The sequence below is a fragment of the Tissierella pigra genome (genome assembly GCF_018917845.1).
Classification (GTDB): domain Bacteria; phylum Bacillota; class Clostridia; order Tissierellales; family Tissierellaceae; genus Tissierella; species Tissierella pigra.
Genome location: NZ_JAHLPJ010000001.1, coordinates 2,246,505 through 2,304,175 on the forward strand (window position 1 = coordinate 2,246,505; position 57,671 = coordinate 2,304,175).

Here is a 57,671-nt window from a genome sequence, read left to right on the forward strand (position 1 = left end):
TCCTCACCCTTAAGGTATAACTTTCCCAGCTGATATGCTGCATACTCATTTCCTTCTTTTGCTGATAGCTTAAATAACTCTAAAGCTTTCAATATACTTTTATCTACATATTCCCCATCAAGATAAAGTTTTCCAAGAGAATACTGTGCAAATTGATTTCCACTATCCGATGCCTGTTTTAAATAGTCAATTGCTTTTTTAACTTCCTCGTGTTCCGGGTTTTCTTCTGCAAGAATTAATTTTGCAAGAGAATAACAGGCAAATATATTTCCAAGCTTTGCCGACTTTTCATAATACTGTTTTGCTTCCCCTATATCTTTCTCTGTACCGATTCCATTCTGAAGCATCCAACCAAGCCTATATTGAATTTTATCATCATGACTTTTCTTTTCTAATCTCTTAAAACCTATAAAGGCAGAATAAAAATATTTATCTGACTCTTCCTTATTCATATCAGTTCCAATTCCGTCACGATACATCTTTGCTGCTTCAAAATTAGCATATGGAAAACCCTGCTTTGCAGATTTTAAATAGAGATCAAAGGCTCTTTCATAGTTCTGCTCAACACCTTGACCTCCATAATAAAGACCACCCAAGGAATATTCAGCAAACTTATATCTTTCTTTTGCTGACAGAGTAAGCCAGTATGCTGCTTTTTCATAATCTTCTTCTGTACCAAGACCTTGTGAATACATCTTACCTATACGATACTCTGTATATTTCCAAGACTTTTTATCTTCTACTTTATGAAAGGCATTGAGGGCTTTTTCATACCATGCATATGATTCTTCCATATCAATTTCTACACCAAGACCATCTGCAAAGATTCTTCCCATATTAAACATGGCAAGAGCATTTCCTTTTTCAGCTTCAGATTGAAATAAACAAAAGGCATCCTCAAAATCTTGTACTACATCATCTGTACCATATAAGAATTTGCAAGCCCTTTTATAATCATCACTCCACTTGATATAAACATCTTCAGCTATATCTATATCATCACTAACTTCTATTTCATTAATTAAATCTAAATTGCTACCTTCTACCTCAATAAATTCTGTTTTTTTTTCAGCTCTATTATCTATTGCTTTATCTATTTCTTCATCAGCAATATCAATGTCATCATTGGTTATTTCCTCAAAGGAAAAGATTCCCTTGTTATAATTATCTGCCTCTTTAATAATCATATTTTTTATTGATTTAAATTCTTTTTGTTGTGATAATGGCAGAGGCTCTGGCAGATTATCCATGTAGCTATTAAGAACTTCATTACGCATTTCATACCATAGGCCATATGCCTTACTTATCCTTTCATCCTTAGCTAGTTCATCTACAATCTCATCTACCATAGCTTTAAGCCTTGGTTGTAAATATCCATACTGTTTCTTTCCTTTGCTAAATTTCAATCTTTCTGCAAACCCTATAAACAATTCTTCTACATTACTGTTTTGGAAGGTGTTATTTTTCATTTCAGCTATTAAATTTAATAAGACCTCCCTTGATTCCTCTTTTAATTCATCCCTTCTTTTACTTTGCTCTATATATATTTCTTTTAGCTCTTCTCCAAAGATATTTTTTACAAATCCTGATTTCATTTTCTCTATACCTTTTTTAGTTAGATATCCTTCCTTTGGATTTGTTGAATAACAAATCATATGGATATGGGGATGATGACCCTCATTATGAAAGGCTGCATACCACTGAAAGTTCTCAGGCTTTATCTTTAAAGATTCAGCTATGTCTATGGCATAGTAAGAAAGCATATTGTGCCAACTTTCAGCATTATCAAAACCAAGTCTTGCAGCATCTTCTCTCCTTAAAGAAATAATTGGAGTCCAAACATTTCCTTCATGATTTGCAACTTCATCTGCTATTTTACTAAGAACTAGACTGTCATCTCCGCCAGTAAATAAACCATGCTTTCCCATCTTTTCCACCCTTGGTCTATTTGCAATATAATCTACATAGTTTTTCCGTTTACCAATCTTATCAAAGTTTTCTTCTATTGCTATGGAAATAAATTCAGAAGCATTTTCTAATGATGGGTTCTCAATATAATCTTCATATTCAAATAAATTTTTGGTGTTTGGAAATTCTTTAACTAGCTGTAATATTAATTCTCCCTGTTTTGTTGTGGAAGAAAAATTTCTATTTTCTATATTAATTTTTTCTACTCCATCACGAGTAGCAATATAATTTACTAAGTTTTCAAGATGAGCCGATGTTTTATCACTCCCACCTTTTAGATAAGGACACTTTAAAATAAGTCTTGGCATAAATTATCACTCTCCAATTCCTTGCTGAAACTTTATCGCCTCCTCCATGGATATTTTACCCCTTGTCTTTCTTACTTGCTGGACACATCTTCCCCTAAGACTACGAAGTTCTTCCTCACTAATTTCTAAACCTGCGGCGAGTATATTCATCATCATACTCATTTCAACTGATAGACGAAATAAATTATTAGCATTTCTATTTTCTGTTTCTTTAAGTATTCCTTGTATTGCTGAGATTAGTATCTTAGATAGATATCCTGTAGCATCTTCGCTAACTAAATATCCCATATAAAAATTTAAAGCTTTATCTATAAATTCACTTCTGCTTTTGCAATTATCCCTTTCTAGTAAACTATCCATTTCTTCCATTGTTTCAGGATATAACCATACTGCTGTCCTTTCCTTTACTGAGTTCTTTTTCTTTGTCAATTTATCACACCTCAAACATCTATTATTTCCCTTGACCACCCACAAGGTACACCTACCAAGTCTTTGTTTTTTGGGGTTCTTAGTAGATAACGACCACCTGTGACAACACAAAATCCTATTTCCGACCACCTGCCTTAATCCTTTCAACCCACGGCACTGCCGGGGGATGTAACTGGAAGGTGGAATCTTTTGACCACCTTCCTTTATCCTGCACCAAAATCAATAGGGGGGGTTCATCCCCATTATTCTAATAACATCGCCTAAAAGCCAGTAGTTAAGCCATCTTAACATTCATTATGCTTAGTCGGCACATTCGCCCCAACTTTCGATTTACTTTATATTAGGTATAAACATACCATGTCCCTCTTTTAAATGGCACACAAGGGCAAATACGCCCTCAAAAATTGTCTTATTCCTCTTTTATAGATTGCATATTAGCTTCTACTTGATTTTTGGTGGATTTTTTAGGTTTTCTTCTCTGCATTGCTTCTTCTTGCTTTTCATCAATATATTCTCTTACATTGGCTGGAACATATTTCTCATATAGTTTTTGAAGTTGATCAATTAGCTCATCTTCTAAGTCTAATTCTTTTTTTTCCATATATAGGTTTATCGCTCTTAATTTTTCAGCATTAAAACTTAACTTAACAATATCTTTTTTCATTTACATTACCCACCCTTCGATTCAGTTCCATTCCATTTAATTTTCCTTCTTCATTACATACTAAGATACAATTATCATCCAGATAAATACATTCAAATAATCCTTGAACTTCTTTTTGGATACCTTCTAAATCATTACTTATTTCCTTTTCATAAGGTAGTTTTTGTGGCTCAATTTTTAAGATACGAATTCTCTTTTCTATATTATCCATATATAAATCCTCCTACATTCTTATATTTTCAAATGGTTTTTGTGTATCAAATTTAGATATTTTTCTTTCAAATACTCCTTTTGTAATTAACATAGAGTCCTCCTTTTATGGTAAATAATTTCTTGGGTTTTTCTTTTCTCCATTTACTCTTATTTCAAAATGAAGATGGTTCCCTGTACTTCTTCCTGTTGAACCTACCTCCCCTATGATGTCCCCTGCTTTTACTTTTTGCCCTTCTCTGACTAAAATCTTGGAACAATGAGCGTATAAGGTAATAAATCCACCGCCATGATCTATCATTATGTGATAGCCATAACCTGTTGATGAGTATCTAGTTAAATGGACAGTTCCATCTAGTACAGATCGTATAGGTGTGCCTTTTGGTAATCCTAAATCAATTCCGCCATGTCCTTTTGTCTGCCCTGTAAATGGGTCTTTTCTATAACCAAATTCACTGGTAACTACATTCCTCCAGTTAGATCCCACTGGAGAATAAAAATCATCTACACCTATAAATTCTTCTTCGGACAAAGGGAGTCCATTAATAAATCTATCAAATTCTTCTCCATAGGTAGGAGCAGGTCTTCCATAAAGTATGCGATAATATATTTCAGTAGTATTGGCCATATCCTCATAAGTCACAGTTCTTCCCATTATATCTTCCATATTTTTATAGACTTCTGATATGTCTTTTATAGGAATAGCCACTGTATATGTCTCTTCATGTTCATTTCCTTCATCATCCGTTACAGTTCTTTTACGCTCTTCATAGTTGACAAAACAGTCCACATATTTCGCCTTATCTATTTTTGAAGGATGATTTTCGCCGAAATACAGCGAATAAAAAATAGCCTTAACCCTTATTGAGTCTAAGCTATCATCTTCATCCATTTGGCTATTTATTTTAGTGATTCTACTATCAATATGGGAAAAGCTATTACGCATATCTTTAATATGGCCTCTATAGTCTTCTGGAATACTATTTGGCATACTACCTCCATTAAATGATAAATCTAAGGCAATGTTGTTATGATTTGTTGTTCCTGAAAGCAATGCACATATAATAACAATGATTAATATAAAGGGAGATAGGATTGCTGCAATGGTCCACCCTATTCCTTTTCTTACCCTTTCATCTGATAAGGCAGATAAAGCTGTTTTTACAATAATCCCTAATGATCCAGGGTCTGCCATTTATATCACCACCATTTCATTCCAAATATATCTCCCTGTTCAGGTTCATTTTTCTCTATTTCTTCAAAGTTCTCTATTTGACTTAGGGTTTTCTCTACTGCATCATATAAAATATCTAAATCAAATCCTGCATCAATATAGCCTTCTTCTATGGTTCTCAGATAATTACCAGATGGATTTCCAAGCTTATACCCCTCCGTCATTATATAAACCATTGCTGTAGCTTTATGATTACCTACAGTAATATCCACTCCAGATTTTCCATAAAAACTTGGATATCCTTCGTATCTATCAAGGGCCTTCTCATCTTTTGGCTGAATACTCCATAGTAAAACAGGAACTGTACTACCTTCACATGGTTCGATAGTTGCCACTGCACTATGTCTTGATCCACGAAATACAAGCTCATAGTCCTTTAGCTCCGATGCACCGATAACCCTTGCAGTAGGGCATCGGTACTTCATCTGATTTAAATTTAGGTTACTTCCATAGGCAATATATAATTTATGGATTGAGTCCTTATCTATATTTATTTCTTCCATATTGACCTCCTTATTGATTCATAGACATAGAAAAAACAGGATCTTCCTCCTGCTCATCTATTTCCATATCATTATTTTCTAATTCTTCTCTTCCTTCTTGCTCTAAAAGTTCTAATTCTCGCTTTTGTCTAAGTCTTTCTTTTTGAGCCTCAGCTTGCTCTGGTGACTTCCAAGCAATATTTCCTTCTAGATTATCTAGAAGATGTTGTCTCGCTGTTTTAAATTCATCTCCAATTAAGTTGAGTCTTAAAAGCCATCCCCTAAATGTATATTTCTCATTTTCTGATACAGTTTTTCTTGGACTTGCAGACCTTTGATTATAGGCTTGAGCTGTAATTGCCATACAAAACTGCAGGTAAGCCTTAAGTTTTCCTGCATGGAGTGATCCATTAAAGGCACGATTATGTTTAGCTAGACATAATCGTGCTTATGTGCAGTAAAATATTATGTTAGCAATAGAAAAGAAATGTTGAAAACACAGCAGTTAAGGCTGTTTTTACTGAACATAATATTTTATCTATATGGTATTATCTTGACAGATACTGGAAACAATAACATTAGTCGAGTAAATCTTACTCCACATAATAATGTTAACCCAGGAGGTAATATCATGTTAGAAAACTATTTTATAGATTCACGTACAATTTACAGACTGTCAAACTGTGGAATTCTTGGTCAAAAGATGGAGGAATATGCTAAATATCTCCACGAGCAAGAGTTCTCACAAAATACCACGAGGGAATATCTTCGTGCAGCAGCACATCTTAGCCGATTTGCTTTATGGCAAAGCATTAATGATTTATCACTATTCAATGAGACTTTTGCCTGTCAATTTGTAAATGAGCATCTCCCTAATTGTTCTTGTGAACGTCTAAACAAAGGGAAATATCATTCCACAATACGTGGTGTATGGCAAGTACTAAATTTTTTAAGTGAATCTAAGATAATTCCATCACCAGCAGATTTAATTGAAAACAGCCTCATACCAAAGAATCCTCAACCTTTTAAACCATTAAAACCTTATCCTCCAATAAAATCAGAATCAGGCAAGCCTACCCCACCAAGAACTGATATTGCAAGCCAAGTTCTGATTATGAACAACTTGCCTAAAAGTATGGGTGGCATCATACTTCAATACGATGAGTATTTAGATAGTTTATTCGGTCTTTCTAAGAAAACACGTGATGTTCATAGGCTAAAAGCAATGCTATTTCTTAAATGGATATACGAAGAACATGGCTCTGATTTCCAACTCTCATCTTTGGCTACACAGGATATTTTAAAGTTCCAAGAGATGTGCAATGAATACGGCTACTCCAACGATTATCGCAAGACCGTAACATCTTGTCTTCGTGGATTCCTACGTTTTTTACGTTGGGAACGAATAATACAAGATGATTTGACACCTGCTGTTTACAAACTAAAGGAATGGAAGTTAGCAAGTATACCTAAGCATATCCCATATGAAACAGCCCTGTTGCTACTTTCTGCACCAGATAGAGAAACTGTAAAAGGAAAGCGAGATTATCTAACACTTTTATTAATGCTACAACTTGGTCTTAGAGCAAATGAAATAATACAAATTAAATTGGAGGATATTTCTTTAACAAAAGGCGAACTGTTAATCCATAAGACAAAGAGCCACAGGGGGCGTTGTTTGCCAATTACAAATGAGATTGCTGATGCCATCGTTGATTATTTTCGTGTTAGACCAGAAAGGCAACAATCTGAGTTAATTCTTAGGACTGTAAGACCATATAATCCCCTTAAAAATTCATCTTCACTTGGAAGTGTTGTTCGCCAATATATAGAGCAATTAGACATTAAAGTACCATCATATGGAACCCATCTTCTAAGGCATTCACTAGCAACACACTTGGTAAATAATGGGGCATCTTTCAAGGAAACAGCTGATATTCTTGGGCATACAAGTATTGAGACTACTGGTATTTATGCAAAGGTTCAGATTGAACGTTTAAAAGATATCGCCCTACCATTTCCTTGTTGGGAGGAGGTGTGCGTTATATGAAAAAGGCGCCTGATTTTAACAGCTTCAATGCTGATAACCTATCTGAATATACTAAGTTTATGGTGGATAATGGCCGCTCCTTTCGTGTAGAAACTACTATTTTAAAAGAATTTGATCGTTTTCTAGAACATACAGAAACTGCAGTTATCAATTCTGATACTGTTGAATCTTTCGTTTATAGCAAGCAAGACCTTAGCAACAGCCAATATGAAAAACGACATCGTATAATACGTGGATTTTTAGATTACTGTGCTATAAAAGGGACAGGAGAAAATATACCAGCTCATCCTAAAGCACGTAGTCAAGGACGTCGTATACCTTATTTATATACAATCTCTGATATTGAAAAAGTCTTATCCTTAGCTGCTGATTTAAACCCTAAAGACTCAATAAGGTCACATAGTTTCCAAGCAATTATAGGACTTATTTATTGTACGGGTTTGCGTATAGGTGAAGCTCTAAGATTAGATATAAGTGATGTAGATTTGGAAAATGGAGTCTTGTTTATCCAAAATACTAAGTTTAAAAAATCAAGATATGTCCCAATACATCCAACAGCTGTTGAGGTTTTAAAGCGATACCTAAAGTTAAGGGATCATTATTCTCCGAACCCCAAGGGTCAAGCATTCTTCTTAAGTACACGCAATGATAGACTAGCATATAGTACTTTTAATACTACATTCCTTCAATTAGTCCGTGAGGCTGGAATCCGTACAGAACACCGTAATTCCAGAACCCATGATCTTAGACACACCTTTGCAGTTAATCGCATGCTTAAATGGTATGAAGAAGATTCCGATTTTCACGAGCAACTCCCTATGCTTTCAATATATATGGGTCATGCTCATTTTGAGGATACTACTTACTATTTAAATGCTAGTGCTGAGCTTATGGCAAAAGGCTCAAAGTCTTTTCAATTTGGAGGTAATGGCAATGCGTGAAACTAAACCTATAAGTCTGGGTGAAATGCTGGAAAGTTTCTTTAATAAAAGATTAATTCAACAACAAAATGTATCACAAAATACAATCAATAGTTATCGGGATACATGGCGATTATTGCTTAATTATTTAGTATCTGAAAAAGAGATATCTATAACCCGACTGACCATTGATATGGTTACAGCTGAGGTAATTCTTGATTTTCTAAATCATCTTGAAACACAACGAAAATGCAGTATCAACACAAGGAATCAACGCAGAGCTGCTATCCGTGCTTTTGCTAGCCATGTAATTTTATATGAACCAAAATATATGGCTCAGTTTGAACGGGTTTTATCCATACCAGCAAAGAATTATGAGAAAAAAATGCTTGGTTATCTTACTGATGAAGAGATGAACTGTATCCTTTCCACCTTTAATCGCAGTACCCCAGATGGATTCAGAAATTATGCTCTCTTTATGCTAATGTATAATGTTGGAGCCCGTGTTTCAGAGATAATATCGATAAAATGTAAGGATGTAGGTACAAATCAAATACTTATTCATGGAAAATCAAGTAAAGACCGTATTGTTCCAATCTGGCCAGAAACAGCAAAATTATTAAGTCAATTAATGGCTAAAGAAAAACTTGACCCAGAACAAAAACTTTTCTTGAATAGGAAAAAGGAACCTCTAACTAGGAGTGGAATTTCTTATATATTGGCTACAGCTTCAAGTAACGCAGCAAAAGAATGCTCAACTTTACAGGGCAGAAAAATATCACCTCATACAATTAGGCATACAACTGCAATGCATTTACTTCAATCAGGTACTGACCTAAACCTCATCCGAATGTGGCTAGGACATGTTCATTTAGATACTACACATGGATATATTGAGGCAGATATTAAAATGAAACGGAAGACATTAGAAAACAGTGGAATTTCTAAGTCTGATAAAGGTTATACCTGGAACCCAACAGATGAAGTTAGGGATTTTCTTAATACACTTGGAATTAAGTGAGGTATTATGTGCAGTAATTGTTATTTCTTAGGGCTACAATTAGCTATAGTTATTACAACAGGATAAGTATAACTGGAAATATTATGTTTAGTGATAAGTGGAGAAACCTTCTAATTTTAATAGGTTCCCGAATAAACTAAACATAATATTTTACTGCACATAAGCACGAAATTCTATTGTACCTTTTTGGAATACAGAATGTAAATTTAAGCACCTATACCTGCTGTCATGGTAATGCTCATGACTTCCATCCCTCCCCTTATACCAGAGATTTTGTACTCCACTTATTGTTTTAGGCTTCTTTTTATTTAGTTCTTCTAAGAAATCCTTATCTATCTTTCTGCAATACCTCCTTTCCCTTTCCGAATCTACCTTTAATGCTTTATATATCATATCTTCTTTTGATGCTATAATATTTACAAGATTTCTAATTTGATAAGCCTTAAAGGGAGCCGCATTTATGTGGATATGAATTCCACAGGATTTATTGCAAAATGCCCCAGCCCTTCTTAATTCTCTTATCATCTCCTGGATATTTTCTATGTCTTCATAAAAACATATAGGACTTACTAATTCAACACTATACTCGCTATCTGCTATTTGCTTTCGATTTCCTATTTTCTTTTGACAGGTAATACTGGCATCTCTTACAAGCTGCCATTTCCTGTTTTGATTATCTGTTACAGTATAATTTCCATATCCCCCTCCCACATAATTTACTCTACCATTTAAATATTCGCCTATAACCTGTGCTGCTCTTTTTCTTGTGATACCTGTCATTTCTACTTCTACACCAAACTTTTGCTCCCTAAGATCCATGTCCGCACCACCTTACCATAGTCTTTTTTCATTTAAAATATCTATGGCATTTTCGTATCCTACATATTTTGCTGAACTAACTATCAATTCTATAAGCCTTATACTTCTCCAAGAATCTATTAATTCCCCATAACATTTATCATGAATTTCATTGATTTTAAAAATAGTATCTGCAATAATCTTTTCTACTTCCTCATCTAAATCATTAGATGCTTTGCTAATAACCCTTAGTTTATTAATAAATCCATCTAAAATATTATCTAGTTCTTTAATATCTTTTTCATCATAATAATTATAGGCTAGGAATGGATTTTCATATTCTTCTCCATTGATACATTTCTTTATTTCCTTTAGTATCTTGACCCTATTCTTTTTTTCTGCCTTTAAATATTGCTCCATAAAACATAGAAGATCATTATCTTTATTTGGAGTATAACTAATGCACACCCTTAAATCCTCTATAATGCCTTGCTTTTGATTTCTAAAAGATTCAATTTTATCAAATATCACTATCTGCCGCCTGCCTTTCCAAATAACTTTTCTTTATATTCTGGAGCATGAACTGCTAGATTGTAACGTTCATTACCACATTTATATAAACACACTCCCCTCTGTGGAAATTTAATTAGATTATATTCTGATTCCTCAAGCTGTAAGGTATCCATATAAAACTGCTTATCAATATTTCCTGCATTAAATAAAAAAGCGTGTGCCGGAATAGAAAACAGTGGCTTTGTCAGCTCCCTAATTCCTTCAATGTTGAAGTCTTCAAGGTTTTGGCTGCTAAGGATAACTGCTGATTCTTTCTTTCGCACTCGCTTCATAAAGTTACGAATATATTCAATTGCTGTAAGGTTTGTTAGGAATAAATAAAGCTCATCAATTCCTGCTGCTGTATTTCCTTCTGTTAGTAGCTTATCTGACATAAAGGATAATACATTAAATAATAAGGCATTTTTAACATTTTTACTAGCTTGAAGTAAGCCTTTAACTCCAAATACAATAAATCTATCTGATCTTATATTAGTGTGTCCATTAAAGAATTTACTCTCTGCCCCTTGGCACATGGAATGAAGTCCAAGGAGTATTTCTTGTAATAATTCTTTAGTATAGAGTTGGTACTTTTCATTATCATAACCTTTGTATTCTTCCTCTATTAATAAATAAAAGTCTGATAAAATAGGATAGTCCGTAGATTCTAGCCTACTAAAATCTGTGCTATCACTAATCTTATATTTGGTATAAAGTTTTCCAAGCATAATTTCTATTACATCAATATGCTTATCTTCAAAGTCTTTATATGAACGGAAAAAGTCCTTTAAAAAACTAATATGTTGACTTAATTTAGTTGATTGTCTAAATGCAAGAGGGGCATCATTGTCACGTGGGCTTCCTTCTTCATCCCAAGTTTTAGGTTCTAGTGGATTAATCATATATTCTCCACTCATTAAATCTACAAAGCATCCACCTATGTTTTCAGCTAATTCAACATATTCATGCTCAGGATCTAGGCATATTACATTCTTTCCTGATTCTAAAATATTACATAATATTAACTTTAATAAATAACTTTTTCCCTGCCCTGAATTTCCTAAAATCAGAATACAGGGGTTAGTTTTATCATCATCCCTTTTATCAAAATCTACAATAATATTTGAACCAAACTTATCTCTTCCTAGATAAAATCCATTAGTATCTGTTTTACCTGAGTAGTTAAAAGGATAGAGATTAGCTACAGAAGATGCTGGTAGTACCCTCTCATATTGAGTAGCAAATACATTTCTTCCGGTTGGACCTACACATAAAAATCCTTGCTGCTGACGAAGCATTAGCCTATCTACATTTAATTTACTTCTTACAAGTTCGGTTAATACATCTGTTTGGAGTAGTTTTAATTCCTCATAATCATTGGCAATAAGTTCAATATATACTGCACAATGAAATAGTGGCTCCCTATTTCTATGCATAGTAGATACTAGTGTTACCACATCTTGTAGATTACTTTCCGCTGTTACAGTCTGTTGTAAATCATTTGTATTTGAAGTATTCATCCTGTTTTTATTGGCTGCATTATGGATAATTTTCTTTTCTTCATTTGGAGTTACTTGCCTTGTATAGATTCTAAGTGTAACCCCATCTTTTTCTCCAAGATGACGGAGGATTGCCTGTTCATTTGTACTTGTAGGATATTCTCTTAATGCCCATACACACCGATAGGTGTTCCCACAAATAAAGTGGTCAGTGTTAAATTTAATGATAGAAGGGGCAATCATATCTATAAAGCTTTTTATTTTTTCATCTTCTATGATTGGTGATTTCTTTTTTACCATTGTATTTCTTTGCCTCTCTTTCTTTTTTGACATTAAAAAAACCCTACACATTAGTGCAAGGTTTGGTAACATATAAAATAATATATAAAGTTTGTCCTTAAGATTGCTCCATAATTTCATCGATAAATTGGAATTTATCGGTCTGTTTGTTCCGTCATCAATCCCCATCGGAAACCAAATTTGTCGATAAATACAACCATACAAGAACTATAAGTCGTGCTCTGCATCTGATAAATTGTCTCGCTGTCCTCCCGTAAAACACCATATGCCTGTTTTACTTCTTCCTTTGTATCGAATGTGACAGTCAGTGAAAGAGCCGTACTTTTCACAAAGTTAACATCCATATTGTCACACATCATAATCCTTTGGTCGCCAATAAAAAGCTCTGCGTGATATATATAGTTTTCTTGCTCTGAGGTTAATTTTTTATCCCAATCAGACTTATTGGCGTCGGAATATCGTAATAAACAACCAATCCTTGCGTCAAAAGCCTTTTGATACAGTACAATTGCTTCTTCACAACGACCTGCAAAATTAAAATTTGGTGTGATTATAGTCATTTTACCACCCTTTCATATTCTCATTAAATTCCTTTTTGTCGATAAGTGTAGATGTATATATAGCCAGTAGTTCGTAATATCAAACATTGGCGTTATATTCATAATCTCAACTATAAATTGGAATTTGTAGTGCTCCCATAAGATGCCTACTCATTATGCTCGTTATCTAAACAATATTTTCCCCTAAAATAATTTTTGGCATAGTAGTCAAACAACGATTCCAACGTTTGTAAAAACGCTCCAGACCAAGCTTAGAAACACGGGCATGAGTTTCCTCATCTCTAACTGTCCAGTGTAAGACATAAGTTATTTTACCTACATGGCGAGTTAGACGAACAGGTAAATCGCCTTCTTTCACAGCATTAAAATCTTTTTGTCGATGAGTACGTTTAATATATCGAACCTCCATCACGCCGTCCTGTTCCATATAAAAGTAGGCAACCTCTTTCATAAGTTGTTCGATTTCATCTTGTTTTTCAATTTTTGCCTCATATATGCAAATTTCATTAAACATTTATTTTTCCTCCATCATAAAACATAAATAGCCTTTGGCCCAAAACTGTCCGACAAATTCCTATTTATCTACGTCTTATATAATCTTTCCTAGTTCGCATTAATCCGGGATACATTATTATTCCATCTTCATTTCACCATTATCTTGCTTTAGCTTAGGCAGTGGTATATGAAGAAGTCGTAAAAAATCCTTTTGTGATTCCAATTCTCTTTCAGCTATAAAGTTAATAAATGGTTTATCATCTTCATGTGCTTTTTCTAGGAGTGAAATATACTCACTTCGTAAAATTGGGGGAATTAGTGCTGGCAAATATCCATCTTGTATCAGTGCTGTATTCATTAATAGTCTAGCCACTCGCCCATTACCATCTTTAAAAGGATGGATAAATACAAACTTTTTATGAAGCAGTGCTGCAAATTCTACTGGATGATATTTTTTTCTTTCTGTCTTTATCCATTTACATAAATCCTCTATTTCACTTTGAATATTTTCTACTTTGGTAACCGGATAGTTAGATCCTGTGATAAATACAGGAATGTCACGATATCTTCCTGCAAACTTTTCCTCAATATTTTGATAAAACAGTTTATGCAGATAAAGGATGTCTTTCTCTATGATTTCTTTATTCTCAAGCAAAGTAAACATATAGTCATATGCTTTTGCATGATCTACGGCTTCAAACATATCTCTTAGAGGTCTTCCCCCAACCGTTAATCCATCTTCTATTAAAACTTTTGTTTCACTTTCAGTCAAAGAATTCCCCTCTAGTGCATTTGATGTCCATGTTAATCCAACACGATAAAAGTCTTTTATCTGCTTTAGCATTTCACCTTCAAATGGTCTTAACTCATTAATGGTATTTTGATATAAATCCAATTTTTCAATGCCTTCCATCATTTCACTCCCTTTTTATATATTTTTATATAGATATAGTATAGTTTTCATAATCCTTTAATTATACCAATTGTACCATATACCATTTATCAAATAAACTCATATTTTCTGTCTTTACTTTATTTAATCATTGAAAATTACCCATCTTTCCCCATCATAGTCTTCATATCTTTCCGTTGTTACATTCTGCTCATAATATACTCCAAGGAATCTTTTGATATCTGCATTATCTGCTCTTCTAGCTACAAATCCTTGATCCTTTAAATTTTTTTCTATCCTTGAAAGATAAGGAAACACATTTGATTCCTTTTCATCTTTAAGACGAATAATAATTAGAAACTCTCGGGCAGTTGCCATCTGTACTTGCATTCTATCAAGATTAGTGCTATCTTGTTGTAACAGTTTTCTTATAACAGGATTTTGTTCCATCTCCATTCTTCTTTTTAAATATTGCTTATTATCCTCAAAATTTTCCTTTGAATTGAGGCATAGCATTTCTATTTCAGCTATTCCTTTTAGAACTGTCATAAGAGCATAAATTCTAGCTCCTATATTTTCATCTGATAATACTGATATATTAGTTGGGTGGATTATAAAGTATACTAATTCCCCATAAGGAGTCTTAGTACTAAAATCTGTAATTTCATCTATCCCTATAAGTTCCCTTGTGGACTGCCTTTGTTTTTCCCTTTTTCTCTGCTTTATACTCATTTTATAACCTCCATTCAAATACTTGCTGTTTTAAAATAAAGAAGGCACAAGCATATTGAATAAAGTTTAGTATGCTTGTACCTTCAAATTGTATGGTTAAAAAAGCATAAACTGCTGTTATTACAATTGGTGGCATAAATCCTAGCTGTACTAAAGCAAATACAGAAACAAGAAGTCCTATTCCAATTACTCCAATGTCCTTAAGTTCCCATAGCCATAATGTTGCTTTAGCTTTTAAATTATCTGGATACATATACATCCTTTACTCAGTCCCCTCTTCTTTAAACTTTCTTAGAAAATAAGCAATCCCCTGCATAATAAAATCTACACAAGGGATTGCTACACTATTACCTAATGCCTTATATCTTGCACTATCTGATGCCTTTTCAATGTTAGTCCATCCATCTGGAAAGCCTTGAAGTCTTTCACATTCCAATGGAGTAAGTCTACGAACTAGATTTCTTGTAGTTACCAGATTCTCACTTCCTCCACCATTATCTCCACCTCCTGCTCTTAGAGTTGCACAACCTTCTTTATAGTTAGCAAATGCTGATTGCCCAAATATCATCTCCTCACAATCTACAATACACTTATCCTGACTTACATATTGATTACCAATGCCTTTTTCATCCCCTACACACAATGTACCTACTATATCTTGATATGTTTTAGGTGGAAAACAAACAGCATGGATGTCGCTTGTAGTAAGGGTGTAGCTAATATCTTCTTGAAATCCACACCCATTTCCACCATTATGTTCTTTCCTATCTATAATGTTTCCTGCAATGCAATAGCTTTCTTGGTCAATATGTTTTGATACCAAAGGAACATTATTTCCACCTGTTCCATAGGTGGCTGCAATTGTAGGTGCTACTTTTAAGGGACCATTGTATCTGCAATCCCTCCCGTGGTTATCGAATAGAACTGGTTGATTGTTACCACTTGTACCTGCTGAAGATGTAGTAGTGGGACAAAGATCAACACAAATTTCCGCATTACCTTGCTGAGTTTCCATGACTATAGGCAAATTTCCACCCATGCTAGCTCGTAACGTGGAAGTAATATTCTCTGTTATATCCATTCGATTACCACCCTGATCATTAAGGCATAGCATGGGTTCTGCAATGTCTGCAATAAATGTCTGCATCTGCATATTTTGTGTTGCCATCAATGCTCCTGATATTCCATTTAAATCAATTCCCTCATTACGCTGATTAATGTGATATGCCTTGTATTCAATGGGCATATCCTTGTTAAAGCCTTGTTCTATTCCCTTAATCCCTGCTTGAATCTCCAAAGCCGTTTTTAATTGTTTTGGCAGTTCCTTACCTCTTAACTTTGCCCTTCTAAGTATTCCCAAACAAGCTTTCTTGCTCAAATAATATTTTTGGAGCGGTGTGTCCTCCAAAATCTGCCACAAGAAAGATTCTTTTACGCCTTTGGGCGACACCCCAGTATTGAGCATCGAGAACTCTCCAAGCAATGGTGAATTCATATCCCAATATGCACCCAGCAGGTTTCCATATCCCTCCCGCAGGTCTAGGTATAGATACATTGCTGTCTGCAATTCTTGCGGTTTCTTCGAGGACCGCCTTAAAGTCTTCCCCTCCTGCACTTGAGAATGCTCCAGGGACATTTTCCCAAACGAAGTATCGAGGTCTGATAAGGTGATTTGCTTTTCCTTCTCTCCCATCTTTACACCTCATTTCTTTTGTGATTCTAATTTGCTCCATAAACAATCCTGAACGCTCACCTGCAAGTCCTGCCCTTTTACCGGCCACACTCAAATCCTGACAAGGTGATCCCCCGGTTATAATATCAACAGGAGGCAATTCATCCCCTTTTAATTTTGTTATATCACCAACATGAACCATATCTGGAAACCTTATTTTCGTCACTTCAATGGGAAAGGATTCTATCTCACTTGCCCACAGGGGAATGATTCCATTATTAACAGCAGCAAGAGGAAATCCTCCTATTCCATCAAAAAGACTCCCCATGGTCATCATTACTACATTCCTAACCTTAAGGGAGTCTGTTTAATATCTATATCAAAATGTCTAATTCTCTTTACTGGAATCCCTTTTGCCCTTGCAAACTGAATTTCTTCAAACATTCCACTGGAAATATTATCTCCAAATACCCACAGTTCATCACATTTTGCTAATAGTTCTTTTCCTATTTTAATACCTAGTTTCCTTTCTTCTAGATTATTATCATTTAAAATCTGAGGATAAAGAAGATGGGGACAAAAAAATGCATTGCCACTATTTAATACATATCGGCAAGCCTTTTTTGCATAATCTATATTCTTTTTTACATCTCCTGCATAGGGAGATGCTATAAATATTAGTTTCATAAAACTCCTCCATTTCTTTTTCATTGCTTACTATTTCGGTACTGCTTGTACAATAGTTTTTGTGGTATTAACTGCTGCTTGTGCTGTATAAACTGCACTCATTATATTAGCCTTTGTGGATGTATCAAGTCCAAATGCCCCAGCAATCCTTGGCACTTCTCCTGCCGATAACATGAGACCAAGTCCTAATAATGCATGGTCTTTTACTACCATAAGTCCTGCAGTTAGTATGGTGGCTTGCAAGAATGTAGTAAGACATAGACCGATTATCTGCTTAGACCATTGAATAAAACCATCAATATAACCTCGGGGAGCAGAAAACATATAAAGACTTCCAACTGCTATTTGAATCAATAAAATTCCACCTCTTTTAAGGTTTGCAAAGAACACTTTAATAACTGCATAGCCCATTAGAATAATTATGAACAGGGCCATAAATGGACTTGTTATTATAGAAAGTCCACCAAAGATTCCTGAACTGCCAATGCTAGTAACATCCCCTGCATTATTTAATACTATAATAATGTTTGATGCAAGTTCACCTATTCCACTTCCATAACCAGTTATCCCTGCAGTTAAACTTGCTTGTAAATTAATAGATAATTTATATAGTTCCACTGGTACTATGGTAAATAAACTAACAGCCATAAATCCTTTTATAGAATTTATGGCTGCATCTCTAATACTTCCCCTACCATTTTGATACTCAATACCTGTTTCAAAGCAAGATACTACAAGACCAGTTCCATATAGTGACCAAGCAAGATAGGAGAAAAACAAAACAATAGATTGTACCCAACTCATATCAAAGAGTTCTACTCCCATATTTCCCATCTGAGCAAAAAAGTCAGCAAGAAAACCTATAAGCTGACTATAAATCCAGTCTATGATTTGATCCATCACATCGCCCAATATGAAATCCCATATAAACATTTTCATCACCTACTTTCATATAACCAAAAAAGACATATGGTTTTTTATGTCATATGCCTTTCAAAAACAATTTACATCCCAAGGATAGTCCAAATATATTTTGGTGCTGTTAGGGTGAATACTAGACATGCAAATAAGATTGCAGGTGCCGCCCATTCAAATTGTCCATGTTTTCGATAATCAAAATAAGCCATACCGAGTTTAGCAAAGAAAAACACTGCTAAAATAAGATCTATTGCAGGAAACACAACTTTATTTACTACAGTCTTAATTTGTCCGGATGCATCTTTCCAAGTACCCTCGATTGCACCTGCTACATCTCCCGAACCTGCAGCAAAAGCTGTAGTACTAAACATTAAAGTAAACATTAATACTATGCATATAGCTAATGTACTTCTCTTATATCTCTTCATAAAATCCACCTTTCTCTTTCTGTATTTAAGGTTTTAAAGGCGCAATATGCCAGTCTTGCCATAGATTTCCCCTTATTGTAAGTGAGTCTGTAAGATTCATAGAAAGCATCCCATCAGGGGTCCATGCATCTACGAGCCATGTGTTTACAATATATTCACCGTCTGGCATCCATATAGGTGTAAAATGTGTACGGTTTTTGTAGGTAGAATACTTATTTTTCTTAAATTCAAATCTTGTATTTGAACCTCCTGAAACACGTTCTAATAATCTCCAGTAGGTTTCATATCGAAATTCTGGAAAATAAGAAACGGCATTTTGAGGATAGGTAATGGCAGAACTTTGATTGCTACTTACACTTGCATTTACCAATTGATTGATGCCGTATCCACTTTTGAAAACACTTCCACTTGCAGTAGGATTTTTAATATCATTTGTAATTCTCATATCAGCAGAAAGTCTTGCACTATATTGGTCAAGGTCAAACTCCCACCAACCATGATCACACCAATATCCTGAATCTTCCCCAGTTCTATGCCATACCCAATACTCTTGCCACCATGGACTCCATATGCTCCAATTAGCTGTTGTTTTCTGCTCTCTATTTGGAACAGGAGCATGTGAGAATGTATCATTTCTATCATTAGCTACAGGATTTGGAGGCGGATTCTTATCTAAATCAACAATCCTTACATCGATAATCGATTTAGTTATGCTGCCAGAACCACGAACACTTACATTAATAATCATATCCTGCTCAGTATCTGGTGTTGTCCATTTTACCCAAGCAAGTTGTGAGTCACCTCTAGGATAGTAGACATTTCCTACATTGTAGGTTCTTCCCCCTATTTCAAAGCTAACACTGGTTGGATTATCAGGATCAGATTGCCCACCACTTACCATTACCGATGTTATAACTTCTGTATTTACTCTATATTCATAATCATAGGTGCTGATAATTGGTTCTTCTGGTTTCTCTGTAAAACGAACAATTCCAAGACCCAAAGAAGACTTGATATCTGCATTGGATGCTGGAGTTGACGTACTGCCTTTCCATGCATGATATCCTAAATCTCCTACTTCCAAAAACATTGAGAGAGGTAAATTTTTATGGGATAAGGATACCATTTTACTTCTTAATAATCCACTTACCTGCTCATCATACATAGCCGCCTCTGTTGCTGTTGTAGCAACCATAACCCCTTGAAATGTATAATATGCCATAGGTTCTAAGAGTAGTTTATATTCTCCATTAATTAGTATGTCATAATTCATTCCTGTACGAGATGCAATTGAACGAATAACCTGCTCATCTGTAAAATAGCTTTTTATGGCCTCAATATTATTTTTCCCATCTGTACTTACTATTTTAGGTATTGATTGTGAAGGATTTATAAAGGAATAACTATCTCCACTAGGTGAAAGAGTCTTACCACTGTTATAACTTATTTTGCTTACCTTTCCAAAATGCAGGCGGACATTGGTTGGCGATTTATTAGTTAAATCAATAGGGGTAGTCACTGTAGAATGGTCACTTGCACGAACTACAGTCACCCTCACCCCATCATAACCAGGTGACCATTTATTTCCACTTGTACCACTTCCCATTCCTCCACCGCCAGAGTCAATATTTCCATCTCCAACTGCAAGTACAGAAATAGGTGCAACTAAATTAAATATCATTAAAAAGGCTATAAAAATTGTTAATATTCTCTTCATGGAATTCTCCTTTCTGCAAAGAAAAAACACTGTATTTCTACAGTGTCTATCTTGCTATTAGTATTTAATCCATATTACCTACCTTGTTACCATTCTCATACATATCTTCAGCTTTAATTCCTTCACCTTCTCCAATATCATCAATCCATCCAAATCCAGGCACATAAATCTTACCATCTTTTTTATCTCCACTCTTTGGTTCATCATTCTTTTTTGGTGGCTCTTCGGGTTTCTCTACCTTGTCATGATCCACATTTACTGGTGGCTCTGTTACCCTTTCACCATTAGGTTTCTGAGTTGGATTTGTAAGCTGTTCTTTTGTAGGTTCTTTAGGCTTTTCAACATTCTTTTGAATAGTCTGCTCTGTTCCCTTATTTACACCGTTCTTATTTGTAGACTGTGTATCTGGAGTTTTAATTGGTGGTACTATAATTCCATCTTCATTTTCATTTGCCTTTTCATCATTTGTTTTATCCTCATTATTTGTAATTTCTTCTTTCTCTGCCTTTTCTGTATCCTTTGGTTTTTCTATTGTTACATCATCAACTTCTATATTTTGATTTGGCAGTGTATCCTCTATTGGTTCTTTTCTAAACTGTGAGCTTATCATAAGTATAAGCATTGCACAAATCACCAAACCTCCAGTAACTACAAGCCACTTTTTAGTTTTTTCACTTATATTCTTCATAGATTTCTGCCTCCTTTTTTCCGTTTCTTATAATTCACACCCTACCACAAGAGTTTGGAAATGTCTATTCATATTTTCTAAACTCTTAAAACTTAGGAGTATAGCCTCCGCTTGTCTTTATTTTTATCCTCATACTTGGAAGAAGTCTCCCCCCAAAGGATACTGGTACTTCAAGCATAATGGTGCAATCAACCTTAAATCTTGAACTGGCAATATCTCCTGATGCAATAGGTGCATTTCTTATATCTACATCTAAATTCCATATTCTAAACTCCATTTTTCCATCTGATATAGTCTTTACATGGTATCCACCACTTTGCTCTAAACCTAATATTGTATCTAATCTATTATAAATATCTCCATAATCAAGAGATTCTTCAAAATCATCTGCTACTGGCTGATATCCTCCCGAATATCCTTCACGGACTCCATGATAAACATCATCATAATTATCATTTACTGTGGAAATTACTGCATCTTGCACTGCATCACGAACACCCTGTGCTATAATCATCAATCTAAAATATTCAGATATTCCTGTAATAATTATTACAAGACACAAAGCTACAGCTACAATCAAAGGAAAGGAACTGCCTTTTTTATCTTTTAGTATTTGTTTGAGTCTTTTCATCCTTTCACCTACTTCCAATATACTTCTGATTTTCCTGCAGCATCGGCTCGTAAAGTTATAGGGAAGGAACCAAATCCTCCAAACAAACCTATATTAGTTTCATAGGTTAAAGTAACAGTTATCTCTTCATTTAATTGTATCTTTCCTGTTCTTGACCACTTAACCGTTGGTGTAATTCCCATTTTATCTCTTAATAAAATTTCCCTATTTGTAGTTTCTGCCCCTACCCTTCCTGCAATCTCTGCTTCTCTAACAAGTTCTGTGGCAAAGGTGTCAATTTGTTGCTTTGCAATATAAACTGGAAATACTTTTACGGCCAGAGCAATAACAAGCATTACAGAAAGTACAAGTACAGCTACATCAATATATCCTTCTCCCTTATTAGACTTTAGTACCTTAAGCATATGAACACCTCCTAAAACAATCCGCTGAAAGAGCGGATAATTTCATAGATGATAATAGATATATATACACCCATAAAACACATAAGCATAATAAAGGAGAACACTCTTATCTTTGGTGGTATTTTCATAGCTTCAGCCTTTAACCTTTGAAGTTCTAATTGTTTCATATCATGGGATAGCATTTGAAAATACATCGATCCATCATCTCCACGAAGAACACCGATTAGCCCTCTAGTAATATCTGATAACATAGGTGAGTTTATCCTTGCTTCAAACCTTGTAAGTGCTGCTTCATAAGATGAAGACCTCATATCTGCAGTTAATATATCTAATTCATTTGCAAAATCCTCTCCTGCATTTTTCTTGAAATTTTCTAGGATAGATAATACATCTCTGCTGGCCTTTAACTCTTGAGTAATGGTTGCTACAAATCTTGGAAGTTCTCTTTCTATCTTTTCTCTTTTTTCTTTTAATTCTTCATCTGCTTTTCGTATCTCTTTAAAATATATAAGGATACTTAAAAATGCAACAATTGGTGCTAAAAGTGGCAGTATTATTAAACAAGGTACTACTCCTAATGCAATTACACCCGACTTCACTATGGCAGATGCCATATATTCTTCTGGAGTCATATTTATTCCAGAAGCATTCAGTGTATTTTTCATTCTATTTCTTTTATACTCATCAATGGGAATGTATTTTGCCAGTTTTACCGCCCATCCTAGAAGTAATATATCTATACTTTTTGTCTTTTCTTTTCCTTTTTTTCCTGCTGATTGCATGGCTTTTTGTGTGGCAAAGCTTGGAAGTCTTAAAATATCAGCCATTATAAAAAACAGTCCAAGAGCAAGGAGTATTCCAAAGATAATAATTAAAAATGTCATCTTATCTACCTCCTATACTCTATTGGTTGGGTTAATTTGATTACAAAAGCTGTAGATATAAATATGGCAGTAATACATATTGCAAGTACAATCTGCCCCATTACAGTATGCATCAATGTATGATACCAATCTTTATTTAGGAAATATAAAAGGGGAATATTCCCAAGAACTAATATCTGCATCGTAATAAATTCTTTTCGTGGTTCAAACACCATATTTTCAAGCTCTCCATTTACTACTCTCATATCAGACAATTTGCTTACAATTGGGGTTAATGTTGTCTTTAAACTTCTATCAAACTGACAAGCAATTAATGCATCACACCATTCATGAAACACTGCATTATCAATCCTTCCTTTCATTTCCCTTAAAGAGGCAATAACATCAGGATCTATTAGCTTTATCCTTGAAACAAATTCCCTAAAAACTGATAATGCCGGAGGATTTAAATAATTCATATTTTCTTCCACAGCAGTTAGAATATCTTCATTTCTTAAATATGCTGTTGTAATAATACTAAGTGCTGTTTCAAGTTCAGCTGAAATAGCCTTTTTAAAATGGGTTTGGGTAATACGAACATACCAAAAAGGGATAAACATAAAGCCTATTGCCATTACTGGAACTAAAAAAAGATTTCCGAGGATAATGGCAATTGATCCTCCTATGGCAAAAAGCAAAAGGGATAATGCACAAAGCATAGGAAATCTTTTCTCTCTCCCTGTTACTCTCAATACCTCCTGAACTTCCATTATTTCTCGCCTTAAAAAAGACATTTTCTTTCTCTTAGTAACTTCATTAATCTCATCTTTAATACTTTTAGGTTTATTCATTAGCTTTTTAAAGATATTATCCGTAAATTCCATTGGAGAGATATTAAACAAAATAAAAAAACCTGTAATCATTCCGATACAAGCCATTAGCAAGATGGTACTCATATACTTTGTACCTCCTTCTTTTTAAGTTTTTCTATAGTACTAATTGGCATTCCGTTTTCTAAGAACCTTTTAGATAGACTTTCAGAAATGCTATTCACTTGTTCATGATAACCTTTAATTATAAACTCCCCACCTTCCATATGATTTTCAGTAATAATGTACTGAAATAGTGGCCTATAATTTCTAGTACCATCAGATAGGATTTCGCATTCCATAATCTCCATCAATTTTCTTTCCTTATTTTCAAGCTGCTTACAAAATACAACTATAGGATAGGCTTCTGTCACATATCCCATCAATGTTTCATCAGTCATATCCACTGCTCTTTTACAAAGGGACACCATCCTTCTATAGGTTGCCTCACAGGAGTTTGAGTGTATGGTTGTAAGAACAGCTACCCCTGTCCTTGCTGCTTCTTGTGCTGCATTAGCCTCTGCTCCACGCATCTCCCCTACTACAATAATATCTGGATTAAAACGAAGAGACATATCAAGGAGTGTAATCTGATCTATTCTTTGTCTTTCATTTTCGCTATCTCGAGTTATTGTATGGATAACAGAATTAGTTACTCTACCATCTTTTTCACGGACTAGGGATAGTTCCCTTGAGCCATTTTCAATGGTGAATATTCGCTTATTATCTGGTATTGTAGTCAGTAGCCACCCTGCAACTGTTGTTTTACCTGAACTGGTTGCCCCCGCCACACAAACAGAAATTCCATAACGGATACATTCTGATAAAAAATCCAGCATAGGATTAGTTGCTGTACCTCCATTTACAAAATCTTCTTTTTTCATGTTCTGGGGATTTACAATACGAATAGAGGCTGCAATACCAACATCCTCATCTACGAGTGGTGTTTTTAATACTGCTATACGAATATTTTTAGACAAATGTCCAAGAACAGCAGGACTTGCATTATCAAGAACCATTCCAGATATATGGAGCATTCTCCTTATTACATTAATTGCGTGTTCTGGAGAATCAAAGTGTTCATCCAGCTTTTGACATCTTCCGTCAGAATACTGAATTTCAATATCCTTCCATGAATTGATATCAATCTCTTCAATTCCTTCTCCATGTATATACTTTGTTAAAAATCCAAACTCAGCCATTTCACTATAAAGTGCATTAATAAGTTCTTCTCCACTCATTCCCTTTACTGAAATTCGACTGTCCTGTACATATTTGGATATATATCTTTTTAAATGTTCCTTAGATTCTTTTACTGTTTCATCAGTAATAAGGATAGAATAATTATTTGAGATATACTCTTGAACATCTTTTAAGACTGTAGAAAAGTCTTTACCATCTGATTCTGGGGTAAAAAATAGAGAGTGGGTTCTGTTATCAGACCCCAACTCTCTTTGAGTTACCTTTCCTTCATTCACTTCCAATACCTTATTTATCTCTTCCGCTCCTTCTGTTTCCAACACTTCTACTGCTAAATCTTCAGTAGTAGATATATGACTAACTGGTTCATCTTTTGCCTCATTTTCATTTACAAATCTTCCATTTTGTCGATTTTTTTCCTTTAGAAAAACAGATTTATCTCTTTTTTTACCTAACATCCAAACACCTCCCTTGCAATCTTTTCTATCTCTTTTCTAAATGCCCTGCTATCTCTCATGGATAAGTCTGCAAATAGATTCCCTGCAAGGTATTGTTCTTCAAGTTCCTGTGAATGGGGTAGTTTAAAAGCCACATTTCCAAGAACTTGATTTATATATTCAATACCTTCCTGTGTCTTTAGATTTGATCCTATCTTATACTGCTTATCTGCATCCCATTTACTATCTTGAAGAAGGGGTAATTGGCTGGATAAATAACTGATGCTTTTTAAATCACAATTGGCCAGTCTTAATACTGAATCTGATTCCATTAAGGCAACTGCAGATAAAATATCATTTGCAATATAACTGCCACAATCGATAATTACAAAAGGTGCTATTTTTCTAAGGTTTTCAATTAATTCCCTTGCTTGTACTTCTGTATATGGGGGATAGGTATATTCATTTTCTCCTTTAAGCATTCCAAGGATTGTTAAATATGATAATCTCTTATGAGTAATCATATTGTGTTTTACAAGGGCTTCACTTACATGAGTTGCAGCTAAAATACTTCCCAAGGATTTTTCATATTCAAGATCTGATGGAGGACAAATACAAGGAAGCATAGGTGCTGTCATATCACATAAAACTAATACTACATTCTTTTTCTTATCTGCTAGATACTTGGCAATCTTTGTAGCTGTAATTGTTTTTCCACTTCCGGGACTTCCCCAAACAGCCAAAACCCCTCCATGAAGAATTTCCTCCTGCACTTTTTCCTCTGTCCTTCGTGTGAATATACCTTTCTTTTTAAAGTTCAGCAATTTATTCCACCTCACCATCCGTTATTTCCTCAACTATATTTTCTTCAGGTACTTCTTCATCTGTTTCTTCCTGTTCTTCTTGTTCTTCCGGATATAGTTCCTTGATTATCTCTTCCTGCATATCAATAAACTGTCTTGTATTTTCTGGTGTTCCCCTATAGACCAGTGATAAATGTGCCTTAGAATCTGACTCTAGTTCAGCAAGAATATTTCCTTGTTCTGGAGTTACAAGAAGGGTTACAGTTGATGGAAGTTCCCTTTCATCTTCTATTCTTTGTTCACCAGTATTTGCATCATATCCTGATGAAGCAGTTACGGATATCACTTCTACATATTTAAGTTCTGATGGAATAACTGTTGTTCCCTGCTTTTTATAATCAGGTGCAATGATAGATACTATATCTCCACTTTGAAGCTTTCCAGATAGACCATTTGCAAAACTTTTTATGGTAATGGATATTGCCTGTTTACTTCCATTAAGATTGTACAAATAAGCATTTTCAGCTGCTGGCATATCTGATAGCTTTGTATTTAGAATGTAATCCCCTATTCCTAAATCCGATGTGGCATACTTTCCAATAACATTATCCTTTGTTCGAATAATATTATCAGGTAGGTTATAACCACCTACTTCTACAACTTGAACCATGTCCTTTGTAATTTCATCCCCTGCTTTAATTTCCTTTACTACCCTTACAATCTCTGTTTTTTTACTCATACCTTTATTAAATAATGGTGTAAGTCCAAAGCATATAAGAAGTGATAATAAAATACATATCACTCCAATTACAGTTCTATTTTTAAAAAAACCCATATGATTTTCCTCCTAATTTATAAAATATATAATCATAAAACCTAGCCCTAAAAAGGGAGCAAGTGGCATAGGAAGATTCCTAGCCACTTGCTTTTTCTTTATCTTAGATATTAATATAAAGCACAAATAAAATAATATTAATAAACTAAGTCCTATTATTAACCCATAGATTCCTCTCCAAAATCCAAGGAGAATACCTGCTGAAGCAGTTAGTTTTATATCACCCCCACCAATACTGTTTTCTTTTAATACTGCTCCTAATAAAAATGGGATAGCAATAATTATCCCAAACAGATTTATAAAGCTAAACCTTAGAAGTCCTATTAATGCAATAAATATACAGATTATATCTGGTATTTCCCTTTTTCTAATATCTGTATAAGATGCCGCCATAAGCAGAAAAGAAAAAAGCACCCCCTGTAAGATGCTCTTAACCTGCATAGTTAAACATTTCTTTGATACGTTCTGTTAGTGTTGGCATAACCACATCACCGAATAATAGGTATAGTCCTGCCAGAAGTAATGCCCCTAAAACTACAGCAATAAGAATTTTCACTGCTGTGTCAATATATCCTTCTCCCCTATTATTGTTCATTGCTGTTTTTACAGATATAGCTTTATTTGTTATAAAATTATTTGTTTTTTCAATTGTTCTTTCCATATTCATTTCCTCCTTATTTATTCAAAATGGTAACTTACAGAATAGGTAATATTGGATTTATCATACATACAATTGTGATTCGTATAATAATAAAACTCAAGCTTAGAGTACATACCAGCACTTAGAGTTCTGCTGAATGTGATACCATTGCTTGTAGTTCCATAATCAAGTTCATCCCATTGTTTTGTTTTTACATTGTATCCACGGACACGACCATAATCACTTCCACTATGTCCTGCAACAGGAGGAACAGTAAATGTATATTCAGTAATAGTTGCACTTTCTAAACCATTTTCTAGAATCACTGAATCAGGACCAGTTAACATCATACCTCCACTGCCATTAGGATCAGCAACAAAGAATACAATGGCTGCCCAAGGGGACTCTGCACCTGTGGAATCCACAGCCTTTACGCGAACCGTATTTTTTCCTAACGGGTAGACTTGTGTTTCAGCATTACGCCCTTCCCAAACATAGGTAATTGGATCATTATCTGCATCAGTACTCTTAGCTGTAATAGTTACCTTAGTACCAGGAGCAACACTATTTCCATTTGGTGTCCTAGTAATTACAGGAGTAATTGGTGGTGAGTTTTTAATTGTAAAACTCTTCTCTACCCAAGGTGAATAAGCTCCTGCACTGTCCTTGGCACGTACACGGATAGTATGTGTACCTACCGAATAGTAGTTATCACTAGTTGTACCTTCATATTCCAAAGTTGTTGCATCTCCATCCGGATCACTGGCTGTTGCCTTAATATCAACAAGGAATTTGCCATCTTTAACAGTTCTAGTAGGTGTGACAATTAATGTTACTGTTGGTGCAGTATTGGTAATAGTAATCTTTTCTTTATGAGTAAATACTCTTCCTTCACCGTCTATAATTGTGGCTATAAGAGTAAATTCACCTGTATCTGATATTGAGATTTTCCCTCCTGTATTTGTAAGTTCACCATTGAAATTTGCTAACTCACCTATTTTTTCTAATGTCCACCTAACCTTATTAGTTCCAAGATTTTCAGAAACTGTCTTTACTTCAAAATCCCTGCCATAATGAATGGAATCAGGTATGGTAAAGCTATACTCTATAACAGGGTTTATGGTTATTTGTTGACTATATGAAAAACTTCTCTCTAGGAAATCCGTCATCCTTGCAGTTAATATATAATCTCCATCTGTAAGGAAAGTAATTTTACCACCTTGTGCATTTAAACTGCCAGAAATTGCTTGTTCTTCAGATAAAACTTCACCGTCTTTGGTAATACTCCATTCCACTGGAAGTACATTATTATTACCATAGGTCCTAATATTAATAATGCTATCTGTATAAGCTGATTGAGGAAGTTCAAATCCTATATCTAATACAGGAAGCACCTCGATTTTATCTCCTACTTCAAATAGAAATATTCTGCCCGTTTCATCGGTGATTCTAGCCACTAGTTCATAAACACCTGCTCTTTTAAATCTAATACTGCCTCCTGAATTATTTAGACTTCTCTCTACATAGGTTGACCAATCTTGAAAGCCATAGGTATTATCAACAAGCCATTCTATTTCTAGGTTATCTATCTCAGTACTATCTACATCTACATTAATATTGCTGTCAGTATGAGCATATTTAGGTAATGTATAACTAACGGCTGGCACAGGGTAAACTTTAAAACTTTGTTCATAGTCATATATTCTTCCTCCATCGTCGGTGAAAGAGGCTTTTAGAATATATTCACCTTTATAAGGAAAAGTAACTATTCCTCCATTGTTTGATAGATTTCCACTAACAAAATCTGAAAGTTCTACTTCTTTGCCATCCTTAATAAGTGACCACTCTGCATCACGATTGCCAATTTCCTCAAAGGCTGCTTCAATCTTTATCTCATCATCTGTATGGAATATTTCAGGTAAATAAAAACCAGCAGAACCTACAGGATATACGGTAATGGATACCTTATCTGCAAATGTTCTGCCAGTTTTATCTATAGCTGAAAGAATTAAATTGTATACACCTTTTTTCTTAAAACCTATAACGCTATCTCCTAATGAGATATTACCTTCAATAAAATCTGAAACATTGACCTCTTCTCCATTTCTAGTCAGGGACCAAGTTAGCTCCATATCATCAAGATTTTTTGTTTCTGTCTTTAATATAACCTTTTTATCAGTATGTGTTATTTTATCAAGTTCTAGCTCAACCTCTCCCACAGGATATATCTTTATTACATTACTTACTTTGATTTGTTTCCCTAATTCATCAGTTATAACAGCTGTTAGCTCATATATCCCTGTGTCATTAAATATTATTAAACCACCTGTATTTGTAAGTTCCCCTGTAATATTAGTATCAAGTTCTATTTCAACATTGTCTTTTTTTAGCGACCATGCTATAGGATTATCTCCTAAGTTTTTGACGGATAGGTCAACATCTATGGTTGTATCTGTATGGGCTGTTTCAGGTAGTTTAAACTTAGCAGAAACTACTGGGTAAATATCTATGGTTTGTTCATGCTTAATCTCTTTTCCACGACTATTTACAGCTGTGGCCGTAAAGGTATAACTTCCAATAGATTTAATTTTGATAGTTCCCCCATCTGCCTCTAGTTCCCCATCAATAACTGAAAGTAAATCTACAGAAATACCATCTTTACTAATCTCCCATGTAACCGACTTTACATTGGAGGCTTTAGTAATAATTTTTATTTCCTCATCAACATAAGCTGTAAGGGGAAGTTCAAAACTATATTTTGGTGCTGGAACATAATTAGATCCATCGCCTGTTGATGAGCTGTTTCCTGTATCTGTATCCCTATCTCTATCTGGATTGTTGTCTATAGGCTTATCAATTGGTTTTGATGGTAAAATAGGCTTTTCTTGCTCATTTTTAGCTTTATCTTCCTTTATCTTTTCTTTGGCTTTCTCCTGCTTAATAAGCATTGTAAAGGCTTCAGCACGAGTTGCCTCACCATTAGGACGGAGGGTTCTGTCTGGATAACCCGAAATAATGTTATAATGTTTTCCAAGACAAATATATTCAATCTCTTCTTTAGTCAAATTATCTTCATCAAGAAAGCCAGTATTACAAGAACAATCTCGATTATGATTTTCTTTTCCTGTTGCTCTAACTAGCATTTTAATCATTTCCATTCTAGTAATAGGCTTGTTTGGAAGGTATAACTTACCATAGTCTCCCACTACAATGATCCCTTCAGAAACAAGTGCTTCTATTTCATTTTGGGCAAAATGTCCTTGAATATCTTCAAATACTGGATTAATATTAGCTCTATCTTTAGTTTTAAGTTCCATAGTTCTTGCCAAAAGAGCTGAAAATTCTCCCCTTGTAATAATATTATCCGGATGAGATAGTCCATCAGGATATCCTTGAATAATCCCTCTCTCTGTAAGAAGATTAATTGTTTCTCCAGCCCAATGTCCTATACTATCTGAAAATATATGCTTTGTAGCATAGACAGAACCTATAAAATTAGTCATTAGAATACAAACTACTAAAAGAATATTAATTATTCTTTTTGATTTATATTTCATTATTACGTTTCCTCCTTTTAACCTGCATAGTTAAACATTTCTTTAATTTTTTCGTTTAAAGTAGGCATAACCACATCACCAAATAACAGATATAATCCTGCTAGAAGTAATGCCCCTAATACAACAGAAATAAGGATTTTTACTGCTGTATCAATATATCCTTCACCACGATTATTACTCACTGCCAATTTCATAGATATAGCCTTTCTTGTAATAAATTCATTTGCCTTTTTTATCATATTGTTTTCCTCCATTTTTAAATTCTTAAATACTCATATTCATTCCTTGATTTTGTTCTTTTTGTTCAAAATCAATTTCTTTAAAACCAAATCGATCTACATAGTAAAATTCACTGCTTGTACTATCATAAAGCTCTATTACATCAGATATAGAAAGTGAATGACCAGTAAATCCTTGAGGATGATTTAGATTAAACTTTGTATATATTTCCTCCAAATCATTAGTTTCAATTTTCCCTTCATAGGCAATCTTATAATTATCCTTATCAGGCTCTCCAAACTTATCTTTTAATTCTTCATAGCCTATAAATTTACGACCAGGGCATACATCAGTTTTTAATTGCCATATACGACAATCCTTTAAAACTATTGATACTTCATCACCAAAAGACATACTTCCCTTTGATAACTTTTCAAACACACCCTTTGTCCATTTAGGACTTAATTTTCTTTGTTTAATCCAGTTTTCTAGTTCTTCACTTTTAAATATGGAATCTATAGTTGCCTTTTCATTTTCTACATAACCTGCAGGATTTCCATAATAAAAAATACAGCCATTTTTTAGCTGAATGCCACTCATACTACACCTCCATTTATATATATTTCCCCCTCCCTTTTAAACTTTTATTATCATCTCCTCTCATAATCCTACTTTGTTAAGGTTACTTATTTTTAAGATTATTTAATTAAGGGTTATTCATCTCCATAGACGATATTCTCCATTATTAGATTTTCTTCCAGTTCCCTAATGCAAATTCCTGACATCTCAAAAATGTCGATTACAAACTGCGGTACATCAGCTATATCGTAGTCATAATCTGCCTGCATCACTATAACTTCACCACTGTCTTCTTCTGCATATGCACAAAGCTTTGCATCTATTGGGATTCCTGCTTCTTCTAAAAGATAATCAGGTACAATAATCTCATCATATTCTTCAGTTCCTGCACAGTATGAGCAATCAAGGCATCTGCCACAAACACTTGCAAGATGGATAATTAACTCTTCAGATAGGTTCTTAAGTCCTTCAGCTAACCTTATGAGTTCCATCGTATTCATAGTTCCTTTCATCACTACAAATGCATTTTCCAATGTTTTTAATTCAATATCTTTACTATCTAAAAGATTTGAGGCTTTCAATACCTCAATTGGTATAATGATATTACTATTGGAATTTTCTTTTATAATCTTCATCTATATTTCCTCCTTGTTTTAAAGTTCATTGTTTATTTCAAATATATTTATTTGTGAAGGATTGTTATCCTTCCTTTCCTGCATGTCATAATTTGCTACAAGTATTTCTGAAAACTGGGCACCGTTATCATAACGCTGCTTAATGTTATTGATACGGGAAAAGCTTTCAATCTGAATATTCGGAGCATCGTATAGATTTCTTATAAAATCACAGTCATTATAGGAAAGTAGGAATTTCCCTTCAATACTCATTAAGGTATCCCTAAGCCTTATATGATCCTTCTCTTGGAAACCATCTTCACCTATATTTTTATAATATTTTTCTGTTTCAAAGTATGGTGGATCTAAATAGAAAAAGCTGATAGGGCGATCATATTGCCTTATCAGCTTTTCAAAATCCTTATTTTCAATTACAACTTTACTAAGTCTTCTATGTGCTTGTTCAATTAAGGGGAAATTAACCCACATATCATGGGGCTGACTGCCAAAGCTATTAAGTCCTGATGCATAGCTATATCGAATAAGCTGATAAAAATATGCTGCCTTTACTACATCACTTTCAGGACTATCTATTGCAAGTGCATCCTTTACTCTGTCAAAATCCTCCCGGGAATTTAATACAAAGCGTAATGCCTCCATCAGTTCATTTGGTTTCTCCCGGACACAACGATATAGATTGGTCAAAAGTCCATTAAAATCGTTATAAACTTCAAAATCATTACCAGGTGGTTTATGAAATAGTACCCAGCCACCGCCTCCAAACACTTCTATATATCTTTCATAATAAAGTGGAAATACAGACACTATCAATTCTCTTAAAGCCTTTTTCCCTCCTATCCAACTCATAAAGCTATTAATATTTCATCACCTCTATTCTCTTCCTTCATCAATCTCTAGTTTCAGTTGACCACTTTCATCGGGAAAGTTCTGCAGGGATTTAACTAGACCATTCTTTGCTTTTGCAATTTCCTTTATTCTGCTGGTCATCTGATAAACACTATTTAGGACTTCATCTTTATTTGTAGCATAATAATAGCCATTTTCATCACTGCATATTGGATTGCCCTCATTTCTTAATTGATTGACTATTTTTCTTACAGATCTGCTGCTTATGGAAAATCTGCTTTGAAGATATGCACTGGATACTGCCTTTTCTTTTCCCTGATGATATTTTTTTATATAGGTTAAAAAATCATGTTCCACCTCCAAACCCTCCTTTGGCTATTATTTTTAGGCAATAAAAAAAGGCCGACTGATATACTGTTAAATACAGCAAACAATCGACCTTAATTATTTTTAGGTATTAAAAAACACGGTTCTTACCGTGCTATCTTAGCATACCAAGTTTTATTAACAACTTGAGACAGTCTTTTATCCCTTCCATATAAATAAATTTTTGCATCTCCCTTTCTATAAAATATGATATATCTTTGTAATCTTCAATCTGTCTTTTTACTTCCCTTGGAATATCTCTGTTTTCACAAAGCTTTATCCCTAATTCCTTCACTGCTTCAACGCTTTCTTTTACCTCTTCATCTTCTTTGATTAATTCAAAGTATGCCAGTTCCAACCTTTCATATATTGCATCTTCTAATATTTCCATGATATCTTCCATGGATGCCACCTCCTTCAAGCACCAAAGCATACCACAAGAAATTCAATATATCTATTAGAATATTGGCTACTCCATGGATAGTTTAACACTATCTGGTTCTTCACTGAATTCATAATAAAACATCTCTTCATTTCTTTTAATAAACCCATGCTTGCAAGGTTCCAGTTCTTTCTTTTCAATATCTGCCTTGGCATATTTTACATAGTCGAAGTTTTCTCCCAGGATTGAGTCCAGTTTTACGATTCCGTGTTTTTCTGCCATAATCCTTCCGTACTTTTCAAAATCAGCACCTTTTGGTATAAAGTCATAGCAATCTAGATTTTGGGAGATATCAAGGGCAAAATCAAGTCTTGTACAACCTTCAATTTCTATGGCTGATTCTAAATGCTCCATAAAGAAATCTCTCCCTTGATCTTGTTCATCACAAGCATAACCTAAATTATTACCATAAAAAATTAACTTTTCTATAGAGTCACACTGGTCTCTTAATTCTGTAATACTAGGGAATATACACTTCGCATCTAGTAAATAACCTTCATCCCACTTATCTATACCAAGTACGTCTAATGCAATAGCTATCTCATCAGGTTCTAAGGTAAAAGGTCCATAGTCAGGCAAGTTTATCCATAAGCCTTTCGGATATTCTTTACTTCCAACCTTAATTTTTATTGTCCAATCACCTCCTGTCAGCTTATCTAAGTTTGAACCATCATAGATTTGCTTTATTGTATTTCTTTCAATCGTATATCCCTTATTAGTAAATACACCTTCAAAATCTTCATGGTATTCCCTTCCTAGTTTTTCTGTTTTAATAAATGGGAGTACCTCGTCAGATGCATATTCTTTAAATCTTGCTACATATTCTCCAAGGGATTTTTCATTGATAGCTTTATAGTAAAAATCAAAACTACTTAACTGCTCTATAAGATTAATTAAATCTGGTGCATTATATATTTTAACAATTTGAATGGCACCTTCTAAAACATATTGTTCTTTTACTGATATTTCATTAAATCGTCTTTCAAGATATGCTATTTCTTCTTCTGTCCCTTCAAGCTTTTTCCACATATGATCTAAATTTCTCATAGGCTCATACCTCCCATGCCTTGCGACTGTTCTTTGGAATGATTCTCTGATTCTTTGACTTCTTCTTTAGGACGGGATAATACTTTAAAGTTATCTACTTCAGGAATAAGACCAAGACTTCTGCCATTATCCCATTTCATGTGGATGGTTCTGATATCGTCTACATGAATCACAGTTCCCTTAGTCCCTTTCTCAACTCCCTGCTTATCATCCATTGTTGAAAGTAATTCTATTCTTGTTCCTGCAGGATACATATTTTTAATTTTTTCCACCTGCTTTCTATTATTCAAGTTTTATCCCTCTTATTATTTGATTTTGATTTATTTCCATTTCTTCAGGAATCATGATACCTAGATTTTCAAATAATAAATTGGCAAGCTTTTGATTAAATCCATGATAAATAATATATCCTTCATTTGAAAATGCCCCATCTTCCTGTACCATTTTCATTTGCCCATATCTTTTAAAATCAATATATTCCTCAAGATTTGGATCATATTCAAAATGCCCTGACTCACAAATCATATATCTTCCATAGCTTTCAGCATTTTTTATTCCATCAAATAATTCAAATTCATACATAGATTCTGCAAGTGCAAAGACTTCATCAATAGTTCGAGGCTTAACATAATCTATCAGCTTTTCAAAATGTATTATATTATGACTCCCCATCTCACTATAACGCTTTGCTAAATTGTTTAAGGTAGCCACCTTAGTTACTGGTGTTGTACTTGCAGAAACAACATTTAATATACTGTCAGGAAAACTATTACTATCAATTGCTACTTCACAATCATGCAGGTAAGGTGTTTCTAATCTCATCAGTGCCTTTTCAACTTCAATATCTGAACATGGAAGATAAATATATTCATTCTCTCCCTTTGCAGTCAGTTGCACTGCTGCTATTGTTTCTTTCCATAGATATGGAGGGAACTGCTTTCCATTATATACTTGCTCAGGTACATTGCTATTTTTATATAGGACCCCATATGGTGTAATTATAGGATTAGGATTATTTTTTATTACATCCATTGCGTATGATTCACCGTCAAGTTCATCTAATTCTTTTGTTGACACTGCTTGCTTCTCTGTTAGATATAGGTCTTTCCCCACCTTTTCTAGATTATTAAAGTCAGATACAAGGCTATAGCAATGCAGATTAAAACTTAGATTTATTAATTCTGCCATTGTCTTAGGGCTTTCTGAAAAGGATACTGCATAAAATCTTTCTATTTCCTTTTGACTAAATCCATCCAACCTTTTCATTAAATAGTTTAGCTCATCTATATTACAATTTTTATTATACAGTATCTCTAGAAAGTTTCTATCCATACTATTTTCAATATAGCAATTTGATGCTGTAGTCATTTCTATTCCTATTTCACTGCATATCTTATATAGATTTTCTTCTTCAATGGGAAACCATACAGCTCTAGTCTTTTCATTTTCTCCATTAGATTTTTTAATTGTTATGTTCAATTTTTATCCCTCCATTCTACTTTGTAATTAAAAATATATCTGTACCATACCTTGTAATCAGTGAAGCATTAACAATAGTCTTAAAGGACTTATCATCAATTAAATCCACATCTGCTATTTCACTGATCTCTATACTTTCTTTTCCTGTCCATATGGTTTTAGCCATTTGGTATATGGCATAGCCCTCTGTACTGATTTGTTTAAGGTTACTCTTATTAAAATCAAATCCATTTAATTTTACTGTATGTTCTGTGAGCTGCCATAGAATTTCATCGTAAGTCAAAAGAAATATCACAGCAATGTATCTTGGGAATATATCGTAGATGTCAATATCTTGTTCGTAAATCACACGATAGAATCTTTCCTTATGCTTAGGATTTAAAAATATTTCTCCTTTAAAGCTATCAGTAAGATGTTTCAGCCTGTCTTTAAATGAATAATTTCTTATTTTTCTAAAGCATTCATTTATTAAACCTTTGTAACTAATCTTATCCACATTAGATAAAAAACTAGAATGAATGCATCCGCAGTCATTGCATCTATTACTTACATTAATCACAGAATTACAATCTTTAACACCTCCTTCGCAATTAAAATAATTATTAATAACTATACCACTTCTTCTTGGCTGAAAATTTGGCGCCATAACCATCAGCTGTTCTATTCCCTCCAATGAAGTTCCATACATAAATAATTTTGACATTGTCCTCAATCCTTTCTTTCTGTTTTTAGACATAAAAAAAGGGCGAAGTTTATAATAGTCATTTATTGACCTAAAACTTCGCCCTTTACCCTTTATTTAGTTTTTATTTAAAAATAAATACATTAAGATTTTATATGAATCTCAACGCATTTATCATTTGATTAATTTAATTTTTCTTACTTATTAGATGAACTATGTATAAAAAATGTGAACTACTTCAGATAGGGATTATACTTGTATTATTCAATTGGTAGATTGTGCTGTTTTAAGAAAGATAGTTTATCCCAATAGCCCCTCTGAAATAAAATCTTATTATTTACTATCTGAAAAAAGCCACAGCCTCTTAAACCTAATGGGTCACGCCACTCTAAAATTGCCCATTGTCCATCTTCAAAGATATTTTCAACAATGCAAACCATCTTTGCTTGAGAAAACTCTTGTTCAAACATTTCCTTTATAGCCTCTTTTCCAACAACTGGCTCATTAGCAACCTGATGATTTATTGCATTATCATCATATAAATTTGCAATAGTTTCTGTATCTGCATTGTTAAACGCATCAACCCATTGACAAAGTATTTCTTTTGGCTTCATGTAAATTACCTCCTGTTATGTAATAATCTTTACTTCGCATAAATACACCCTTGCGCCGCAATATTTGAAGATGGCGAATTAATCATACTAAATATTACTCAATTTCTTTAGTTCATTAACCATATTACTCCATAGTGTAAAAGATTGATTAATTCCTTCTGCAAAACTACCTAATCTAATAACTTCTAATAATTTTTCACTACATCCTTCGGGTTTAATACTAAAGTTCTCAATAAAATCAAGAGTTCTTTTTCTGCTTGGAAAATAGATTTTATTAATAGCAAACAACGCTTGAAGGAAATGGTCAATTGCAATATCCATTGCAAAGTGATAAAACAGTACATCTTTTCTGACTACAGCACGTCCCAAATCCTCTGTATCCTCAAGTTCATCTAAATGATATTGTATAAGTATCTTTCCTAATTTATCGGGGTACTCGGATAGTCTTTTTTTTAAGTCATCTAAAAAATTGCTTTTATCGCATAAAACATTAATATCTTTTAACATGGCACATCGCCCTATTGGATAGTAGTAATTATCCAATTTATCTGGGTATTTACCATTAAGTATAGAGTCCATATCAGTTAAGGTTTCACTCACTGTAAAATACATTAACCAAGTTTCAATACCGTTTATAAGCACGAAATCTCCTATTCCCCAATGTCCCCCTTCAAAGATATTTACTTTGCCTTCTTGTATCTGGCTACCCAACTCATTTATTATGGCTTGTCTTTTTTCAAGATTAGGTATCATATTGCAATATATAAAAATATCAATATCCCCTTCTCCTGCCCTTGGAAGAGAGGTCTTACTACCGCTTATTCCGATTGATTGTACTTCACTCATTTCTGAAATATTACTTATTAATGTATCTATGATTTTCTTTGTATCATAAATCATGATATCTCCCCCTTAAAATACTTATTTTAATGCGTCATATTCTACAACTCCGATAAAAACCAGTCATTATTTGTTAACACTATTTTATCTTTTATTTTACTTTTCATTTCATTTGTTATGAGTGAAGATCCATGCGGAATACTTGCAATTATATTATTTATCCTTTTGCCTCTTCTTATTGTTACTGGTTTCAACCACTTTCACTTCCTATCTGTATTATATTTTAGCTAACTTTCAAGCATTCATAATACGATTGTTTATCTTATAAATGATGTTCATAGTTTATTACTAAGTTTCAATGTAGCTTATATTATTGTAGATACAAGGATTATTTATATAATTATAGATATTATTTTTAATATTAAAGTCTTAATTTTTTATTTTTGTTATATACTTAATTATTTATGTTCATCTATAGTATATAAATCATCTATCCAATTAGCAACCTAATATTCCCAATTTCTATCTGTCATTACTTAAATTACCCAATGTCATCTATAAAACACCCTATTTTTAAGGGTCAAAAAACGGTGTTTTTCCACCGATTTTTGACCCAAATCTCATCTCTAAACCACTATATGTTGTGGTCAATCTCTATTATTCCTTCTCCAAACCACAATACGTCATCAGAATTGTACTCCCAACGTGCCTTGAGGTGGCAATAAAGATGTTGTAAGTAGATATTACCACCTTGGTGGTAGGATAATATTTCTAAATAGAAGTTCCATATTGATCAATACCATGTCTAGAACATGATGTCAATCATTACTACTAATACAGTTAATCTATACTCTTTCTCTTATAATCATCAATTCTAGTCTTGTTATCATATGCAAGTAAATACTCATTGTATTGGGAATCATCATAATCAGACCCTAATATTTTTTTACTTCTTTTGCTGATAATCCCTTTCTTTGATTAAATTTATCACAGGGATAATTAGAACATTCCCCACAATGAGAAAGTTCTTCATTTATGTCACATTTCCTTACAGGACAGTCAGTATCTATAAGTTTTGCTTCCGTCTTCTGGCAACGGCAACCATCACAGTAGATATTTTTAGGAGAAATATCAAGATCATAACAACTCTTCCACATTTCAGAAAGTTCTTTCCGCTGGTCATTTTTTAATATATTAGGTGAATACGCTTTGCATAAATCACAACAATAACCACATTTAGTTAGATTAATCACATTTATCCCTACTTCCTATTAGGTTTTTTCTTTATTAAAATGAGCTTTTTAATATCATCAACAAGTAAATCTCTATTATAATCTAAATATAGCCATTTACCATCATGATATTGATGTGTGTTATCATAAAAATCCCTTATATACTGGGTGAACTCTTGTCTTGAATTCTCAAATTTTTCCCGTTCCACCTTTCCAAAGATCACTAAAATCTTCAAACCTAGTTCCCGCGGGTATAGCGCGCAAAGAGTTTTGCCACCTCTACGATATTTAAGTTCGTAAATACCTGTTTTGCCTCCTTTGTCCCACATAGACTCAACATTATAATTCTTTTCAATAAAACTATTAATTTCAGTCCATGCTTTGAATTTCTCTTTGCCCATAATTTGTTGTAGTTCCTCTTCTGATGGTATCTTTTCTAACATTTCAATTTGCCTCCTTTTCTATATCTATTTTATCAAGATGCTACTTTATAATTTTATTATATTATATTGGACAAAAGTTCGTTTAACAATTCGAAATTACAGTTATATCCATTCTTTTTTAGCATCAGAAATTATAAATCTAAGTGGATATACTCCCCAAAATACAGAAACCATCGAATGCCATCTATATTCAACGGCTTAAACTATTGATATCACTACACTCTATTGCTTTTCTAATTTCACGATAACCTCAACGTGCCTTGAGAGGTCAATAATGATGTCTTTTGATCTTGACTGCTGATAAATTATATAATATTTTATTGTATTTCTAAATAATGCAATATTAATAAGCTTCTAAATGTCAAATCACACATACGTCTTTTTTCTGTCCTCCAGTCTTTTTCCAATGCTAAACCAATATAAGTACCCCACTTTGTGAAATAATAGTGACTTAATCTTTTTTTGAATATTCCGTCATCTTTATATAAAATATTAATGAGAAAATCAACTTGATTCTTTAATTCTTCTATATATTTCACTATTCCAAGTCTAGATAGTAATTCCATTCTATGAAACCATATCATCCAATCCTTATCTTTAAAAGTGCTCATATCTGGACAAAAATCATGCATACAAAATGAAGCTGGTGCAATCAATTGATGTCCTTTTAATACAAGTATATCAGGAATAGGTGATAACCTTATTAATTGACGTATTGACGAAATAATTATTTTTTCGTTTTCTTTACTTCTCCATGTTTTTGTAAAAGCAAGAAGCCTAAGATCATATATACTTGGCCACTTTACTTCATCTTTAAAAATTAATTTGTTTTTATACTCCTCAGTAATATCTTCTATTCTGTCTATAGAAAGCACAAACTCAAATTTATCTATTGCAGATTGTATTTGATCTTGGATAAACTCTTTATCTTCTACACCTGCATAAGCAAAAATAGTTGCTCTAATTAGCTTTGAACCTCCAAATCCTTTTTCATCTAATACCTCGCCTACATTAAATAGACATCCTTTATCAAATGTATCCTCTCTTCTTTCTAATTCATTAAGCATTTTTTGCATTGGAAATCCTTTTGATAATACACCTTTTTCTGATAATAATCTTATTGCTGTTTCAATTCCTTTCTCACTATGGAAATCCTCATCTATCCAACCATCGGGATTTTGTCTTGCTAAAAATTCCTGAATTAGTTTATCCTCTAATATTTTACTTTGCAATGCTTCTTCTTCATATGAATCCATGTCACGTAGAATTTCTTTTTTTAGCCTATATCTTATGGACGGACAAGCATTATCTAATAAAAATTCAATGGCTTTATTCATGTTATTCCTCCAAAACAGATATTTATTTTTATTTACTCCTTACCTCTTACATAGCATTATTTAACTGTAAATCAATCATTCATAGAATATCTCCCCCTATTTCAGTCATGTTACTCATCAATACCTCTAACAATTCTTTCTAATGTTAGAAGTCTTTTTTATTATCATTGTTTCTTCCTATTCGGCAAAAGAGGAATATTTTTATTATTACTTTTTGTAAATTGATTAAAGAAATTTGCTATGCTACTTCTTTTCACCAAGTAATCCTTTTTTAACTCTGGCATTCAATTCACCGATACCAACTTAAGTTTATCTCTCTTTATCCATCTATGGACTTGCCTTACCTAGCACAAGAAGATGATTCTCTATTCTTTGTAAAAATCAAATGGATAGTGGTATACATTGATAATACCACTCTTAATTTCTATAGTACATAGGAAAGTTGTTATAAATGCATCAAGATTTTATATCTCAATGCATTTGTGGTTTTAAGCATATTTAGATTTTATAGTAAAGGATTAATTAGTGATAGGATAAAGCTAACTAATCAGAATAATTACTTCCTAACTTACTTAATTCATCCCTTATTATTTCCTTATCCAATCTCTCAAATAAAATATCAAAACCCTCTATTTTATATCCTATTTCTAGATTAGTATATTCCCAAGTTTTTACATCACAATTTAGCCAACTCTTCACTTTAGCTGATGAGAAAAGTAAAAAGGGATGCAATAAATTTGCTATATTTATTATAGCTATTAAACAATTATAAATGGTATTTGCACACTGATCCTTATCTGCATTTATGGTAATCCAAGGAGTTTTTTCATCAAAGTATTTATTAATACTTCTCACAAAATCAAAAATTTCATCTATAGCTATCTTTAGATTTCCTTTTTCAATAAATTCGCCAACCTTTTTATATAATAGTTCAATCTCTACTTTAATGTGTGGCTCTATTTCACCCTTTGGTATTCTACTATCATAATATTTTTTTGCAAATACTAAAGTTCTGTTAACTAAATTTCCATAGACACCTAGTAGTTCACTATTGTTTCTACAGACCATAATACTAAAATACAGTGGTAACGATTATTTTTCATTATTTTCTTTTATCTGTATCGCTAATTGAGCAAATTTCTCAGGTTCCTCAAAGTGAGGGAAATGTGCCGATTCTTCAAACCATATGATTTCTTTTTTAGGAGCGATAATATTATTATAATAATGTTCTACTAAAATAGAAGGGGTATTATAATCATATCTACCTACACAAAAGTAAATAGGTACTTTCACTTCAGGCAAATCCCTCATGAAATCTAGGTCATTATTATGCCCCCACATGGTATCTGCGGTAAATTTATTGCCCAGAGCAAATTTTAATCCATCAATCCCTGTATACTCTGGAGAAAAAAAACTTGAAAGAATGATATCTTTTAATGTATTAACTTTTCTTTCCACGCCTCCATATTTGCCAAGCCATTTTCTTTGAGTCGCCCTATCTCTAACTTTTTTTTTGTAAGGAGGTCGTCCGATTTTCTCTAAATCTTCTAATGCTTTCTCATTATTCTCTTTTTGAGCCATCTCTACAACATAGTCATAAGAAACCACTTCATTATCAATCCCATTTACTACTTGCCCAATACTTATAAATGCTGTGATTTTTTCCGGATACCGATCTATGATATATAAGCCTAATTCACTTCCCCAAGAATGACCAACTAAATATATTTTTTCTTTGTTATACTTTCTACATAGATAGTCTATCAGTTCTTTACCGTCTTCTATAAACTGTTCTCTGTTCATCGTTTCTTTAGGGATATTAAAAGAAAATGACATTCCAGATCCTCTTTGATCCCAATTAACAACAATAAAGTTATCCTCTAGTTCCTCTTGATATTTTCTTGCATATGAGATTTGTGAGTATCCTGGACCTCCATGTAAAAAAAGAAGTATTGGATTATTAATATCTCTACCTCTTATCATTATATATTGCTCTATTCCACCTATTTCTACTTTTTGAATTGATGCAATACTGTTATTTCCTTCATTCTGTGGTGTTCTAGATGGTATTAATAATACAAGTAATAAGAATATTACTAGAATAACCATAGTTAGCTTAAAAACTTTTTTTATTAGTTTCATCTATAATCTCCTTAATATTTCCAAGGTTAATTAGGAAATTAGGATTGTAATAATAACCTTGAATTAGATTATCTCCATCATTTCCATCCTTAAAAGGATGTATAAATACAAACTTTTTATGAAGAAGGGCTGCAAATTCTACTACAAACTTCAATTTTACTTGTTTTCTAATTATAAATATTGTATCATACAGCTTTTATCAAATAAACATATATTTCTCTATTCTACATATCCTTAGATATAATCCATCTTCCATCACAATAATCCTCAAATTTTTATTATGGATATGTTCCCAAGTACAAAAAAGACATTGAATGTCATCTGCACATTCAATGTCTTGTAACCTGTCAAACTATTGGTATTACTATGTTTTATTGCTTTTCAAGCCTAACAATACTTTCAACATGGCTTGAGTTAATAGAACTGATGTCATTTTGATTTTTGCTTACTACTCCCATTTGAAATATTTTATAGAAATTCCTGCGCACAGCATGGTTACTGTCCCCATAACAATAACAGGTAGTTTTATATTATCTACTGTAAGTCCGAGGAAAGTTGCTTTCATCAACTGAATACCTTGTGTCATAGGAAATACTCTTACTATTTTTTGAATAACCTCGGGCATGACTTCAAAAGGAAGTGTTGTTCCGGAGAAAATTAACATTGGAAAATACAATAAGCAAGCAATGACGCTTGCACTCTTCGAATTTTTTGCAATACCGCCTATCATCATTCCAATACTTAAAGTAGATATCATAGTAAGCAGCCAGCTGCCTAAAAATGCTAACCATGAACCATGTATTGTTACTTTCCAAAATATCATCGCCACAAGAATCAAGGTAATCATAGATACTAAACAATAAATCATATAAATAGTAAGTTCAACAGCTAGAAGCTTTATAGGACTAACAGGTGTAACCTGAAAGCGTTTCAAAATTTTACGCTCTTGATATTCAGATACAACAAGGGGTAACCCCATCAGACCTCCTGCACAGATTGAAATCGTACAAAGAGCACCGAATGATTGTTCCATAAATGTATATTCCACTCCATAAGCAGCAGGCTTTGTACCATTCAAAAATCCAAGAATCACCAGAACAATCAACGGCATGATGACAGCAAAAATAACCATATTCATATTTCTGATGTTAAGCTTCAATTCATTTTTTAATAGTGTTAAAAAAGATTTCATTCTCTATCAACCTCCTCATCAGATAATATCAGATACGCATCCTCAAACTTTTTACTGCCACTTACTACCTTTGATTCTTCCACTGTTCCATAGAACACAACTTTACCTTTTTTCAAAATACATATCTCGTCACATAGTACTTCCACTTCATCCATGAAATGAGAAGTTAAGAAAATACTTAAGCCTTTCTTTTTTAGATCAGATAAAATCTTCCAAACATCACGACGCGCTTTTGCATCAAGTCCTGTGGTCAATTCATCAAGAAATACAATCTCTGGATTTGGAATTAAGGCAAGAACAATGAACAATCTTTGTCGTTCACCGCCAGAGAGACTTTTTACAGCATTTTTTATTTTGTTTCCGATGCCGAATTGACTGCAGAGTTCCCTCCAATCCGCAGGAGTTTTGTATAGACAAGCGGTTTCTTCACATAACTCTGAAACTTTAATTTCTGGCTGATAATCACACTCTTGAAACTGAACACCTACTTTTTGAAAAAGCTTGCGCCTATCTTTTTGTGGATTGTAGCCTAGAATGGAAACTTGCCCTTTATCAGCTTGCTTTGTTCCCAAAATACATTCGATTGTCGTACTCTTACCTGCACCATTTGCTCCCAGCAAGCCAAAAACCGTACCACGTTTTACGGATAAACTTATATTATCCACTGCAAGCAGATTGCCATATGTTTTTGACAACTGATCAACTTTAATTACTTTCTCCATTTCATCGCCTCCTTATTTTTATCAAATAAAAGAATACCACCGATCAAAACATTGGTGGTAAAATGGAGGCTTATAATTAAAATAAATTTTTCATTTCATATAGCATTTCAATTATTTTCCTTGCATTATCTTCAGCAGCAGTTAACGATAATATTAATATGTCGCAAACAGAAATAATATCATCATTTGATTTTGGGGTATTTAAAGCTGCTCGTATATCGGTATTGGAATTATGGAATAACTGTTGCAACATACGCAAAATTGATTCAAGGGAATAGTTTGCACATCTTAGTGAACGGATAATTTTTAATCTTTTTATATCATCATTTGTATAAACACGATAGCCATTTTGTCTCCTTTTGACTTGTATTAATCCATTCATTTCCCAATTTCGCAATGTATCCATTGAAATATTTAGATATTCTGATACTTCTTTTCGTTTCATGCAAAGCATATTTGTATCTTCACTGCCAGATAAAATATCATGAGCAACTTGAATGGCTTCTTCTGCATTATGACGCTCTTGTTGTAATTGTTTCAAATACTCATCTGTAAGTAAAATAGCTCTATCATAATCTCCTGTTGCAGTAGTCTTTACCATTTCAACAATTTTCTTTCTCAAACCATTTTGCAGTATTTCAATTTGAAATGCAGTACGAGCAAGTTTGATTTGCATTATATGCAAATCAGTAAATATCCGATATCCATTTTCTTGTCTTTCTGGTTTGCTAATCATTCCCCATTCTTCATATAAACGCACTGTATTGGGATGTATGCCAACAATCGTCGCAACTTCAGCAGTTTTATATTTTTTCAAATTATGCACCTCCTAATATGAACGTAATATAGCATAACACAGATTAAAAGTATGGTGTTATAATGGATAGTTTGTCTTTGAAGTGTAAAGGAGTTTAATCCATGTTACCTCCACACCCCCACGATTTCATCTAATCTGTCAACTCAACCCTACCTAATTCCAGTCATAAATTCATCCCCCAAAAACACCCTCGATATGTTTCCATGAACACATATCGAGGGTATAAGTCGAGTTGACAGCTTTACTTTTGTTTTATATAACCTAGTATTTTCAAGGCTTTTGGTGCTTTATTTTTTCGATATCAAACAGACCGTCTCCACATGCCTTGAGGTGACAATAAAGATGTCGTAAATTGATATTACCCCCTTAGCGGAATGATTTCCTCTTTACAAATACCTTCTTTGTCTTAATAACTTTTTTGTATTAATTGTAGAATCAAGCTACAATCAACAAAACCTTCAAAATTAATTCTATCGTTGAAAGCTTTACTCATTATAACTTGAAATACTGACCTAATTTTAGATTACCATAAACACAGTAGGCTTACTATTGTTTCATTATCTTCATTAATAAAAGAGCCTTAAGGCTCTTAATAATATATTATTTGAAACATAAATAATCTTCAAATATTATACTCAATTCCAGGTAAACTTAGAAGACAGCTTATATATGTCTTCTTTATCTCATAATTGTTATTCACTCTTTCTTGACTTGATGAGAAAAATATTTGCTTTCTTGCTCTGGTTACACCCACATAAAATACACTTAATTCTTCTAAAAATTTATCCTCTATACTTTTAGGCTCATTTAATATGCATCCCATATTATATATTTCCCTATAACTATATTTACACGAACCACATAGGCCATAATAATTTGGGAAAACAAATTGCTCCATATCAGGCATAATTACATAAGACCACTCCAAACCTTTTGCTCCATGTATGGTTGATAAAATAACATTTTTGCTTATATTCTCCATATGTTGCTTCAAAACATTATTTTCAAATGTGTCTTTAATAAAACTTATTTTATCTTCAACATCTAAAAAACTATATTCAATAATGATTTTATCGAAAAATACCTTTAGTAGACTTAGTAAAGATTCAGTAGTGGCACTTTGTTCACCTTCAAATTTTTCTTCTACTTTATTATATATTCTGTTTAAAATACTTTTTGATATTCTATTACCTTCATCACTTTTTAGATGCTCATTAAATTTTTGTAGGCACAACCTATGGAAATTAATATATTCAGAATCATCATCTCTAAACAATCCAAAGAAATAATCAATATTTTGCTTCTCCAATTCAGCAATTATAATTCCCACATTAATACTTCTTTGTTTTACTAAAATAGCAATTTTATGTTCGGGATCCTTTTTTATTAATTCTATAATTTTTTCAGTTACCCATTTTGCCTCATCTTGTTGATTTTTAGTTACTGACAAATTAATTCTTGCATTTTCTTCTATGTTAGGATGCATTATATCTTCTGCATTTGATCTTATGTTCTTATCCAAAATTAGCATTTCAGCATTATCTTTAAATCTATAATTCTTATTTAGTTCTATTTTTTCCATTTTATAATAATTTTCAGCACTTGATATTAAATTTGGTATAGCACCAATAAATCCATATATTCTTTGCAACGAATCTCCCATAAATATTACATTTGTTTTTTCTGAAATTAAGGATTTTAATAAGTTCCAACTTAATATGTTGGTATCTTGAAATTCATCAACTATTATTACTGGAAAGTAGCCTTGGTAGAACTTTTTAACATTAGAAAATTTTTTAAAAAGTTCTATAGCTAAAATTAATATTGCATTATATGGAATCATATTGTTAGGTATAAAAGTTTCATTAATGATTTCTATGTAACTATTAAAATTAGATTTTATGTAATCTATATTTATTTCTTTTACCGCTTGATTAAAATCTGATATCTCTCTAGATTGCTCTAAGCTTAATCCTATGCCTAATTGATAAATCTTTTCCATATCACTATCATCAACCGAATCAAAAAAATTAATATTTCTTAGATTCTCATGTATTAGGTATCCATATAGATTTAAAATGTGTCTTGCAAAACCATGATAATTTGAAATATAAACCTTATCATTAACTTTTAGCGGATGAACATTATCTACATCAATCATTTTGGGCAACTCTTCACTAACATCCTTTTTCATTTTATATGCAGCATTGACACTAAAGGTTAAGGCAAGTATTTTCTTAGGGTTTGGTAACTCATTACTAGCAATTATATAAGCTATTTTGCTAATAATAGTTTTTGTTTTACCACATCCTGCTGGTGCTTCTACTATTAATTTGTTTGCATTGGAAAATATCACTTCCAACTGATTTTCGTCATTATTATGAACGTCTTTTATTCTTTCTATTATATTTTGTTTGCTAACGCTACTCAACATTCTCCAACAGCTCCTTTGCCTTTTTTATAGCATCAATGTATACGGTTGGAATATCTTCTTTTTCTAGAGAATAACCGATAATTCTTCCTAAAATAATGGTTTTATTTATATCTAACCAAGTTAGATATATAAGTTTTGCCATGTCTTTATCATTTATTTCAGCATCAGCAATCTTATATGGACACATTACATCAGGAATATCTAGGTTATATTTTTTTATACGTTTATTTAATGCATTCTCTTCTAGTGTTCTTTCGCTGCCCATCACATCGTATTCGCAAACAATCTCTCTTAAAACTTCAATTTTTCCCTTATCAATTAAGGTGTTTACTATATCTTCCTCAAAATCCTTTCCTAGTGTATGATAAATATTATCGATAGCTCTGTAACTTTCTTTATACTTATCCTGATCTATTATTCCTATACTTTTTATTCCAAAACTTTCTAATAAATCTTTTATTGGAATTACTGAGTTTGCACCTGAAGCTTTAATTATACTAATTCCAAGATAATCAAAATCAATTTCTAGCTTTTCAGCAAATATTGGAATGCTACTAAATTCAGAATCTCCTTCTACTATTATTACACTTCTAGCAAAGAATGCTTCTTTTATATATGCAAATTGAGCAAGAAGATGTTTTTCAATTTCAGCCTCCATTCTAATATCAATTCCACTTTTTACGTTTAGCTTATGTCCACTGCCTTCGTAAAACCTGATAATCTTTTTATAATCATTCGTCAAAATATTTGGTGAATGTGTGGTAGCAATTATTTGACCCATCACATTGTCTATATCAAAAATAGTGTTTAGTAAGTCACTGAAGTTACTATCCTTGTTCTCTATAATTCTTATAAGATTTTTTATTAAAGAACGCTGCATATGAGGATGAAGATGAATTTCCGGTTCATCCAACCCAAGAATAATTGGGATACAATTTTCTCCATCTTCATTTTGCATTACAGATTTCTCCAATCTCGTTTTATTCATATTCAATATCTTTTCAAATATTGTAAGGGTGATCATTGATAAGAACTGTATACCAGACCCAACATCTTTTAAATCAAAGTTGTTAGAGTCTGCTAACACAACAACCTTTGATAGCAAATTTTTAATATCTTTATCTAGATTAGCATGGATTGAAAAGTCATTAAATGACTTAATTTTTATCAAGTTTCTATTAATATAATCTAATAATCCATCTAATTCTTCAGTCTTTATAAAATCAATATCACTAGTTTCTTGACTATCTAAATATTTTGAAATTAGATGTCCTAAAAACTTGCCAACTCCTCTATTTCTATCAAAATTTAATTCAGTATTTGGTAACCTCAATGAATTATAGTTTATATAATTAACGCACTTTATCAGTGAATTAGATATAATCGTATCTGTTTCAAGGTGTTTAAATATTATTATACTGTCAACTGTATCTTGGACTGCAATAATATTAATATTATCCGACTCTTCTGGATCAAACAAATCATTAAATAAACCTTTTTCAGTTTCAAACAAAGATAAAGTCATTTCAATTCTTATTGGTTCATCTATGTTGGCAAAATCCTCCACACGAAAACTATTGAAGTTATAAAGTATATTAAATAAATCTAAAAGATTAGATTTTCCCAAATTGTTTTCTCCGACAATGAAATTATTTATAGGATGAAAATTGATACATATTCCATCCAGATTTCTATAATTATTAATACTTATTCTCTTAATTCTCAATCTATCGCCTCCAATATTATTTTTGGTTATTACAATTACACAATTGACCTAATCTATTAAATTGGATTTATTGATAAATTCTGCTATATCTATATAAAAATCATTTTTATCAAACATATTCAAAACATGGTCACAATACTTCTCTATAAGCTCCTTAACTTCATCATCAGCATGTCCTTCTCCATAGGATTTAATCTCATTCACGTATGTTTCTATAGACTTTAACTGCTCCCATTTTTCAATATGTTTTACAATTATAGATTGCTGCTTAATTTTATTCTCTTTCTGTTTTTTCTTCTCTTCTTCTTTTTCCTCTTCTTCCCACCTTAACTTTCTTTGTTCATATTCTTCTTCCTGTTTCTTTTCAATCTCCATGCTTTCCTTAAATAAATCAATTAGAATAGGGCGAATTGCAATAAATATATCTGCAATTTGATTATTTAATGATAGATTTTCCTCATCAAAAACAATCTCTTCTTGTTGTTTTGAACTGCTCTTTACTGTGTGAATCTTAAAAATTAATTTACCAGTATTAATTGTGTCATATAACGGTCTCATAGTCTTCGCATCTTTTAACTTAATATCTCGATACTTACCTCTTTTTTCTACCAGTGAGCATTCAAGAGTTCCATAAGGAAAACTAATCACTGTATTATCGTTATTTCGAGAGTCAACAAATACGGTTCCTCCTAATGCCTGTACCATTTCTATAAAACAATGCATGAATCCATAGGCCCTATTCCTCTGCTCATCTGAAACGTCTATATTAAGAACCACACTCTTATCTTGATATCTTTCATATTTCAATCTATATTGAACAGTAAAAGGTAAATAATCTTTAAATTTGTTTTTCTCCTTTGCTTTTCTAATTTCAAATTCACTATTATGCTTATTAATCAATGGATTGAATAGATTTATTTTTTCATCTACCTTTATACTCTTACACCATTTAAAGTATTCTTCCTCGTTTTCAATATTAATCTTCTGAGCATTATTCTTCATTCTCTATTTCCTCACTTTCAAAACAACACCCTACCCGATATAATATATCTACTAGTGTCTCTAGTTTTTCAGAGTCCTTAACTGTATTTGGTATAAAGTACCTAGATTTGCTGTCTTGAAGAATGGTCATTAAACCAGCCATGAAAGTTGATACTGTTGGATAATCCATTGAATTAATATATTCACGCCTTTTCTCATTATAATAAGTGTGTCTATTAATGCCCCAAGAGTCTATTTCATTGATGTGGATACCTATTATAAAATTTCTCATACCTGCAAGGGTATTAATCATATCATCCGTATTTTTCTTTATCTTATTTCTTTTACTTGTATCTGTAAAATCTACTGAAAGCTTCAATTGTAGCTTTAATTCTTTACACGTATTTCTTAGGCATACAATATCCTCAATTGTTGAAAACAAAAAATCTTTATCCTTAGTTCTCCTTGTATAACCATTAATAACAGCTATCTTCATTTTTGTATATCGCCTCATCCCCTTCTCAAATACTTGATACTTTTCAAAAAAATTTTCTTTCGTATAATTAGGTGATTGATAAGGGGATAAGAATTCCAATAATCTTGGTGCTCCAAACTGCTTAAAGCTTAAGTGAAGGTTTTTTATTATATTATCTAATGCCTCTCTGTCCTTCCAAATTTCATCATTTGACTTTTCATATATTATTGAAAGAATATAGTTTTGCCCAGGATCTTCTTTTAATATCCCATTCTTAGTTTCTATATATTTTACATTTGAATGTATTTCAGAGGGATAGCTCAGGCCTTGAATAAACACAGGGTTTAGTATTCGTTTTTTCTTCGCTAAGCTCACTCTTTTATTTTCAATACATAGTTTTACATATTCCGGCCAATATTCTTGGTCATGAACATCTTCGAATAACCAAAAATACATTATCAGCATTTCCAATTCACCTTTATGTCCATCTATGAACTCACGATGTCTGTTTCTCTTATATATATCATTAATATTGAAAGGATTATCCTGATATCTGTAATCATATTTATTGATGTAGTAAAATGTTTCAGTCTGCCTATCATACTCATGATCTACATACTTATCATAAAATTTATATGAAATCCCCCTTGCATAATCTAGCAAATCCACCTTATATTTTCTATAGACTTCTATTACCCAGTCTGAAATTGCATTGTCAAGTTCTTTCATATCAGACATACTAGGTTCTCCCATTTGAGTTTGCCTATATTCCTCTGACATTGTTGCTATATTATTTAATAGTTCTTCCGTTGCAGCAACTCCTAATTTCTTTTTACAAATATACTCTGCAACCTTTATGTCATCTTCCGGCAAATAAAATAGCTCTACATCTTCAATTTCTTCATATGCCTTAGATACTAATTTATCTATACGTTTTTTGTTTGACCAGTAATAAGAAATTATAAATTCATAAGTTGTTGGAAAGTCTTCAATTATTCCTTCTTTAAATTTATCAATCACTTGCTGAGTCTTTACTTGCTCATAGCTATAATCTTCTAAATTTAAATACTCATTAAAATAATCCATTACATATTGAATAACTGCTCCCATATTCTCTGAATGCTTCTGAAAATCAAATTCATCCAATTTATCTTTTTTCTTTCTTGAAACAATATAATCTTCAATTGTTAACATAATAGTTGCCTCCTAGCATTTATCTTGTACAATCCAAATTAATACTCAGATTACTGATTTAAATATATCTTCTACTAATTTTAGACAAGTTAGTAGAAGCATAGGCTAAATTTCTTATGCAACAACTTAATATTCTAAAATTGCTAATACCATCTATGACTTCAAATACTCTTAAAACTAGAGTTAATTAAATTACTTAAAGATTTCTTGTTCCGTGCCTTGATATTATTACCTTTATTTTATAGCATCTTCCAGCATATCTCAACTAATAATTCTAAAATTTGACAAATCACAAGTTGTTCTAATTATTTTTTTGATAAATATGCCAACATTAAAATCCTCAGCATCCTCTGAGGACTTTAGTCTTAACACATTCTTGTTACTATCAGAGCAGTAACTACCCCTATTTCCTTGTTACTGCTCTTATATTCCTAGTCATAATAGTCTACCATCTGGTCCATCACTATTCCTGATTCAAACTGTATCTCCAGTTTCTCACCCTTATTTACCTTGTAAAGGACAATGATAAAATACAGATAAAAGGTAATCAAAAAGTACAGAGTTCTTAATCAAAGAGGGAACACTACCTAAAGAATAAAAAATAATAGGTGGTGTGAATATGAAAGGAGAACTTTGGATGGATATAAGAAATGATTATCTTAAGGGTCTATCCATTTCAGAAATATCAAGAAAATATAATATCAATTGGAGAACAGCTAAAAAGTATGCAGCAGCTATTGAGACGCCAAAATATACATTAACTAAAGATAAACCTTCTAAGTTAGATGACTTTAAACCTATGATAGATGAGTTACTAGAGGAAGCCCCATATAGTGCTGTAAGGATATTAGAAATAATAACTGATCAAGGGTTTGATGGTAAAATTGGTATAGTTAAAAACTATGTTAGAACTAAAAAGAAAGAGCTAAATACAAAAGCTACAGTCAGATTCGAAACTTTACCTGGGAAACAGGGTCAAGTTGATTGGGCTCATTTTGGAACATTCATGGATGAACTAGGAAGAGAACATAAACTGTATTGTTTTTTAATGATTTTAGGGTACTCGAGAATGCGATATATAGAATTTGTTACAGAGATGAGCACAGAAACTCTAATAAGATGTCATAATAATGCTTTTAGATATTTTAATGGATATCCAGAGCATATACTCTATGACAACATGAAGCAAGTTGTTGTAAAAAGAATGATAAAGCAAGAAGATTCTAAGTTAAATCCATTATTTGAGGACTTTGCAGGATTTTACGGAATAAAACCTATACTATGTAGGCCTTACCGAGGCCAGACTAAGGGTAAAATTGAAAGAACAGTCAGATATGTAAGGGATAACTTCTTTACTGGTATTAAATTTGTTAACCTAATAGATTTAAATAATGAAGCTCTCTCCTGGTGTGAAAAGATAAATAGAAAGGTCCACGGAACTACAAATAAAATTCCTTATGAAATGCTGCAAAAAGAAAAGTTAAATAAATTCGATCGAGAATATGTTTTAAGTATTGAAGAAAAAAGAAAAGTAGAGAAAGACTGCTTGATTTCCTTTAAGGGTAATAAATATTCTGTCCCACCAGAATATATAGGAAAAGAAGTTTCAGTATTCTCTACAGACAACTTAGTTAAAATTTATCATAATAGCTCATTAATATCAACTCATAGCACATGCTTTGATAGGAATAAACTAATAGTCTTAAAAGAGCATTATGAATCTATAGGTATAGTATCTCCAAAAAGATATGGTAAAAATACATTGATTAAAACAAATGTTAATCCCTCTTTTGATGTAGAAGATAGAGATTTATCAACATATGATGAAATTTATGAGGAGGGAAAAAGTGAGTAATGTAGCTTATGAGAGAATTAAAAATAACTTAGAAAAGCTAAAACTAACAAAAATAAATGAAATAATAGATAACTATTTGGAAATAGCCTTAAAAGAAGAAACCAATATAGTAGATATACTAGACTATCTTTTAGATCAAGAAACTAAATTTAAAGACACAAGAGCTTCAGAAATACAGGTAAATGTAGCAGGTTTTCCATATAGAAAAACCTTGGAAGACTTTGAATTTGAATTTCAACCTTCAGTTGATAAACGATTAGTTGAAGAATTATCTACATTAAGGTTTGTGCATAATGCTGAAAATGTGGTGTTCTTAGGACCACCTGGAGTTGGTAAGACCCATTTAGCTATAGGATTAGGTATCACAGCAGCTAAGAATAGGCATTTAACATATTATATTAGTTGTCAGGACTTAATATCAGAACTAAATAAGGCACACTTTGAAAACCAACTTCAAAAGAAACTCAAACATTACGCTAAGTACAAGCTATTGATAATAGATGAAATAGGGTATCTTCCTATGGATATTCAAGGGGCTAACCTATTCTTCCAACTAATAGCTAAAAGATATGAAAAGTGTTCAACTATATTTACTTCAAATAAGTCATTTTCACAGTGGGGTGAAGTATTTTCAGATAATACAATAGCGGCTGCTATTTTAGATAGAATACTTCATCACGCAACGGTAGTTAATATTAAAGGAGAATCATACAGATTAAAAGATAGAAAAGAGTATATGTCTTCTAGAAAAGAAATCACAAATACTCTTTTAAATAAATAAATTCTCTGCACTTTTTAAATGACTTTTTTATGTAGAATTAGATTGTCGTTGACATACCTTGATAGTCTGAATTATCCTTCTTACCAAATCTTCATCAAACTCTCTTACATCTGGTCTTACAGTCTTTAATGTATTCTCCATTTCATTTAGCTGTTCTCCATAGTTCTCTGCCTCATTCTTTTCCTGTACAAGCCTTAATTTTGCCTTTTTAAGCTCATTTATCTCTTCGGATATCCTCTTGTATTCATCGTCAAAATCTTCTGCTACAGCTCCTTGCTTTGCGTTCTCTTCAATTAAGGATAACATTTCTTTTTGAAGGGATTCTATCTTGTCATCAAAGTCGGTAGAAATCCCTTTTGTAGAATAGTCACCGATAACTCTTATGACATTTTCTCTGAATGCCCCTATAAATTTTCCCTTATTTTCTACTACATTATTAATGGCCATCATTATTGCATTATGCAGTGGTTCTTCTTTAAGGGTAGGTGAGTTCTTGCAGCTTGCCTTTGCACCATTTTTTAATCTATTTTCGCATCTCCACACTGCACTTTTCTGTCCATATTTTGACCAGACTTGCCTTCTATATGGATGTCCACATTCAGCACATACTAAGATTTCTGTCAGTGCATATTTTGAAATATGTGACATGTCACATATAGATGGCTATGTGCCCAAAAATAATATGGGACGAAGTTATATAGAAATGGTGTAAATCCGCATAATCTTCCATTAACTTCGTCCCATATTTTAAAATAGAATCAAACTAACTTTGCCAATTTTTCCATCAAATCATTATCATCATTCCAATCCGAAAGTGTGGATGCAGTAATTTCAGGATATGCTTTTTCAAGGGCATCTCTTTTTCTCTCTGTATCAAGCTTTGCATAGATTTCCGTTGTTGATATATCAACATGTCCTAATATATCTCTAATATAAATCAGGTCGATTCCTGCCTGATATAAATGCATTGCCTTTGAATGCCTGAAAATGTGTGGAGTAATTTTGAAGTCAGAAAGATGTATTGAGGATTCAATAGCACGATTTTCATATTTTTTAATAATATATGAAATTCCTTTCCTTGTGTATGGAGCATGGTGGCAATTTATGAATAAGGGAATATTTGAATTC

The 57,671-nt window shown here is 32.8% G+C and carries 64 protein-coding genes (2 of these 64 cut by a window edge); 5 read left to right on the top strand and 59 right to left on the bottom strand.

Going from position 1 to position 57,671, the window contains the following annotated elements:
* From mobP3 to KQI41_RS10995, 7 genes are all read right to left on the bottom strand, one after another.
* Positions 1-2,276: the 5' portion of a MobP3 family relaxase gene (gene mobP3 / locus KQI41_RS10965; protein ID WP_216585287.1), read on the bottom strand. It extends 403 nt beyond the left edge of the window; only the first 2,276 of its 2,679 coding nucleotides appear in the window; it begins with the start codon at positions 2,274-2,276; its stop codon lies beyond the left edge, outside the window.
* Between the two features lie 6 nt (positions 2,277-2,282).
* On the bottom strand, positions 2,283-2,705 hold the full coding sequence (locus KQI41_RS10970; protein WP_216585288.1) for a hypothetical protein: 423 nt from the start codon (positions 2,703-2,705) through the stop codon (positions 2,283-2,285).
* Positions 2,706-3,114: 409 nt separating this feature from the next.
* Positions 3,115-3,369, bottom strand: a complete 255-nt coding sequence (locus tag KQI41_RS10975; protein ID WP_216585289.1) for a DUF6103 family protein — start codon at positions 3,367-3,369, stop codon at positions 3,115-3,117.
* A complete protein-coding gene (locus KQI41_RS10980; protein WP_216585290.1) occupies positions 3,350-3,580 on the bottom strand; it encodes a DUF3846 domain-containing protein in 231 nt (76 codons plus the stop codon). The genes KQI41_RS10975 and KQI41_RS10980 overlap by 20 nt, the downstream gene beginning before the upstream one ends.
* Positions 3,581-3,685: 105 nt before the next feature.
* Positions 3,686-4,774: a M23 family metallopeptidase gene (locus KQI41_RS19130; RefSeq protein ID WP_280634053.1), complete on the bottom strand. Its 1,089-nt coding sequence runs from the start codon at positions 4,772-4,774 to the stop codon at positions 3,686-3,688.
* 5 nt (positions 4,775-4,779) lie between these two features.
* Positions 4,780-5,316 (bottom strand): gamma-glutamylcyclotransferase family protein, encoded by a 537-nt coding sequence (locus KQI41_RS10990; RefSeq protein ID WP_154443029.1) that lies wholly within the window; start codon positions 5,314-5,316, stop codon positions 4,780-4,782.
* A gap of 10 nt (positions 5,317-5,326) precedes the next feature.
* Positions 5,327-5,659 carry a hypothetical protein gene (locus tag KQI41_RS10995; RefSeq protein ID WP_216585291.1) on the bottom strand — a complete coding sequence of 111 codons (333 nt, stop codon included), beginning with the start codon at positions 5,657-5,659 and terminating at the stop codon, positions 5,327-5,329.
* 267 nt (positions 5,660-5,926) lie between these two features.
* Here KQI41_RS10995 and KQI41_RS11000 point away from each other — a divergent pair, with 267 nt between their 5' ends.
* From KQI41_RS11000 to KQI41_RS11010, 3 genes are read left to right on the top strand one after another with little or no spacing between them, the layout of a single operon-like run.
* On the top strand, positions 5,927-7,345 hold the full coding sequence (locus KQI41_RS11000) for a tyrosine-type recombinase/integrase (protein WP_216585292.1): 1,419 nt from the start codon (positions 5,927-5,929) through the stop codon (positions 7,343-7,345).
* Entirely contained in the window at positions 7,342-8,286 is a 945-nt protein-coding gene (locus tag KQI41_RS11005) for a tyrosine-type recombinase/integrase (protein ID WP_216585293.1), read from the top strand. The genes KQI41_RS11000 and KQI41_RS11005 overlap by 4 nt, the downstream gene beginning before the upstream one ends.
* Positions 8,273-9,286 (top strand): tyrosine-type recombinase/integrase, encoded by a 1,014-nt coding sequence (locus KQI41_RS11010; RefSeq protein WP_216585294.1) that lies wholly within the window; start codon positions 8,273-8,275, stop codon positions 9,284-9,286. Before KQI41_RS11005 ends, KQI41_RS11010 begins: the two co-directional genes overlap by 14 nt.
* Positions 9,287-9,436: 150 nt before the next feature.
* Here the strand turns inward: KQI41_RS11010 and KQI41_RS11015 are convergent, their stop codons facing one another.
* From KQI41_RS11015 to KQI41_RS11265, 50 genes are all read right to left on the bottom strand, one after another.
* On the bottom strand, positions 9,437-10,105 hold the full coding sequence (locus KQI41_RS11015) for an amidoligase family protein (protein WP_216585295.1): 669 nt from the start codon (positions 10,103-10,105) through the stop codon (positions 9,437-9,439).
* 12 nt (positions 10,106-10,117) lie between these two features.
* On the bottom strand, positions 10,118-10,615 hold the full coding sequence (locus KQI41_RS11020) for a hypothetical protein (protein WP_216585296.1): 498 nt from the start codon (positions 10,613-10,615) through the stop codon (positions 10,118-10,120).
* Positions 10,615-12,468 (bottom strand): VirB4 family type IV secretion system protein, encoded by a 1,854-nt coding sequence (locus KQI41_RS11025; RefSeq protein ID WP_216585297.1) that lies wholly within the window; start codon positions 12,466-12,468, stop codon positions 10,615-10,617. The genes KQI41_RS11020 and KQI41_RS11025 overlap by 1 nt, the downstream gene beginning before the upstream one ends.
* A 101-nt stretch (positions 12,469-12,569) precedes the next feature.
* Positions 12,570-12,995, bottom strand: coding sequence for a VOC family protein (locus tag KQI41_RS11030; RefSeq protein WP_216585298.1), 426 nt, complete (start codon positions 12,993-12,995; stop codon positions 12,570-12,572).
* A 166-nt stretch (positions 12,996-13,161) separates the two neighbouring features.
* Positions 13,162-13,509: an SH2 domain-containing protein gene (locus KQI41_RS11035; RefSeq protein ID WP_216585299.1), complete on the bottom strand. Its 348-nt coding sequence runs from the start codon at positions 13,507-13,509 to the stop codon at positions 13,162-13,164.
* A gap of 117 nt (positions 13,510-13,626) precedes the next feature.
* Complete coding sequence (locus KQI41_RS11040; RefSeq protein WP_216585300.1) at positions 13,627-14,403, bottom strand: Fic family protein; 777 nt, start codon at positions 14,401-14,403, stop codon at positions 13,627-13,629.
* A 123-nt stretch (positions 14,404-14,526) separates the two neighbouring features.
* On the bottom strand, positions 14,527-15,114 hold the full coding sequence (locus KQI41_RS11045; RefSeq protein ID WP_154442996.1) for a hypothetical protein: 588 nt from the start codon (positions 15,112-15,114) through the stop codon (positions 14,527-14,529).
* Between the two features lies 1 nt (position 15,115).
* Entirely contained in the window at positions 15,116-15,373 is a 258-nt protein-coding gene (locus KQI41_RS11050) for a hypothetical protein (RefSeq protein ID WP_154442995.1), read from the bottom strand.
* A gap of 3 nt (positions 15,374-15,376) precedes the next feature.
* On the bottom strand, positions 15,377-16,474 hold the full coding sequence (locus tag KQI41_RS11055) for a DNA cytosine methyltransferase (protein ID WP_216585301.1): 1,098 nt from the start codon (positions 16,472-16,474) through the stop codon (positions 15,377-15,379).
* Positions 16,461-17,123, bottom strand: coding sequence for a DNA cytosine methyltransferase (locus KQI41_RS11060; protein WP_216585302.1), 663 nt, complete (start codon positions 17,121-17,123; stop codon positions 16,461-16,463). The genes KQI41_RS11055 and KQI41_RS11060 overlap by 14 nt, the downstream gene beginning before the upstream one ends.
* A gap of 2 nt (positions 17,124-17,125) precedes the next feature.
* Positions 17,126-17,473, bottom strand: a complete 348-nt coding sequence (locus tag KQI41_RS11065; RefSeq protein WP_154442994.1) for a DUF7768 domain-containing protein — start codon at positions 17,471-17,473, stop codon at positions 17,126-17,128.
* Between the two features lie 30 nt (positions 17,474-17,503).
* Complete coding sequence (locus KQI41_RS11070; RefSeq protein ID WP_216585303.1) at positions 17,504-18,406, bottom strand: conjugal transfer protein TrbL family protein; 903 nt, start codon at positions 18,404-18,406, stop codon at positions 17,504-17,506.
* 71 nt (positions 18,407-18,477) lie between these two features.
* Complete coding sequence (locus KQI41_RS11075; protein WP_216585304.1) at positions 18,478-18,819, bottom strand: DUF3852 domain-containing protein; 342 nt, start codon at positions 18,817-18,819, stop codon at positions 18,478-18,480.
* 25 nt (positions 18,820-18,844) lie between these two features.
* The gene (locus KQI41_RS11080) at positions 18,845-20,536 is read right to left on the bottom strand and encodes a DUF8193 domain-containing protein (protein ID WP_154442990.1); all 1,692 of its coding nucleotides are present in this window, start codon (positions 20,534-20,536) and stop codon (positions 18,845-18,847) included.
* Between the two features lie 64 nt (positions 20,537-20,600).
* A complete protein-coding gene (locus KQI41_RS11085; RefSeq protein WP_216585305.1) occupies positions 20,601-21,224 on the bottom strand; it encodes a DUF6550 family protein in 624 nt (207 codons plus the stop codon).
* Positions 21,225-21,309: 85 nt separating this feature from the next.
* Positions 21,310-21,855: a hypothetical protein gene (locus tag KQI41_RS11090; RefSeq protein ID WP_216585306.1), complete on the bottom strand. Its 546-nt coding sequence runs from the start codon at positions 21,853-21,855 to the stop codon at positions 21,310-21,312.
* 8 nt (positions 21,856-21,863) lie between these two features.
* A complete protein-coding gene (locus KQI41_RS11095) occupies positions 21,864-22,259 on the bottom strand; it encodes a DUF4320 family protein (RefSeq protein WP_154442942.1) in 396 nt (131 codons plus the stop codon).
* Between the two features lie 11 nt (positions 22,260-22,270).
* Positions 22,271-23,143, bottom strand: a complete 873-nt coding sequence (locus tag KQI41_RS11100; protein ID WP_216585307.1) for a hypothetical protein — start codon at positions 23,141-23,143, stop codon at positions 22,271-22,273.
* Positions 23,144-23,148: 5 nt separating this feature from the next.
* Positions 23,149-24,078: a type II secretion system F family protein gene (locus KQI41_RS11105; protein ID WP_216585308.1), complete on the bottom strand. Its 930-nt coding sequence runs from the start codon at positions 24,076-24,078 to the stop codon at positions 23,149-23,151.
* Positions 24,075-25,649, bottom strand: coding sequence for a CpaF/VirB11 family protein (locus KQI41_RS11110; protein ID WP_216585309.1), 1,575 nt, complete (start codon positions 25,647-25,649; stop codon positions 24,075-24,077). The genes KQI41_RS11105 and KQI41_RS11110 overlap by 4 nt, the downstream gene beginning before the upstream one ends.
* Positions 25,643-26,452, bottom strand: a complete 810-nt coding sequence (locus KQI41_RS11115) for an AAA family ATPase (protein WP_216585310.1) — start codon at positions 26,450-26,452, stop codon at positions 25,643-25,645. The genes KQI41_RS11110 and KQI41_RS11115 overlap by 7 nt, the downstream gene beginning before the upstream one ends.
* Position 26,453: 1 nt before the next feature.
* Positions 26,454-27,266, bottom strand: coding sequence for a Flp pilus assembly protein CpaB (cpaB, locus tag KQI41_RS11120; protein WP_216585311.1), 813 nt, complete (start codon positions 27,264-27,266; stop codon positions 26,454-26,456).
* 12 nt (positions 27,267-27,278) lie between these two features.
* Complete coding sequence (locus KQI41_RS11125) at positions 27,279-27,680, bottom strand: prepilin peptidase (RefSeq protein ID WP_216585312.1); 402 nt, start codon at positions 27,678-27,680, stop codon at positions 27,279-27,281.
* A 16-nt stretch (positions 27,681-27,696) separates the two neighbouring features.
* Positions 27,697-27,927, bottom strand: a complete 231-nt coding sequence (locus tag KQI41_RS11130) for a DUF6133 family protein (RefSeq protein WP_216585313.1) — start codon at positions 27,925-27,927, stop codon at positions 27,697-27,699.
* Positions 27,928-27,944: 17 nt separating this feature from the next.
* Entirely contained in the window at positions 27,945-31,463 is a 3,519-nt protein-coding gene (locus KQI41_RS11135; protein ID WP_216585314.1) for an S-layer homology domain-containing protein, read from the bottom strand.
* 17 nt (positions 31,464-31,480) lie between these two features.
* Positions 31,481-31,702: a DUF6133 family protein gene (locus KQI41_RS11140; protein ID WP_216585315.1), complete on the bottom strand. Its 222-nt coding sequence runs from the start codon at positions 31,700-31,702 to the stop codon at positions 31,481-31,483.
* Between the two features lie 25 nt (positions 31,703-31,727).
* Entirely contained in the window at positions 31,728-32,282 is a 555-nt protein-coding gene (locus KQI41_RS11145) for a YodL domain-containing protein (protein ID WP_216585316.1), read from the bottom strand.
* A gap of 113 nt (positions 32,283-32,395) precedes the next feature.
* Positions 32,396-32,896, bottom strand: a complete 501-nt coding sequence (locus KQI41_RS11150) for a hypothetical protein (protein ID WP_216585317.1) — start codon at positions 32,894-32,896, stop codon at positions 32,396-32,398.
* An 18-nt stretch (positions 32,897-32,914) separates the two neighbouring features.
* A complete protein-coding gene (locus KQI41_RS11155) occupies positions 32,915-33,742 on the bottom strand; it encodes a DNA adenine methylase (RefSeq protein ID WP_244971104.1) in 828 nt (275 codons plus the stop codon).
* Positions 33,743-33,766: 24 nt separating this feature from the next.
* Positions 33,767-34,099, bottom strand: a complete 333-nt coding sequence (locus tag KQI41_RS11160; protein ID WP_216585319.1) for an HTH domain-containing protein — start codon at positions 34,097-34,099, stop codon at positions 33,767-33,769.
* A 124-nt stretch (positions 34,100-34,223) separates the two neighbouring features.
* Positions 34,224-34,511 (bottom strand): hypothetical protein, encoded by a 288-nt coding sequence (locus KQI41_RS11165; protein ID WP_216585320.1) that lies wholly within the window; start codon positions 34,509-34,511, stop codon positions 34,224-34,226.
* Between the two features lie 66 nt (positions 34,512-34,577).
* On the bottom strand, positions 34,578-35,597 hold the full coding sequence (locus tag KQI41_RS11170; RefSeq protein ID WP_216585321.1) for a hypothetical protein: 1,020 nt from the start codon (positions 35,595-35,597) through the stop codon (positions 34,578-34,580).
* Positions 35,594-35,887 carry a DUF4314 domain-containing protein gene (locus tag KQI41_RS11175; RefSeq protein ID WP_244971106.1) on the bottom strand — a complete coding sequence of 98 codons (294 nt, stop codon included), beginning with the start codon at positions 35,885-35,887 and terminating at the stop codon, positions 35,594-35,596. Before KQI41_RS11175 ends, KQI41_RS11170 begins: the two co-directional genes overlap by 4 nt.
* Complete coding sequence (locus KQI41_RS11180) at positions 35,880-37,076, bottom strand: antirestriction protein ArdA (RefSeq protein WP_216585322.1); 1,197 nt, start codon at positions 37,074-37,076, stop codon at positions 35,880-35,882. The genes KQI41_RS11175 and KQI41_RS11180 overlap by 8 nt, the downstream gene beginning before the upstream one ends.
* A 16-nt stretch (positions 37,077-37,092) precedes the next feature.
* On the bottom strand, positions 37,093-37,779 hold the full coding sequence (locus KQI41_RS11185) for a hypothetical protein (RefSeq protein ID WP_216585323.1): 687 nt from the start codon (positions 37,777-37,779) through the stop codon (positions 37,093-37,095).
* 239 nt (positions 37,780-38,018) lie between these two features.
* The gene (locus KQI41_RS11190) at positions 38,019-38,372 is read right to left on the bottom strand and encodes a nuclear transport factor 2 family protein (RefSeq protein ID WP_216585324.1); all 354 of its coding nucleotides are present in this window, start codon (positions 38,370-38,372) and stop codon (positions 38,019-38,021) included.
* Positions 38,373-38,459: 87 nt separating this feature from the next.
* Entirely contained in the window at positions 38,460-39,272 is an 813-nt protein-coding gene (locus KQI41_RS11195; RefSeq protein WP_216585325.1) for a DUF4037 domain-containing protein, read from the bottom strand.
* Between the two features lie 875 nt (positions 39,273-40,147).
* Positions 40,148-40,465, bottom strand: a complete 318-nt coding sequence (locus KQI41_RS11205) for a DUF3795 domain-containing protein (RefSeq protein WP_216585326.1) — start codon at positions 40,463-40,465, stop codon at positions 40,148-40,150.
* Positions 40,466-40,473: 8 nt separating this feature from the next.
* Positions 40,474-40,887: a DUF3788 domain-containing protein gene (locus KQI41_RS11210; RefSeq protein ID WP_216585327.1), complete on the bottom strand. Its 414-nt coding sequence runs from the start codon at positions 40,885-40,887 to the stop codon at positions 40,474-40,476.
* A gap of 317 nt (positions 40,888-41,204) precedes the next feature.
* Entirely contained in the window at positions 41,205-42,224 is a 1,020-nt protein-coding gene (locus KQI41_RS11215) for a hypothetical protein (RefSeq protein WP_154442913.1), read from the bottom strand.
* A 543-nt stretch (positions 42,225-42,767) separates the two neighbouring features.
* Positions 42,768-43,292, bottom strand: coding sequence for a methionine--tRNA ligase (locus tag KQI41_RS11220; RefSeq protein WP_154442914.1), 525 nt, complete (start codon positions 43,290-43,292; stop codon positions 42,768-42,770).
* Between the two features lie 24 nt (positions 43,293-43,316).
* On the bottom strand, positions 43,317-44,366 hold the full coding sequence (locus KQI41_RS11225; RefSeq protein ID WP_154442915.1) for an alpha/beta fold hydrolase: 1,050 nt from the start codon (positions 44,364-44,366) through the stop codon (positions 43,317-43,319).
* Entirely contained in the window at positions 44,341-44,520 is a 180-nt protein-coding gene (locus tag KQI41_RS19390) for a Fic family protein (RefSeq protein ID WP_195838059.1), read from the bottom strand. Before KQI41_RS19390 ends, KQI41_RS11225 begins: the two co-directional genes overlap by 26 nt.
* 294 nt (positions 44,521-44,814) lie before the next feature.
* Positions 44,815-45,558 (bottom strand): ABC transporter permease, encoded by a 744-nt coding sequence (locus tag KQI41_RS11235; RefSeq protein ID WP_154442916.1) that lies wholly within the window; start codon positions 45,556-45,558, stop codon positions 44,815-44,817.
* Complete coding sequence (locus tag KQI41_RS11240) at positions 45,555-46,280, bottom strand: ABC transporter ATP-binding protein (RefSeq protein ID WP_154442917.1); 726 nt, start codon at positions 46,278-46,280, stop codon at positions 45,555-45,557. Before KQI41_RS11240 ends, KQI41_RS11235 begins: the two co-directional genes overlap by 4 nt.
* Before the next feature lie 76 nt (positions 46,281-46,356).
* Positions 46,357-47,106, bottom strand: a complete 750-nt coding sequence (locus tag KQI41_RS11245; RefSeq protein WP_412034785.1) for a MerR family transcriptional regulator — start codon at positions 47,104-47,106, stop codon at positions 46,357-46,359.
* Between the two features lie 613 nt (positions 47,107-47,719).
* A complete protein-coding gene (locus tag KQI41_RS11250; RefSeq protein ID WP_154442919.1) occupies positions 47,720-49,531 on the bottom strand; it encodes a UvrD-helicase domain-containing protein in 1,812 nt (603 codons plus the stop codon).
* On the bottom strand, positions 49,521-51,257 hold the full coding sequence (locus KQI41_RS11255; RefSeq protein WP_154442920.1) for an ATP-dependent nuclease: 1,737 nt from the start codon (positions 51,255-51,257) through the stop codon (positions 49,521-49,523). Before KQI41_RS11255 ends, KQI41_RS11250 begins: the two co-directional genes overlap by 11 nt.
* A gap of 48 nt (positions 51,258-51,305) precedes the next feature.
* Positions 51,306-52,259 (bottom strand): hypothetical protein, encoded by a 954-nt coding sequence (locus KQI41_RS11260; RefSeq protein WP_154442921.1) that lies wholly within the window; start codon positions 52,257-52,259, stop codon positions 51,306-51,308.
* On the bottom strand, positions 52,249-53,907 hold the full coding sequence (locus KQI41_RS11265) for a hypothetical protein (protein WP_154442922.1): 1,659 nt from the start codon (positions 53,905-53,907) through the stop codon (positions 52,249-52,251). The genes KQI41_RS11260 and KQI41_RS11265 overlap by 11 nt, the downstream gene beginning before the upstream one ends.
* A 619-nt stretch (positions 53,908-54,526) precedes the next feature.
* Between KQI41_RS11265 and istA the strand changes: the two genes are divergently transcribed.
* A complete protein-coding gene (istA, locus tag KQI41_RS11270; RefSeq protein WP_216584826.1) occupies positions 54,527-55,762 on the top strand; it encodes an IS21 family transposase in 1,236 nt (411 codons plus the stop codon).
* The gene (istB, locus tag KQI41_RS11275; protein ID WP_216584825.1) at positions 55,755-56,543 is read left to right on the top strand and encodes an IS21-like element helper ATPase IstB; all 789 of its coding nucleotides are present in this window, start codon (positions 55,755-55,757) and stop codon (positions 56,541-56,543) included. Before istA ends, istB begins: the two co-directional genes overlap by 8 nt.
* Positions 56,544-56,570: 27 nt before the next feature.
* Here istB and KQI41_RS11280 read toward each other — a convergent pair whose 3' ends face one another.
* Together KQI41_RS11280 and KQI41_RS11285 are read right to left on the bottom strand one after the other, a co-directional pair.
* Entirely contained in the window at positions 56,571-57,191 is a 621-nt protein-coding gene (locus KQI41_RS11280) for a recombinase zinc ribbon domain-containing protein (RefSeq protein ID WP_216585328.1), read from the bottom strand.
* 110 nt (positions 57,192-57,301) lie between these two features.
* Positions 57,302-57,671, bottom strand: partial view of a site-specific integrase gene (locus tag KQI41_RS11285; RefSeq protein ID WP_154443123.1) — the end only. Its footprint extends 647 nt past the window's final position; 370 of the gene's 1,017 nt are visible here — the last part of the coding sequence; its start codon lies beyond the right edge, outside the window — the gene reads right to left on this strand; it ends in the stop codon at positions 57,302-57,304.

Bases quoted from the DNA above. Each gene is read 5' to 3' on its own strand.
- KQI41_RS10975 (WP_216585289.1), bottom strand. From the start codon at position 3,369: ATGAAAAAAGATATTGTTAAGTTAAGTTTTAATGCTGAAAAATTAAGA.
- KQI41_RS10980 (WP_216585290.1), bottom strand. From the start codon at position 3,580: ATGGATAATATAGAAAAGAGAATTCGTATCTTAAAAATTGAGCCACAA.
- KQI41_RS19130 (WP_280634053.1), bottom strand. From the start codon at position 4,774: ATGGCAGACCCTGGATCATTAGGGATTATTGTAAAAACAGCTTTATCT.
- KQI41_RS10990 (WP_154443029.1), bottom strand. From the start codon at position 5,316: ATGGAAGAAATAAATATAGATAAGGACTCAATCCATAAATTATATATT.
- KQI41_RS10995 (WP_216585291.1), bottom strand. From the start codon at position 5,659: ATGGCAATTACAGCTCAAGCCTATAATCAAAGGTCTGCAAGTCCAAGA.
- KQI41_RS11000 (WP_216585292.1), top strand. From the start codon at position 5,927: ATGTTAGAAAACTATTTTATAGATTCACGTACAATTTACAGACTGTCA.
- KQI41_RS11005 (WP_216585293.1), top strand. From the start codon at position 7,342: ATGAAAAAGGCGCCTGATTTTAACAGCTTCAATGCTGATAACCTATCT.
- KQI41_RS11010 (WP_216585294.1), top strand. From the start codon at position 8,273: ATGGCAATGCGTGAAACTAAACCTATAAGTCTGGGTGAAATGCTGGAA.
- KQI41_RS11015 (WP_216585295.1), bottom strand. From the start codon at position 10,105: ATGGATCTTAGGGAGCAAAAGTTTGGTGTAGAAGTAGAAATGACAGGT.
- KQI41_RS11025 (WP_216585297.1), bottom strand. From the start codon at position 12,468: ATGTCAAAAAAGAAAGAGAGGCAAAGAAATACAATGGTAAAAAAGAAA.
- KQI41_RS11030 (WP_216585298.1), bottom strand. From the start codon at position 12,995: ATGACTATAATCACACCAAATTTTAATTTTGCAGGTCGTTGTGAAGAA.
- KQI41_RS11035 (WP_216585299.1), bottom strand. From the start codon at position 13,509: ATGTTTAATGAAATTTGCATATATGAGGCAAAAATTGAAAAACAAGAT.
- KQI41_RS11040 (WP_216585300.1), bottom strand. From the start codon at position 14,403: ATGGAAGGCATTGAAAAATTGGATTTATATCAAAATACCATTAATGAG.
- KQI41_RS11045 (WP_154442996.1), bottom strand. From the start codon at position 15,114: ATGAGTATAAAGCAGAGAAAAAGGGAAAAACAAAGGCAGTCCACAAGG.
- KQI41_RS11050 (WP_154442995.1), bottom strand. From the start codon at position 15,373: ATGTATATGTATCCAGATAATTTAAAAGCTAAAGCAACATTATGGCTA.
- KQI41_RS11060 (WP_216585302.1), bottom strand. From the start codon at position 17,123: ATGATGACCATGGGGAGTCTTTTTGATGGAATAGGAGGATTTCCTCTT.
- KQI41_RS11065 (WP_154442994.1), bottom strand. From the start codon at position 17,473: ATGAAACTAATATTTATAGCATCTCCCTATGCAGGAGATGTAAAAAAG.
- KQI41_RS11070 (WP_216585303.1), bottom strand. From the start codon at position 18,406: ATGTTTATATGGGATTTCATATTGGGCGATGTGATGGATCAAATCATA.
- KQI41_RS11075 (WP_216585304.1), bottom strand. From the start codon at position 18,819: ATGAAGAGATATAAGAGAAGTACATTAGCTATATGCATAGTATTAATG.
- KQI41_RS11080 (WP_154442990.1), bottom strand. From the start codon at position 20,536: ATGAAGAGAATATTAACAATTTTTATAGCCTTTTTAATGATATTTAAT.
- KQI41_RS11085 (WP_216585305.1), bottom strand. From the start codon at position 21,224: ATGAAGAATATAAGTGAAAAAACTAAAAAGTGGCTTGTAGTTACTGGA.
- KQI41_RS11090 (WP_216585306.1), bottom strand. From the start codon at position 21,855: ATGAAAAGACTCAAACAAATACTAAAAGATAAAAAAGGCAGTTCCTTT.
- KQI41_RS11095 (WP_154442942.1), bottom strand. From the start codon at position 22,259: ATGCTTAAGGTACTAAAGTCTAATAAGGGAGAAGGATATATTGATGTA.
- KQI41_RS11100 (WP_216585307.1), bottom strand. From the start codon at position 23,143: ATGACATTTTTAATTATTATCTTTGGAATACTCCTTGCTCTTGGACTG.
- KQI41_RS11105 (WP_216585308.1), bottom strand. From the start codon at position 24,078: ATGAGTACCATCTTGCTAATGGCTTGTATCGGAATGATTACAGGTTTT.
- KQI41_RS11110 (WP_216585309.1), bottom strand. From the start codon at position 25,649: ATGTTAGGTAAAAAAAGAGATAAATCTGTTTTTCTAAAGGAAAAAAAT.
- cpaB (WP_216585311.1), bottom strand. From the start codon at position 27,266: ATGGGTTTTTTTAAAAATAGAACTGTAATTGGAGTGATATGTATTTTA.
- KQI41_RS11130 (WP_216585313.1), bottom strand. From the start codon at position 27,927: ATGGAAAGAACAATTGAAAAAACAAATAATTTTATAACAAATAAAGCT.
- KQI41_RS11135 (WP_216585314.1), bottom strand. From the start codon at position 31,463: ATGAAATATAAATCAAAAAGAATAATTAATATTCTTTTAGTAGTTTGT.
- KQI41_RS11140 (WP_216585315.1), bottom strand. From the start codon at position 31,702: ATGATAAAAAAGGCAAATGAATTTATTACAAGAAAGGCTATATCTATG.
- KQI41_RS11145 (WP_216585316.1), bottom strand. From the start codon at position 32,282: ATGAGTGGCATTCAGCTAAAAAATGGCTGTATTTTTTATTATGGAAAT.
- KQI41_RS11150 (WP_216585317.1), bottom strand. From the start codon at position 32,896: ATGAAGATTATAAAAGAAAATTCCAATAGTAATATCATTATACCAATT.
- KQI41_RS11155 (WP_244971104.1), bottom strand. From the start codon at position 33,742: ATGAGTTGGATAGGAGGGAAAAAGGCTTTAAGAGAATTGATAGTGTCT.
- KQI41_RS11165 (WP_216585320.1), bottom strand. From the start codon at position 34,511: ATGGAAGATATCATGGAAATATTAGAAGATGCAATATATGAAAGGTTG.
- KQI41_RS11170 (WP_216585321.1), bottom strand. From the start codon at position 35,597: ATGAGAAATTTAGATCATATGTGGAAAAAGCTTGAAGGGACAGAAGAA.
- KQI41_RS11185 (WP_216585323.1), bottom strand. From the start codon at position 37,779: ATGTCAAAATTATTTATGTATGGAACTTCATTGGAGGGAATAGAACAG.
- KQI41_RS11190 (WP_216585324.1), bottom strand. From the start codon at position 38,372: ATGAAGCCAAAAGAAATACTTTGTCAATGGGTTGATGCGTTTAACAAT.
- KQI41_RS11195 (WP_216585325.1), bottom strand. From the start codon at position 39,272: ATGATTTATGATACAAAGAAAATCATAGATACATTAATAAGTAATATT.
- KQI41_RS11210 (WP_216585327.1), bottom strand. From the start codon at position 40,887: ATGTTAGAAAAGATACCATCAGAAGAGGAACTACAACAAATTATGGGC.
- KQI41_RS11215 (WP_154442913.1), bottom strand. From the start codon at position 42,224: ATGAATAAAGCCATTGAATTTTTATTAGATAATGCTTGTCCGTCCATA.
- KQI41_RS11220 (WP_154442914.1), bottom strand. From the start codon at position 43,292: ATGGTCTGTAGAAACAATAGTGAACTACTAGGTGTCTATGGAAATTTA.
- KQI41_RS11225 (WP_154442915.1), bottom strand. From the start codon at position 44,366: ATGAAACTAATAAAAAAAGTTTTTAAGCTAACTATGGTTATTCTAGTA.
- KQI41_RS11235 (WP_154442916.1), bottom strand. From the start codon at position 45,558: ATGAAATCTTTTTTAACACTATTAAAAAATGAATTGAAGCTTAACATC.
- KQI41_RS11240 (WP_154442917.1), bottom strand. From the start codon at position 46,280: ATGGAGAAAGTAATTAAAGTTGATCAGTTGTCAAAAACATATGGCAAT.
- KQI41_RS11250 (WP_154442919.1), bottom strand. From the start codon at position 49,531: ATGTTGAGTAGCGTTAGCAAACAAAATATAATAGAAAGAATAAAAGAC.
- KQI41_RS11260 (WP_154442921.1), bottom strand. From the start codon at position 52,259: ATGAAGAATAATGCTCAGAAGATTAATATTGAAAACGAGGAAGAATAC.
- KQI41_RS11265 (WP_154442922.1), bottom strand. From the start codon at position 53,907: ATGTTAACAATTGAAGATTATATTGTTTCAAGAAAGAAAAAAGATAAA.
- istA (WP_216584826.1), top strand. From the start codon at position 54,527: ATGAAAGGAGAACTTTGGATGGATATAAGAAATGATTATCTTAAGGGT.
- KQI41_RS11280 (WP_216585328.1), bottom strand. From the start codon at position 57,191: ATGTCACATATTTCAAAATATGCACTGACAGAAATCTTAGTATGTGCT.